Source organism: Bacillus sp. LNXM65, from assembly GCF_002998575.1.
Lineage (GTDB): Bacteria > Bacillota > Bacilli > Bacillales > Bacillaceae > Bacillus.
In genome coordinates this window covers 1-55,712 of record NZ_PVRB01000010.1, presented here as the reverse complement: position 1 = coordinate 55,712, position 55,712 = coordinate 1, and the positions used below count along the sequence as shown (strand labels likewise).

Genomic DNA, 55,712 nt, shown 5'->3' with positions numbered 1-55,712 from the left:
GGTCACTTGCGTGTTGAATAGCCTTTTTTATCAACATCGTGCCAATTCCTTTTCCTCTATGAGTCGAGGCCGTACGAACTCCTTCTATTGAAGCTCTCCATCCTCCTTGATGTGTAAGAAATGGCGTCATGGTTAATTGGAGAACACCTACAGCTTCTTCCTGATCACACGCAACAATGAGTTCAATATTTGGATCAGCATCTATTGAATGAAAGGCTTCGATATAGCTTTCTAACAATGGTTGCGTGTAACGCTCTCTTTTTTGACCTAACATATCATCCGCGAGCATGAAGACGATTTTATCGAGATCATCCAGCTTGGCTTCTCTGAACGTCAGTTGACTGAACCCCATTGAACACACCTCCTATGAAATGAAGTGGAACTTATTGACCAAAATACCATTGATGCGCGTTCTTATATAAGATGTGGTCAGCTGCTTTTTCCTCAAATAGCTGTTGAATCAACTCAACATCACCGTATTCAAATGGGCGCTTTGCCCTTGTCGATGGAAGGTCTGTACCAAACATCAGTGCATCAGGATTCGTTTGATAAATTGATGTCAATGCATGTTCAACGTTTAAATCGACTCGTCCAAAACCAGTTGCTTTTACCCGAACTCCTTTATCAACCAGCTTGAGCAAATGCGGCAAGCCTTCTTCCGATAAGCCTAAATGATCAATCGAAACGGCCGGCAGCTGTTCAAGCGTAGATGAGATGTCAGGGAGATGCTTAGCGTCTATGTAGAGCTCACTATGCCATCCCGCCAGCTCATACACCCTTCTCGCAAAATAATCGAGCTTCGAAATATCCTCCGAACCGCCCCGCTTCACATTAAAACGTAATGCCTTTACCCCATGTTGACCCAAATGAACAATTTCATCATCAGTTGCTGTAAAAGGTAATTGAGTCACACCGCAAAAAGCTGAGCCCAGTTCATCTAGCGCTTTCAACAAATAGCCTTGATCAAAGCCTTGAAATGACCCTGAGACGATTGCTCCACCTAAAATCCCAAAATCAGCCGTCTCTCTCCTATAATCATTCACCACATAACTAGGCGGTGTATATCCTTGGTTTTCTTGAATGGGAAAATCAAAATCAATGATATGAAAATGTGCATCAAAGATCCTCATGCGCGCGCCCCTCTTCTGCTTATTTGATCTGATTATATCAATAGCGAAAGCCAAGAGATATTTGAAATGACGAATCACTTCATATCATGAAAACTTATCAAGTTTTCCATTCCTCTCGTAAAATGGCATAGTAAAATTCATCCCACCACTCATTTCCTTGTGGTATACACTTTTTAAAATACCCTTCTCTTCTCATCCCCATTTTCTCCATCACTCTCCACGATGGCACATTTTCAGGCTGACAAGTGGCAATGATTCGATGTAAATTCATTGTGTGAAAGCCATAATGTAGTACAGCATAAGCCGCTTCTGATGCATAGCCTTTGTTTTGATATGCAGGATTGAAGACCCACCCAATTTCATATGTGTGCTCACCAAAGTACGGATGAAACGCGATATGCCCAATGCATGTATGATCTTCTTTTAATAGGACAGCGACATACTTAGCATTTTCATGACGATTATTTTTGATAAATTCCTTCGCATCTTCTTTAGAAAATACATCTTCCGGAATATACTTCATCACTGCCGGATCAGATGTATATGCATAAACATCCTGCCAATCATCATCAGTAAATGGTCGAATGAGACACCTTTCTGTCGTTAGATTCATAGGACAACCTCCATAAATAATCTTCTTTTAAACAGAAAACTTTCTATACTCATATTTTATACGTATCCAAAAGGAAGTGACCAGTCATTATTTATTAAATAAAAAGCACAAAAAAAAGCACCAGCAGGATGCTGATGCTTTTAATATATGGTTTGTCTGTAACAAACCTTTGTAAAACGTCCATACAATATAAAATTGATTAACGTTTTGAGAACTGAGGAGCTCTACGTGCGCCTTTAAGACCGTATTTCTTACGCTCTTTCATACGAGGGTCACGAGTAAGAAGTCCAGCACGTTTAAGTGATGTACGGTACTCAGGATCTACTTCTAGAAGAGCACGAGAGATACCGTGACGAATTGCTCCAGCTTGACCAGAGAATCCACCACCGTGAACAGTTACAAGAACATCGTAGCTGTTAGCTGTTTCTGTGATGTTCAAAGGTTGTTTCACGTCTTCGATTAAAGCAGCGAATGGAATGTATTCAGTAATTTCACGATTATTAACGACGATACGGCCTTCACCTGGAACTAAGCGAACGCGCGCTACAGAACTTTTACGACGACCTGTACCGTAATATTGAACCTGTGCCAAATTGTTAACCTCCCTTATAATTAACCGCGAAGTTCGTAAACTTCAGGTTGTTGTGCTTGATGTGGATGCTCAGAACCACGGTACACATTTAATTTTTTGAACATTTGACGGCCTAATGGACCCTTTGGAAGCATACCTTTGATAGCAAGCTCCAACATTTTTTCAGGGTAGTTTGTACGCATCTCAAGAGCAGTTCTTTGTTTCAAACCACCTGGGTGCATTGTGTGACGGTAGTAAATTTTGTCCGTCAATTTCTTACCTGTTAATTCGATTTTCTCAGCATTGATGATGATGACATGATCACCTGTATCAACGTGTGGTGTATAAGTTGGTTTGTGCTTACCGCGCAAAAGTGATGCTACTTCAGTAGATAGACGACCTAGAGTCTTGCCTGCCGCATCAACAACTAGCCATTTGCGCTCAATTGTGCTTGCGTTCGCCATTGGTGTTGTACGCATGAGTTTCCCTCCTAAATAAATCAATAATTTTTCCTTGAATCAAATGCTACGTTCTATTTCAAAACACAAGATAAGTCTTCCGGGGCTTATTTGTGGGGTTGAAATACATACCATATGATATCTTATAACTTTCTGCTTCCTGTGTCAAGAACATGTTACACCTGGTTTAGTTGTCATAGAAAACTTCCCATAAATACAGTCCGTGACTAGGCGCAGTCTTGCCTGCCGCTTCGCGATTTCGGGCGGCAAGCATGGCTTTTATCTCATCAGGGTGTAATTTACCAGATCCGACTTCAAGTAACGTTCCAGCGATAATTCGCACCATGTTGTATAAAAAGCCATTTCCTCTCACGCGCATTTCAAGCCCGTCTGAGACGTTTTTCCACTCGAGGGTGTAAATCTCCCTCACCTTGTCCTGAACCTCTGTATTGGCTGCACAAAAGCTTGTGAAATCGTGTGTGCCAATAAGGTGTCCAGCAGCTTCTCTCATTTTGTCTGCATCCAACCGGTAAGGAAAGTGGCAGGCATACTGTCTCGTGAACACATTTTGGTGCGTTTCCGTTGAGACCTTATAACGGTACTCCTTCGAAACGACACTAAAACGTGCATGAAACGACTCATCCACTTCCTCAGCCTTTAGAACCCTGATGTCATCCGGCAGGAGACTATTGAGGGCAAAAGGCCATCTTTCCATCGGAATCGAGAGCGGCGTGTCGAAATGAATGACCTGCCCCTTCGCATGGACGCCGCTGTCCGTCCGACCAGAAGCCACAATCGGAACCAGTTCATCCTGTTTGTGCATTTTTGCAAGAGCAGACTCGATCTCCGTCTGAACTGTCCGCTGCCCAGGCTGCACCTGATAGCCTTTAAAATGTGTCCCATCATAGGATACGGTACATTTGACCTTCATCTAGGAATCACCTAATTTCTCAGAAGTACAAGGAGTGCTGTTAACAGGATGAACAGGAGCAGTGTGAACGTGTCTTTCATGCCCCAGACAAGCTGACGGTATTTCGTCCGTCCTTCCCCTCCGCGATAGCCTCTCGCTTCCATAGCAGTCGCTAGTTCCTCTGCACGCTTAAATGCACTGACGAAAAGTGGGACAAGTAAGGGAACGATGGCTTTCATGCGATCTTTAAGAGGTCCGCTTGTAAAATCAACACCTCTTGCCATTTGTGCCTTCATGATTTTGTCAGTCTCTTCTAGTAAGGTTGGAATAAATCGAAGAGAGATGGACATCATGAGAGCAAGCTCATGAACGGGCAGTTTGATTCTACGGAATGGGTGAAGCAGCTTTTCCATACCGTCTGTCACTTCTATAGGCGTTGTGGTTAACGTCAGAAGTGTCGTCATCATGATGAGATAGACAAAACGGAGTGAAATGAAAATCCCCTGCTTTAGACCTTCTTCATAAATATTTAAAAAACCAAAGTGAAATAGCAAGGCGCCATCCTTTGTCATGAAGATATGCAGAATGAAGGTAAACAGGACAATCCATAGGATCGGCTTCATTCCCTTGAGAATAAAGTATAGCGGCACCTGAGAAACCATCACCACAAGGAGGGTAAAGACACCTAAAAGCCCGTAAGTGATGTAATTATTAGCAAAAAAGACAATAAAGACAAAAAAGAAAATTGATAACAGCTTTGTCCTTGGATCAAGACGATGGACAAAGGATGAACCTGGCACATATTTGCCGATAATCATACTATCCATCATGATGTCGTGTCCTCCTGATAAAGAGCTGTTAAGGCTTCTGCCATTTCATCCATGGTCAGAAGCGGCCTTGGAAACGTAATACCCAGCTTTTCTTCTACAGTCTGCTGGAATTTAATCGTTTCTGGGAGGTCGAGACCAAACGAAGACATGTCTGTACGATTGGCAAACAATTCTCTCGGCGTACCTGTCGCCTTTACCGTTCCTTTATGCATCACAATCATTTGATCCGCATAATGAGCGGCGTCCTCCATACTGTGTGTAACCAGAATCGTGGTAAGGTTTGCCTTTTGATGAAGCTCATAGAACATGTCCATGATTTCCTTCCGTCCGCGTGGATCTAACCCTGCAGTCGGCTCATCCAGCACAAGCACTTCTGGCTCCATCGCTAGAACACCTGCAATCGCCACACGTCTCATTTGACCGCCGCTTAGTTCAAAGGGAGATCGAGATAATAGGGATTCAGGAAGACCGACTAGCTTCAGCATTTCCTTCGCCTTTGCTTCTGCCTTTTCCTGAGGAACACCGAAATTCATCGGACCAAAGCAGATATCCTTAAGGATCGTTTCTTCAAAGAGCTGATGCTCAGGAAACTGAAACACGATGCCTACTTTTTTCCGGAGGGACTTTAAATCCTTCTGCTTTTTATTGGCTTGTAAGACGGTATCTCCAAGCGCAATGCTCCCCTTCGTTGGTTTGAGCAAGCCATTTAAATGCTGCAGCAATGTAGACTTGCCAGAGCCCGTATGACCAATGACAGCGACATAGCTACCCTCTTGGATGGAAGCATTGACATCATACAAAGCGAGACGCTCAAACGGCGTTTTCATTTGATAACGATGCTCTAATTCTTTGATCGTAATGTCCATAGCTCTTTCACCAATCCTTCTTGTGTCAAATGGGCATTTGCAAGCGGTACACCTTGCTGCTTCAATTGTTTGCTCAACCGATAGGAGAATGGCAGATCAAGTCCAATCTGAACCAGCTGTTCGTCTAGTTCAAATACTTCCTCTGGGGTTCCCTCGGCAAATTTTTTCCCGCCATTCATGACAATGACCCGGTCTGCCTTGGCGGCCTCGTCTAAATCATGTGTGATGGAAATGACTGTGACCGTTCCTTGTTCCTTCAGTAGTCTAACAGTCTCTAACACTTCTTCACGGCCAATCGGATCAAGCATCGATGTTGCTTCATCTAAGATCATGATGTCAGGGCTTGCGGCAAGTACACCTGCAATGGCGACTCTCTGCTTTTGCCCGCCTGATAGATGGTGCGGCTCTTGATCAAGAAACTCCTGCATATTGACCTGTTTGACAGCCCAATCTACACGTTCTATCATCAATTCCCGCTCAATCCCGTTATTTTCTAAACCAAAAGCCACATCATCACGAACCGTTGAGCCAACGAATTGGTTATCTGGGTTTTGAAAGACCATTCCGACCTTTTTGCGAATATCCCAGACACTCTCTTCTTTCAGCTCAATCTCTCCAACCTTGACCGTTCCAGCATCCGGTAAAATGAGCCCATTCAGTACACGGGCAAGTGTGGATTTACCTGAACCGTTATGACCAACAATGGCGAGCCATTCATTTTGATTCACATGCAATGACACTTGATCTAAAGCGGGCTTGTCCGCATCCTTGTGATAACGAAATACAATGTCCTTTACGTCAACTAATGTCTTCCCCATCTCTACCGGACCTCCTCTCAGCTCAACCTCTTCTTTGCTTATTGTTAAAAAGCCGTAGTATCTAAAAAAGGGCATAGATCCAGTTATGAACTGTCCCGCCCTTTCTTAGATACACGCTATGTGATTAAACTAATTCAATGACAGCCATTGGTGCGCCATCGCCGCGACGAGGTCCAAGCTTCATGATACGAGTGTATCCACCTTGGCGATCTTCGTAGCGAGTTGCAACGTCAGCGAATAATTTTTGAAGTGCATCTTGGTTTGTTTCAGCGTTAGCTACTTCATTACGAATGTAAGCTGCAGCTTGACGGCGAGCATGAAGATCTCCGCGTTTGCCAAGAGTGATCATTTTTTCAACTACAGAGCGAAGTTCTTTCGCACGTGTTTCAGTTGTTTCGATGCGTTCGTTGATGATCAAATCAGTCGTTAGGTCACGAAGCATTGCTTTACGTTGTGCACTAGTGCGTCCTAGCTTTCTGTATGCCATGTGATGTCCCCTCCTTAGTTAGAGAATGCTGTATGAATAAAAAACACACGAAAATCCTAGTTCACAATGAAACTAGTCAATCGTCTTTACGAAGACCCAGTCCAAGTTCTTCTAGTTTCGCTTTCACTTCTTCAAGAGATTTACGTCCAAGGTTACGAACTTTCATCATATCCTCTTCTGTCTTGTTAGCAAGCTCTTGAACAGTGTTAATACCCGCACGCTTCAAACAGTTGTAAGAACGAACAGAAAGATCAAGCTCTTCAATTGTCATTTCAAGCACTTTTTCTTTTTGGTCTTCTTCTTTCTCAACCATGATTTCAGCATGCTGAGCTTCGTCAGTTAACCCAACGAAAATATTCAGGTGTTCAGTTAAAATCTTAGAACCTAGAGCGATCGCTTCTTTCGGTCCTGTGCTTCCATCAGTCCATACATCTAGTGTTAATTTATCATAGTTTGTGATTTGCCCGACACGGGTGTTCTCCACTTGATAAGTCACACGAGATACAGGTGTATAGATTGAGTCGATCGGAATCACACCGATTGGCTGATCGTCTCTTTTGTTTGCATCAGCAGGATTATACCCGCGACCTCTTTGTGCAGTTAAGCGAACACGGAAGCTCGCATTCTTGCCAAGAGTTGCGATGTGAAGATCTGGATTTAAGATTTCAATATCGCTGTCGTGTGTAATATCAGCAGCTGTTACAGTACCTTCATCTTGTACATCAATTTCAAGCGTCTTCTCTTCTTCAGAGTAGATTTTGAGTGCAAGCTTTTTAATGTTTAAGATAATCGTTGTAACATCTTCAACCACGCCTTCGATCGTTGAGAATTCGTGTAAGACACCATCTATCTGGATCGATGTTACAGCTGCACCAGGAAGTGAGGATAAAAGGATACGACGAAGGGAGTTCCCTAAAGTGGTACCATATCCACGCTCAAGTGGCTCTACGACAAACTTGCCATACTTGGCATCGTCGCTGATTTCAACCGTTTCGATTTTTGGTTTTTCAATTTCGATCATCTAATAAAACCCTCCTTCAAAACGTCGAAACCTCGAATAGAATCATATGAGATTCCATCCGAAATTCCTCATTGTTTAGTCCCGTATGTGCTCAGGCAACGAGTCGTGTATTCGTCTCATAAATAACTGTATCATAACCCATTATTGACAGGGACACAAAATCTATACAAACAAATTACACGCGGCGACGTTTTGGTGGACGGCATCCGTTATGAGGAACTGGAGTTACGTCTCTGATTGCAGTAACTTCAAGACCTGCAGCTTGAAGCGCACGAATTGCAGCTTCACGACCAGAACCAGGACCTTTAACAGTTACTTCAAGTGTTTTAAGACCATGTTCGATAGAACCTTTAGCAGCAGTTTCAGCAGCCATTTGTGCAGCGAAAGGAGTAGATTTACGAGAACCTCTGAATCCTAATGCACCAGCACTTGACCAAGAAATTGCGTTTCCATGAACATCAGTAATCGTTACAATCGTGTTGTTGAAAGTGGAACGGATATGAGCGATTCCAGCTTCAATATTCTTTTTCACGCGACGTTTACGCGTATTTTGTTTACGAGCAGCAGCCATTCTTTAACTACCTCCTTTACTTATTTTTTCTTGTTAGCTACAGTACGACGCGGACCTTTACGAGTACGCGCGTTGTTTTTTGTGTTTTGTCCACGAACAGGAAGTCCTCTACGATGACGGATTCCGCGGTAGCTTCCGATTTCAATTAGACGCTTAATGTTAAGTGAAACTTCACGACGAAGGTCACCTTCTACTTTAAGTTTGTCAATGATATCACGGATTTTACCAAGTTCGTCTTCAGTTAGATCGCGAACGCGAGTGTCTTCAGAAACACCTGCTTCTTTAAGGACTTGTTGCGCAGTCGTACGACCAATTCCAAAAACATATGTTAAAGAAATGACAACACGTTTATCACGTGGAATATCTACACCAGCAATACGAGCCATGATTTGGGCACCTCCTTGTTATTAGCCTTGTTTTTGTTTATGTTTTGGGTTTTCACAGATCACCATTACTTTTCCTTTTCTGCGAATCACTTTACATTTTTCACAGATAGGTTTAACAGATGGTCTCACTTTCATGTGTTTCCAACCTCCTTCTTCCGGAGTTGCTTTATTTGTAACGGTACGTAATTCTACCACGAGTTAAGTCATATGGAGATAATTCTACCGTAACTTTGTCTCCAGGTAAAATGCGAATGAAGTGCATACGGATTTTTCCTGATACATGAGCCAAAACTGTATGACCATTCTCTAGTTCAACTTTGAACATTGCATTTGGCAAAGTTTCTGCTACAGTACCTTCCACTTCAATTACATCGTCTTTCGCCATTCAAGTGTTCTCCCTTCTTCAAATCAGTAACTTGCTCTCTGACAAATGTCCAAATGAGATCATCTCAATTGTCCATCTATCACCCGACCTGTTTTGAATATACTGTTCTGAACTTCCGGAGATACGCAACCATAAAAGGTTATATGATTGATATTTTTTCTTAGGAGAATGAAATTTACGCTTTTCTCCGTCTGCGATTAGTACATGGCAGCCACCGAACATGCCGATGACACCTGTATACTGATCTTGTTCTTTCCTTTGGACTATACAGACAACCTGCCCGATTTGGGCCTGAAAGGCTTCAGTGAAGACCTAAATCTTAGTCAGTATATCAAAACCTGTATCTGTAATCGCAATCGTATGCTCAAAGTGAGCACACTTTTTCCCATCAACCGTTACAACCGTCCAGTTATCAGCCAATGTTTTCACATATCGGCTGCCTGCGTTCACCATCGGTTCGATGGCCAACACCATTCCAGGTTTTAGCCGCGGGCCTTTGTTGGGCGGACCATAATGAGGAATTTGAGGGTCCTCATGAAGATCCTGTCCGACCCCATGTCCAACATATTCTCTAACAACTGAGAAATTCTCGTTTTCTACATACGTTTGTATGGCATGGGAAATGTTCGACAGACGTTCGCCTGGCTTTGCTTCCTGTAAGCCTTTATATAGAGATTCCTCTGTGACTTCCAGTAGTTTGCGGTCTTCATCACTGATTACCCCAACTGGATAAGTCCAAGCAGAGTCACCATGATAGCCATTTAACTTTGCGCCAATATCGATACTAATGATGTCGCCATCACGTAAAACCCGTTTACCAGGAATACCGTGAACGAGTTCTTCATTCACCGAAACGCAAATGCTCCCGCGAAAACCATTATACCCTTTAAAAGATGGGATTGCACCCTGCTTTGTAATAAAACGTTCGGCAATTTGATCCAATTCTTTTGTCGAAATACCTGGTTTTATGTGTTTCTTCAGCTCTTCATGAGTCAGTGCGACAATGCGTCCAGCTTCTCTCATAATCTCAAGCTCGCGAGGAGTTTTACAGATAATCATTTATTTAATCCCCCAAGCAGGTTCTTGATATCTGCATATACATCGTTAATGTGCTTCGCACCATCAATGTTTGCAAGATATCCTTTTTCTGAATAGAAGTTCAGTAAAGGTTCAGTCTGCTTTAAGTTTACTTCAAGTCTAGTCGAAACGGTTTCTGCATTATCATCTGCACGTTGATAAAGTTCGCCTCCACACTTATCGCAAACATTTTCTTTCGCAGGTGGATTGAATACTAAATGATATGTCGCTCCGCAATTTTTGCAAATTCTTCGGCCAGTCAGACGCTCCATCAAAGCATCTTTATCGACTTTAATATTAATGACATAATCAATCGTTCTGCCAAGGTCCTTTAGAATTTCTTCTAAAGCTTCAGCCTGAGCGACTGTTCGCGGAAATCCGTCCAGAAGAAAACCTTGTTCACAATCATTTTTGCCAAGTCTTTCTCTAACAATACCGATTGTGACCTCATCAGGAACAAGCTCTCCTTTATCGATAAAGGATTTTGCTTCGAGCCCAAGTTGTGTCTCCTCTTTCATAGCAGCGCGGAACATATCTCCTGTTGAGATATGAGGGATCCCATAATCATCAACAATTCGTTCTGCCTGAGTGCCTTTACCAGCACCCGGAAGCCCCATTAAGACTAAGTTCATTTCGGATTTCCCCTTCCTTACTTAGAGAGGTTGGGCAGAAGCCCAGCCCTCTGTTTTATTTCATAAATCCACGGTAGTTTCGTTTCACTAATTGGCTTTCAAGCTGTTTCATTGTTTCAAGTGCAACACCTACAACAATGAGAAGACTTGTGCCGCCAATTTGTGCAGCGGAAGGTAATCCAGCGAATTGAATGAAAAAGATAGGAAGTATTGAAATCACGGCTAAGAAAATGGCGCCCACAAACGTGAGTCGGTACAAAATGCTCGTAATTCTATCTTGAGTCATTTTCCCTGGACGAACTCCCGGGATATAGCCACCCTGCTTTTGCAGATTTTCAGCCATTTGTTCAGGATTCACTTGGACAAAGGCATAAAAATATGTGAAAGCAACAATCAGTGCTACATAAATCGTCATACCGATTGGCTTAGTATAGTCAAAGTTGTTGGTTATCCAAGTTGTCACATTATTGGTTCCGAAGAACGATGCAACCGTCTGCGGAGTAATAATGAAAGAAACGGCAAAGATGACTGGAATCACCCCTGCTGGATTCACTTTCAATGGAAGGTGCGTTGCTTGACTAGCAGACATTTGTGCACGGCCAGTTCCTTTTGAATATTGAATCGCAATCTTTCTCACTGCCATTTGAATGTAAATAACACCGATAACAATGACAAGGATAGCAATAACAATAAGGGCAATTTTCAGGATTTGCATGAACAGCTGTCCATCTCCACCCACAAATTGCTGAGCGTACACTTGTTTTAATGTTTGAGGGATACCTGCGATGATACCGGCAAAGATAATAATCGAAATACCGTTACCAACACCGTGAGCAGTAATCTGCTCTCCCAGCCACATTAAAAATGCTGTTCCCGCAGTGAGTACGACCGCAATTAAGAGGTACGTTGAAACACCTGGGTTTTCAATCAGCATGCCTCCTGCCATATTGTTGAATCCATATGACATTCCTAACGCCTGGATAAAACCTAGAACAATTGTAAAATACCTTGTGAATTGTGCTAATTTTCGGCGGCCAACCTCTCCTTGCTTTGACCACTCAGTAAACTTCGGAACAACATCCATCTGCAAGAGCTGAATGATGATCGAAGCAGTGATATACGGCATAATCCCCATTGCAAGAATGGAGAATTGGAAAAGTGCCCCGCCCCCAAACGTGTTGAGGATCCCGAAAACACTCATTTGATCCTGTGCCTGGAGAACTTCGGCGTTCACATTAGGCACAGGGATGAAAGCACCTATACGAAAGACGATTAACATTAAAAGAGTGAATATAATCTTATTCCGTATATCTTTCACGCGCATAAAATTGGAGATTGTCTTAAACAAGTTAGATCACCTCGGCTGTACCGCCAGCAGCTTCAATAGCTTCTTTCGCAGAAGCAGAGAATTTATTGGCTTTTACAGTTAATTTTTTTTCTAATTTACCGTTGCCAAGAATTTTTACTCCTGCTTTTAACTTGCTTATTGCACCAGTCTCTAGAAGAAGTTCAGGAGTTACTTCCGTTCCTTCGTCAAAACTGTTTAATCTGTCTAAGTTGATAACCGCGTAATCTTTACGGTTGATGTTTGTAAAACCACGTTTTGGAAGACGTTGGAATAAAGGCATTTGACCACCTTCGAAACCAGGGCGTACACCGCCGCCAGAACGAGCGTTTTGACCTTTATGACCTTTACCAGAAGTTTTACCGTTACCTGATCCAATACCACGACCAACACGGTTGCGTACTTTACGTGAACCTTCTGAAGGCTTCAATTCATGAAGTTTCATTTGGGCACCTCCTTATCGATTAAAAATGTTTTATTGTTCTTTAACAGAAACTAAATGAGACACCTTGTTAATCATGCCGCGGATCGCTGCATTGTCTTCATGTACGACTGTTTGGTTTGTTTTCTTAAGACCAAGAGTACGAACAGTGACACGCTGATCTTCTGGGCGACCGATTACACTGCGTTTGAGGGTAATTTCTAATTTATTTGCCATTAATGTTCCCTCCTTATCCTAACAGGTCTTCTACAGATTTTCCACGAAGCTTCGCAACGTCTTCAGCACGTTTAAGTTCACTTAAACCCTGAAGTGTTGCGCGGATCATGTTGATCGGTGTATTAGAACCTAGAGATTTAGAAAGGATATCAGCTAGACCAGCAAGCTCAAGAACCGCACGCACTGGGCCTCCAGCGATAACTCCTGTACCTTCTGAAGCAGGCTTCAATAGAACGTTTCCTGCACCGAATCGACCGATGATTTCATGTGGAATTGTAGTTCCAACCATTGGTACTTCAATTAAATTCTTTTTCGCATCTTCAACAGCTTTGCGGATCGCTTCTGGTACTTCTTGTGCTTTACCAGTACCGAAACCTACATGACCGTTTTTGTCACCGACAACAACTAAAGCTGCAAAACGGAAACGACGTCCACCTTTAACAACTTTCGCTACGCGGTTAACCGTAACTAAGCGTTCTTCTAACTCTAATTTGCTTTGGTCAATACGACTCATTCGGATGTGTCCCTCCTTCTTTTATTAAAATTTAAGTCCAGCCTCACGAGCAGCTTCAGCTAGAGCTTTTACACGTCCATGATATAAGTATCCTCCGCGGTCAAATACCACGTTAGAGATTCCTTTTTCAACAGCACGTTTTGCAACAAGTTCGCCAACTTTAGTAGCAGCTGCAGCGTCAGAACTATTCTCGATCTTTAACTCTTTATCAAGAGTAGAAGCACTTACAAGTGTTACACCGTTAACATCATCAATTACTTGAGCGTAGATGTTCTTGTTAGAACGGAAAACGTTAAGGCGAGGTCTTTCAGCAGTACCTGAAAGTTTCGCACGAACACGAGCGTGTCTTTTAAGACGAGTAGCGTTTTTGCTAGTTTTCGTAATCATCCGAGTCACTCCTTTCTTCACATTAAGCGATCTTACTTACCAGTTTTTCCTTCTTTACGGCGAACGAATTCACCTTCGTAACGAATTCCTTTACCTTTGTAAGGCTCTGGAGAACGGACAGCGCGGATGTTAGAAGCTAGAGCTCCCACACGCTCTTTATCGATACCTTTAATGACTACTTTCGTTTGAGATGGAACTTCGACTTCAACTCCAGCCTCAGGAACGATTTCAACTGGATGAGAGTATCCAACGTTAAGAACAAGTTTGTTTCCAGATTTAGCTGCACGGTAACCGACACCGATAAGTTCTAAACCTCTTTCGAAACCTTTAGATACACCTTCAACCATGTTTGCAATTAAGCTACGTGTTGTACCATGTAAAGCACGGTGTTCTTTATGATCAGACGGACGGCTTACAGTTAAGACGCTGTCCTCAATTTTAATTTCCATATCAGGGTGAAATGTACGAGTTAGTTCACCTTTTGGTCCCTTTACTGTCACTGTGTTATCGTTGTTTGTCACAGTAACTCCTGAAGGGATCTCGATTAGTTTTTTACCTATACGAGACATACCAAGCACCTCCATTCATCTTAAACTTTTTTTACCATACGTAAGCAAGTACTTCTCCACCAGCTTGTTTAGCACGGGCTTCTTTGTCCGATAAAACACCTTGTGATGTAGAAATAATTGCGATTCCAAGTCCGTTAAGTACACGTGGTACTTCATTTGATTTCGCATATACACGTAAACCAGGTTTACTGATTCTTTTTAGACCAGTGATAACACGCTCGTTGTTTTGGCCATATTTAAGGAACATACGGATAATTCCTTGTTTGCTGTCTTCAACATATTCAACGTCACGGATAAAACCTTCACGCTTTAAGATTTCAGCAATTTCTCTTTTGATTTTTGAAGCCGGTACTTCTAGCTTCTCATGACGTACCATGTTCGCATTGCGAATACGAGTCAGCAAATCTGCAATCGGATCTGTCATAACCATTATTTAATAACCTCCTTCCCATTTATGGGGATTACCAGCTGGCTTTTTTAACGCCAGGAATTTGTCCTTTATATGCAAGTTCGCGGAAACAAATACGGCAAAGTTTAAACTTGCGAATTACTGAATGTGGACGTCCACAACGTTCGCAGCGCGTATACTCTTGAACTTTAAACTTTTGTTTGCGTTGTTGTTTCGCAATCATAGACTTTTTAGCCACGATTTCGCCTCCCTTTCATTGATTATTTCTGGAACGGCATACCTACTTGAGTTAATAACTCACGTGCTTCTTCGTCCGTATTGGCAGTCGTAACGATAACGATATCCATACCGCGGACTTTTGTTACTTTATCGTAATCAATTTCTGGGAAGATTAACTGTTCTTTAATACCAAGCGTGTAGTTTCCACGACCGTCGAAAGATTTCTTAGAAATCCCGCGGAAGTCACGTACACGTGGTAAAGATACAGAAATAAGTTTATCAAGGAAATCGTACATGCGCTCTCCGCGAAGTGTTACTTTCGCACCGATTGGCATTCCTTCACGTAGACGGAATCCAGCAATAGACTTCTTCGCACGAGTAACGACAGGTTTTTGACCAGCGATAAACGTTAATTCTTCAACAGCAGTATCGATTGCTTTAGCGTTTTGAACAGCGTCACCAACACCCATGTTGATCACGATTTTTTCGATTTTTGGCACTTGCATTACTGATTTGTATTCAAACTTAGAAACTAATGCAGGTGTAATTTCTTTTACATACTTTTCTTTAAGGCGGTTCATGAGAAAGACCTCCCTTCCTTATTTACTATTTATCTAGAACTTGCCCAGATTTTTTCGCTACACGGACTTTCTTTCCGTCCTCAACTTTATACCCAACACGTGTCACTTCACCCGTTTTAGGATCAAGCGGCATTACGTTTGATACGTGGATCGGCGCTTCTTGTTCAGAAATTCCGCCCTGAGGGTTAGCTTGGGTTGGTTTAGAGTGTTTTTTCACAAGGTTAATACCTTCTACTAAAACACGGTCATTCTTAGGGAAAGCAGCAAGGATGACTCCTTGTTTACCTTTATCTTTACCAGAGATAACCACTACTTTATCGCCCTTTTTAACATGCATTTAATCGCACCTCCTTGAGTCGCGGATTGTATTCATTAAAGTACTTCTGGTGCTAGAGAAACAATTTTCATATAGTTGTTTTCACGAAGTTCACGTGCTACTGGTCCGAAGATACGAGTTCCACGCGGGCTCTTGTCGTCACGGATAATGACACATGCATTTTCATCGAAACTGATGTAAGATCCATCGTTTCTGCGAGCTCCGCTCTTTGTACGAACGATAACTGCTTTCACAACTTCACCTTTTTTGACAACGCCTCCTGGTGTTGCTTGTTTAACCGTACAAACAATGACATCACCGATGTTAGCCGTCTTACGTCCAGAGCCACCAAGAACTTTAATCGTTAGTACTTCGCGTGCGCCAGAGTTGTCAGCTACTTTTAAACGAGTCTCCTGTTGAATCATTAATGTTACCTCCTTTCGGAAAAAGAAATCCGAACTTTATTAGATAATAACGGCTTCTTCGACAACTTCAACTAGACGAAAGCGTTTAGTCGCAGATAAAGGACGAGTTTCCATGACCTTTACGATGTCTCCGATTTTTGCTTGGTTGTTTTCATCATGTGCTTTGAACTTCTTAGAGTATCTTACACGTTTGCCATAAAGTGAATGTTTTTTGTATGTTTCAACTACAACAGTGATGGTTTTATCCATTTTGTCAGAAACAACACGACCTTGATACACTTTACGTTGGTTACGTTCGCTCATGTTTGCGGGGCCTCCCCTCTAATTATTATTTATTAGCAGCGATTTCTCTTTGACGAATCACAGTTTTCATGCGTGCGATTGATTTACGCACTTCACGAATGCGAGCAGTGTTTTCAAGCTGCCCAGTCGCTAATTGGAAACGAAGATTGAAAAGTTCTTCTTTAAGAGACTTTACTTTTTGTTCAATTTCAGCAGTGGTAAGGTCACGAATTTCATTAGCTTTCATTTGATTCACCACCAATTTCTTCACGTTTTACGAACTTCGTTTTAATTGGCAATTTGTGAGATGCAAGACGAAGAGCTTCACGAGCAACTTCTTCAGACACACCAGAAATTTCAAATAAAACTTTGCCCGGTTTTACTACAGCTACCCATCCTTCTGGAGCACCTTTACCGGAACCCATGCGGACTTCTAGAGGTTTAGCTGTGTATGGCTTAGAAGGGAAAATTTTAATCCAAACTTTACCGCCACGTTTCATGTAACGAGTCATAGCAATACGAGCAGCTTCGATTTGACGGTTTGTGATCCAAGAAGCTTCAAGAGCTTGGATACCGTACTCACCGAAATGTACTTCAGTGCCACCTTTTGCACGACCACGCATTTTCCCACGATGTTCTCTGCGATACTTCACGCGTTTTGGCAATAACATATTATTTTCCTCCTTCCGCAGTATTCTTCTTAGTTGGAAGGACTTCTCCACGATAGATCCATACTTTTACGCCAAGCTTACCATAAGTAGTGTCAGCTTCAGCAGTAGCATAGTCGATGTCAGCACGAAGTGTGTGCAACGGAACAGTACCTTCACTGTAATATTCAGAACGAGCAATATCTGCACCGCCAAGACGACCAGAAACCATTGTTTTGATTCCTTGTGCTCCAGCACGCATTGTGCGTTGGATTGTTTGTTTTTGTGCACGACGGAATGAAATACGATTTTCAAGTTGACGAGCGATGTTTTCAGCAACTAGCTGAGCATCAAGATCTGCTCTCTTGATTTCAAGAATGTTGATGTGTACACGTTTGCCAGTTAGGCTGTTAAGAGCTTTACGAAGTGCTTCAACTTCAGATCCGCCTTTACCAATTACCATACCTGGTTTAGCCGTGTGGATTGTGATATTTACGCGGTTTGCAGCACGTTCGATTTCTACTTTAGAAACAGACGCGTCAGACAAACGCTTGCTGATGAATTCACGGATTTTCAAGTCTTCATGTAAGAAGTCAGCGTAATCTTTTCCTGCGAACCATTTAGATTCCCAATCACGAATGACGCCAATACGAAGACCTACTGGATTTACCTTTTGACCCACGGATTATCCCTCCTTCTTTTCTGATACAACGATTGTAATGTGGCTAGTACGTTTGTTAATTGCGCTCGCACGACCCATAGCACGTGGACGGAATCTCTTAAGTGTTGGACCTTCGTCAACGAATGCTTGAGTAATCACTAGGCTGTTAGCGTCCAACTCGTAGTTGTGCTCAGCGTTTGCGATAGCAGATTTTAATACTTTTTCAATAATTGGTGAAGCAGCCTTAGGTGTAAGGTTTAAGATAGAAACTGCTTCTCCTACTTGCTTACCTCGGATCAGGTCCATTACTAGACGTGCTTTACGAGGAGCAATACGGACTGTTCTTGCGACAGCTTTAGCTTGCATTTAAAAGCCTCCTCTCATTAGCGTCTTGTTTTTTTATCGTCACTAGCATGACCTTTGTAAGTACGGCTTGGTGCGAATTCGCCCAATTTGTGACCTACCATATCTTCAGAAATGAAAACAGGTACATGTTTGCGTCCGTCATAGACAGCGATTGTGTGACCGATGAATTGTGGGAAAATTGTAGAACGACGAGACCAAGTTTTTACGACTTGCTTTTTGTCAGTTTCATTCAATTTCTCGACTTTAGCCATCAAATGATCATCAACAAATGGTCCTTTTTTTAAGCTGCGAGCCATTGTGGAACCTCCCTTCGTGATTGAACTACGGCCCTAAATGAACCGTAGACAACCCCGTTACTTGTTTTTACGACGACGTACAATGAATTTATCAGACTTGTTGGTTTTCTTACGAGTCTTGAATCCAAGAGTCGGTTTACCCCATGGAGACATTGGTGATTTACGTCCGATTGGAGCGCGTCCTTCACCACCACCGTGTGGGTGATCGTTAGGGTTCATTACAGAACCACGAACTGTTGGGCGTACGCCTTTCCAGCGAGAACGTCCAGCTTTACCGATGTTAATTAATTCGTGTTGCTCGTTTCCAACTTGACCGATAGTCGCACGGCAAGCAGAAAGAATCATGCGAACTTCTCCTGAGTTCAAACGTACAAGAACGTATTTACCTTCTTTACCAAGAACTTGAGCAGAAGTACCAGCAGAACGAACTAATTGTCCACCTTTACCTGGTTTTAATTCAATGTTATGCACAACTGTACCAACTGGGATGTTGATAAGTGGAAGAGCATTACCTGGTTTGATGTCAGCTTCTGGTCCAGAAGTAACTTCAGTACCAACTTGGATTCCTTTCGGAGCAAGAATGTAACGTTTCTCACCATCTGCATAGTTTACAAGAGCGATGTTCGCTGAACGGTTTGGATCATACTCGATTGTAGCAACGCGTCCAGGTATACCGTCTTTATCACGCTTAAAGTCGATGATACGGTATTGACGTTTATGACCGCCACCTTGATGACGAACAGTCAATCTACCTTGGTTGTTACGTCCGCCTTTTCTGTGAAGCGGTGCAAGCAACGATTTTTCTGGTTTGTCAGTCGTGATTTCAGCAAAATCTGAAGTAGTCATGCCACGACGACCATTACTGGTTGGTTTATACTTTTTAATCGCCATTTTGAATTTCCCTCCTTCTTTTTAAGATTTACGCTTCAAAAATTTCGATTTCTTTGCTGTCAGCAGTTAATTTCACGATCGCTTTTCTGCGACGGCTAGTCATACCAGTGTAGCGTCCAACGCGTTTAGATTTCCCTTTGTAGTTTTGAACGTTGACTTTCTCAACTTTCACTCCAAAGATTTCTTCAACAGCGTCTTTCACTTCTGTTTTGTTAGCTCTGACATCAACTTCGAACGTGTACTTCTTCTCTGTCATTAGATCAGCAGAACGTTCAGTAATGATAGGGCGCTTTAGAACATCACGAGGATCTTTCATTATGCAAGTCCCTCCTCTACTTTTTCAACCGCTGCTTTAGTGATCAGAAGTTTGTCGTGGTTGACAACGTCAAGAACGTTGATACCGTTAGCTTCAACAACTGTTACTCCAGGGATGTTACGAGCAGATAAAGCAACTGTTTCGTTTGCATCCGCAGTGACGATCAACGCTTTCTTCTCAACAGATAATCCTTTAAGGATGCCTGCGAATTCTTTCGTTTTCACTGCATCAAGAGTCAAATCTTCAAGAACGATGATGTTGTTGTCGATTACTTTAGAAGACAATACTGACTTGATAGCCAAGCGGCGAACTTTTTTAGGTAATTTATATGAATAACTGCGTGGTGTTGGACCGAATACGATACCGCCTCCGCGCCATTGTGGTGAACGAATAGAACCTTGACGAGCACGACCTGTACCCTTCTGTCTCCAAGGCTTACGACCTCCGCCACGTACTTCAGAACGAGTTTTTACTTTATGAGTTCCTTGACGTAAGGAAGCTCTTTGCATAAGAATAGCATCGAATACTACGCTTTCGTTTGGCTCGATTCCAAACACAGAAGCGTTTAATTCGATTTCACCGTTAGTAGAACCGTTTTGGTTAAATAATGCTACTTTTGGCATGACTTGTTTCCTCCTTTCCTAAGAGAGTTATTTAGATTTAACTGCACTCTTTACAGTTACTAGAGATTTTTTAGCTCCTGGTACATTTCCTTTGATCAATAGTAGATTGCGTTCTGCATCAACTTTAACGATCTCAAGGTTTTGGACAGTGATTTGCTCTCCGCCCATACGACCTGGAAGAAGTTTACCTTTGAATACTCGGTTTGGATCAACAGGTCCCATTGAACCAGGACGACGGTGGTAACGTGAACCGTGAGTCATTGGTCCGCGTGATTGTCCGTGGCGCTTGATAGCCCCTTGGAATCCTTTACCTTTTGATGTTCCTGTTACATCTACGATATCTCCATTTGCGAAAATATCAACTTTGACTTCCTGACCAACTTCATACGCATCTAACTCCGCACCGCGTAATTCTTTTACGAAGCGCTTAGGAGCAGTTTCCGCTTTAGCAACGTGGCCCTTCTCTGGTTTGTTAGAAAGCTTTTCACGTTTGTCGTCAAAACCGATTTGGATTGCTTCATAGCCATCCGTGTCAGTAGTCTTCTTTTGAAGAACAACGTTAGCAGCAGCCTCAACAACAGTTACAGGGATAAGATCACCGTTTTCTGCGAATACTTGCGTCATACCAATTTTTCTACCTAAGATTCCTTTGGTCATTAGTCACACCTCCTATAATATGTGTTTTCTATTTGAATTAAAGTTTGATTTCGATATCTACACCAGATGGTAAATCTAAACGCATAAGTGCATCAACTGTTTGTGGAGTTGGATTCACGATGTCGATTAGACGTTTGTGAGTACGCATCTCAAATTGCTCACGAGAATCTTTGTACTTATGCACCGCACGAAGGATTGTGTAAACTGATTTTTCAGTTGGAAGCGGGATTGGACCAGATACACTAGCACCAGAACGCTTAGCCGTTTCAACAATCTTCTCAGCAGATTGATCAAGAATTCTATGATCATATGCTTTTAAACGAATACGAATTTTTTGTTTTGCCATTATTTTCCCTCCTTTTCGCCTACTTACGTTAGACAGTTCTCCGTGAGAAAAACCTGATCACCTTGCCATGGCAAAGCGGCCGGGTGTGTCAGCAACCTCTCACTTCATCGCAGTCAAAGACCAACATGCACTATTGTACCAAATTGGCCTGCGTGTTGCAATAATAAATCGGATAAATTTATGATTTGCACACTTTTCATATTATACAGGGGTTCAGCCTATAAATCAAGCTTTCCCTGAAGATGATGTACAGCAGTCTTTTTTATGGTACGGATAAATTCTTCTGGTTCTTCTAGATGCGGGGAATGTGCAGATTCTTTAAAGGTGAACCATTCTTTGATTGGTGCTGTTAATTGGTCAACATATGGTTTTGATACAGCAGCTGGTGTAATCATGTCATATGCGCCAATGATAAAGTAGCAAGGTATTAATATAGTAGAAACTCGGTATTCAATGCTCTCATTCATCAATTCATCCCATAGCATGTCCTGACTAAACTTCTGTCCTTTAAGGAACTTCCACTTATCTTTCAGCTGATATTCCTTACTAAAAAGAAATCCGCGCAGCATTTGAATAAGCGGCCTCCACCTATGTGTGAGACCTACGCTGCCGAGCTCTTTATATAGAGAGAACAGAGCATGAGCTGATATTCGTTTCCACGGAGGAGGCGTCAGTAATCGCAGGCACCAAGTAAACAACCGATTCCGATGGTATTTCTCCAAAAGGAGCTCGTACGACATAATATCTTCTTTTAATACATCTACTACCTGACTAATTCCATAATAAGCATGATATAGATCTGGACGCTTATGTACTGCTTGTATGGCGATTAGTGATCCCCATGAATATCCTGCGATGTACAATTTTGATTGACCTAGATATGAAAGGACTTTCTCTGTCAGTTCAATCGTATCTTCAATAAATTGCTGAATGGTCATGGAAGTATCGGGGAGATTCTTTTGATAGGAAAGTCCCGCGCCTCGCTGATCCCAATGAACTACTGTAAAATCTTGATTAAGTTCCTCATGAAACGAGTCGATATAGCTAATTTGAGCGGAGCCGGGCCCACCGTGTAAAAATAAAAGAACAGGTTTCGCTTCATTTGTGTGATCTTCTTTGATCATAATCCATTGGTCAACCCCGCCGATTAACCATTTCTTCAAATATATCTTCGCCATTCCAGTGATCCTCTCGGTTCCAATTAGATTCTATAGCTTATAGTAGCCGTTCTGATCTGGAAAAGCAAAAAAAGAGACCCTTTTGCAAGGAGTCTCTTTTATATGTTTTATTACTTAATGATAGTTGAAACGACGCCAGAACCTACAGTACGTCCACCCTCACGGATAGAGAAACGAGTTCCTTCTTCGATAGCGATAGTAGAGATAAGTTCAACTTCCATCTCAGTGTTATCGCCAGGCATTACCATTTCAGTACCTTCTGGAAGATGTACGATACCAGTTACGTCAGTTGTACGGAAGTAGAACTGCGGACGGTAGTTAGCGAAGAATGGAGTATGACGTCCACCCTCTTCTTTAGAAAGTACATAAACTTCAGCTTTGAAACGGCTATGTGGAGTGATTGTACCTGGTTTAGCAAGTACTTGACCACGTTGGATATCTTCACGAGATACACCACGAAGTAGTGCACCGATGTTGTCACCAGCTTCAGCATAGTCAAGAAGCTTACGGAACATTTCAACACCTGTAACAGTTGTTTTACCGTTTTCTTCTTGAAGACCGATGATTTCAACTTCGTCACCGACTTTAACTTGTCCACGCTCAACACGACCAGTAGCAACTGTTCCACGACCAGTGATTGAGAATACGTCCTCAACTGGCATCATGAATGGCTTCTCAGTGTCACGCTCTGGAGTTGGGATGTACTCATCAACCGCATCCATAAGTTCGAAGATTTTTGCTTCGTAATCAGCATCACCTTCAAGAGCTTTAAGAGCAGAACCTTTGATAACAGGTACATCGTCACCAGGGAAGTCATAGTCAGAAAGAAGGTCACGAACTTCCATTTCAACAAGTTCAAGTAACTCTTCATCGTCAACCATGTCACATTTGTTAAGGAATACTACGATGTATGGTACACCTACGTTACGAGAAAGTAGGATGTGCTCACGTGTTTGTGGCATTGGACCATCAGCAGCAGATACTACTAAGATCGCGCCGTCCATTTGAGCAGCACCAGTGATCATGTTTTTAACATAGTCAGCGTGTCCTGGGCAGTCTACGTGTGCATAGTGACGAGTTTCAGTTTCATACTCAACGTGTGCTGTTGAGATTGTGATTCCACGCTCGCGCTCTTCTGGAGCACCATCGATTTGGTCATAAGCCATAGCCGTACCTTTACCAGATTTCTTATGAAGAACTGTTGAGATAGCAGCAGTTAGAGTTGTTTTACCATGGTCAACGTGTCCAATTGTACCAATGTTAGCATGCGATTTGGAACGGTCGAATTTTTCTTTAGCCATTCTAAAAATCCTCCTTAAAGGTTCATTGTATTTGGTATAGAGTGATAGAAAGTGAAGAGTTACCTCTCACTTTCTGATCTTCAATAGTAGTTATACTTTAGTTTAAAGGCAAAATCAATTATTCACCTTTATTTTTTTTGATGATTTCTTCACTGATGCTCTTAGGCACTTCTTCGTAGTGATCCATGTGCATAGTGAAAGTACCGCGTCCTTGTGTATTAGAACGGAGTGCAGTTGCATATCCGAACATTTCAGAAAGTGGAACCATTGCGCGAACAACTTGAGCGTTACCGCGAGCTTCCATACCTTCTACACGTCCACGACGAGATGTGATATCACCCATGATGTCTCCCATGTATTCTTCAGGGATAACGACTTCCACTTTCATCATTGGCTCAAGTAGAACTGGGTTACATTTGCTGACAGCATTTTTCAATGCCATAGATGCAGCAATTTTAAACGCCATTTCGTTAGAGTCAACGTCGTGGTAAGATCCATCAAATAATTTTGCTTTGATGTCGATTAATGGGAATCCAGCTAATACACCATTTTCAAGTGAATCTTCAAGACCTGCTTGAATAGCTGGAATGTATTCACGAGGAACAACCCCACCGACGATTGCATTTTGGAATTCGAAGCCTGCGCCTTCTTCGTTTGGTTCGAATTCGATCCAAACGTGTCCGAACTGACCACGTCCACCAGACTGACGTACGAATTTACCTTCAACTTTTGCACCAGAACGGAATGTTTCACGGTACGCAACTTGAGGAGCTCCTACGTTAGCTTCAACCTTGAACTCACGCTTCATACGGTCAACAATGATATCAAGGTGAAGCTCACCCATACCAGAGATGATCGTTTGACCAGTTTCAGTGTTTGTTTGTGTACGGAATGTTGGATCCTCTTCAGCTAGTTTAGCTAAAGCGATACCCATTTTATCTTGGTCAGCCTTAGACTTAGGCTCGATTGCTACATCGATAACTGGCTCTGGGAATTCCATAGACTCAAGGATAACAAGACTTTTCTCGTCACAAAGAGTGTCACCAGTTGATGTATCTTTAAGACCTACAGCTGCTGCGATATCCCCTGCATATACAGTAGAGATTTCTTCACGGCTGTTTGCGTGCATTTGAAGGATACGTCCAACACGTTCACGCTTGTTCTTAGAAGAGTTCTTCACGTAAGAACCAGAATCAAGTGTTCCAGAGTATACACGGAAGAAAGTTAGTTTCCCAACATAAGGGTCAGTCATTACTTTAAAAGCAAGGGCTGCGAATGGTGCGTCATCAGTAGACTCACGTACAACCTCTTCATTTGAATCTGGCAAGGTACCTTTGATTGCAGCAACATCAGTTGGTGCAGGAAGGTAATCAAGCACAGCGTCAAGTACAAGCTGAACACCTTTGTTTTTGAAAGCAGATCCAACAAGAACTGGATAGAATTCAACATTCAACGTTCCTTTACGGATTGCAGCTTTCAATTCAGGAATTGTAATTTCTTCACCCTCAAGGTATTTTTCCATAAGCTCTTCGTCAAGCTCAGCGACAGCTTCAATTAGGCTGTTGCGAAGCTCTTCAGCTTTGTCTTTATACTCAGCAGGGATTTCTTGTGCATCAGAGCGAGTTCCAAGGTCATCTTCGTAGAAGTATGCTACGTTTTCTACAAGGTCGATGATTCCTTCGAATTGATCTTCAGCGCCGATCGGCAATTGAATTGCATGAGCGTTCGCTTGAAGACGATCTCTTAATGTGCCTACAGAGTAAAGGAAGTCCGCACCTGTTTTATCCATTTTGTTAATGAATACGATACGAGGTACTCCGTAAGTTGTTGCTTGGCGCCAAACTGTTTCAGTTTGTGGCTCTACACCTGATTGTGCATCTAGAACAGTAACCGCACCATCAAGTACACGTAAAGAACGTTCAACTTCAACTGTGAAGTCTACGTGTCCTGGTGTATCGATGATGTTTACACGGTAACCTTTCCATTGTGCTGTAGTAGCAGCAGAAGTGATTGTAATACCACGTTCTTGCTCCTGCTCCATCCAGTCCATTTGGGAAGCTCCTTCGTGAGTTTCGCCAATTTTATGGATACGACCAGTGTAGTATAAGATACGCTCAGTCGTTGTCGTTTTACCGGCATCGATGTGAGCCATGATACCAATATTACGAGTTTTGTCTAAGGAGAACTCTCTTGCCATTGGGTAATTTCTCCTTCCTTATTAGGGAATAGTTTTTTTAGTTTGGTATAAATCCTACCAGCGGTAGTGAGCGAATGCTTTGTTCGCTTCTGCCATTTTGTGTGTATCTTCACGTTTCTTAACAGCAGCACCAGTGTTGTTAGCTGCGTCAAGGATTTCGTTAGCAAGACGCTCTTCCATCGTTTTTTCTCCACGAAGACGAGCGTAGTTTACTAACCAGCGAAGACCTAAAGTAGTACGACGGTCTGGGCGAACTTCTACAGGAACTTGGTAGTTGGCTCCACCTACACGACGTGCTTTAACTTCAAGAACTGGCATGATGTTTTTCAAGGCTTGTTCGAAAACCTCCATCGCTTCATTACCAGTACGTTCTTTGATGATATCAAATGACTTGTAGAGAATTGTTTGTGACTTTCCTCTTTTACCGTCGATCATCATTTTGTTGATCAAACGAGATACAAGTTTAGAATTGTAAATTGGATCTGGCAATACGTCTCTTTTTGCTACAGGACCTTTACGTGGCATCTGATAGCCTCCCTTCTCATTTAAAAGGATTTCTATCTGTCTCTCATCTCAATATCATTGTCAGTTGCCTGACTCCACTGATCTGATATCAACTTCTAAAAACCCTTATGTTTGTTTGTATTATTTGCTTTGTTTAGGGCGTTTTGTTCCGTATTTAGAACGTCCTTGCATACGACCGTCAACTCCGGCAGTATCAAGCGCACCACGAACGATGTGGTAACGTACACCCGGTAAGTCTTTTACACGTCCGCCACGGATAAGTACTACACTGTGCTCTTGTAGATTATGTCCGATACCAGGAATGTAAGCTGTTACCTCAATCAGGTTAGACAAACGTACACGAGCATATTTACGTAGTGCTGAGTTTGGTTTTTTCGGTGTCATTGTACCGACACGAGTACAAACCCCGCGCTTCTGTGGAGATGTTACGTTAGTGTGCTCTTTTTTGAAACTGTTGTATCCTTTGTTAAGTGCAGGAGACTTTGAGTTTTCAACTTTACTCACGCGTCCTTTGCGTATTAGCTGATTAATTGTAGGCATGTTGTTATTCCTCCCTTCGTTGCTTTTTTTATAACCCACATACCCAGGTGGTTCATCAAAAGGCAAAAAACAATGCTTTTGCATTTACACATGCAAAAACAAAACAAGTACGCTATAACATAATGGCAACAGCTGCTGCCCCAACTTCAATTCCGCAGGCTTTGCCGAGCTTTTTCATGGAATCTACCACTAAAATGTCTACACCCTTCTCTTGCGCTAGTTTTATTACACTAGCTGTTAAAGCAGGATCAGCATCTTTCGCTACGACGATTTCCTTTACTGAATCTCGTTTCAGAGCTTTTACTGTTTGCTTCGTACCAATAATAATGGATTGAGCCTGTGATACTTTATCATAAGACATCGAATATCCTCCAAAGTAACAGGTTTTATTTTGAGCACCTTGGTTATATTATCATCATGGCAGAAGGATGTCAATATCATATGACAGATTATCTTGACATCCTTCACCATTTTTGATGATTTTATAGGAATCTCACGAGAAAGATTACTCTACAGGAACCATATCGTCAGACGGCTGCACTTGTGAAACCGGCTTAACCTTACGGTAGTTTGGCATTCCTGTTCCAGCTGGAACAAGTTTACCGATGATAACATTCTCTTTCAAGCCAAGCAGTTCATCACGTTTTCCTTTGATCGCCGCATCTGTTAGGACACGAGTCGTTTCTTGGAAGGATGCCGCAGACAAGAATGAGTCTGTTTCAAGCGATGCTTTTGTAATACCAAGAAGAACTGGACGGCCTGTTGCAGGACGTTTGCCTTCGAATAGTACTTTTTTGTTCGCTTCAGTGAATTGATGTACATCAAGAAGTGTGCCTGGTAATACATCTGTATCCCCTGCATCAGCGACACGCACTTTACGAAGCATTTGGCGAACCATTACCTCAACGTGCTTATCTCCGATTTCTACCCCTTGCATACGGTATACTTTTTGTACTTCATGAAGCAGATATTCTTGAACAGCTGTCATGTCAGTCACTTTAAGAAGTTCTTTCGGATCGATCGAACCTTCTGTCAGTACTTGACCACGAGTGACTTTGTCACCTTCAACAACTTTCAGACGCGCATTGTAAGGAGCTGTGTAAGAACGAGTTTCAACGTCGCCTTGAACCACAATTTCCTGCTGCTTGTCACGAACATCGTTAATTTCAGCAACGACACCATCAATTTCAGAAATGGTCGCTTGCCCTTTCGGATTACGCGCTTCAAATAGCTCTTGGATACGAGGTAAACCTTGTGTGATATCGTCTCCTGCTACCCCACCGGTGTGGAACGTACGCATTGTAAGCTGTGTTCCTGGCTCACCGATTGATTGAGCAGCGATGATTCCAACTGCTTCACCGACTTCAACGTCAGTACCAGTTGCAAGGTTACGGCCGTAGCATCGTTTACATACACCATGAGGCGTGTTACATGTAAATGCAGAACGGATCCATACTTCCTCAATTCCTGCTTCAACTACTTCAAGTGCTTTATCTTCATCAATTAGTTCGTTTTCGTCCACAATGACTTCGCCCGTTTCAGGATGAACAATTGGTTTTCTTGCAAAACGTCCGATCAGACGTTCTTCAAGCTTCTCAATAATTTCATTTCCTTCTCTAATGGACTTCGCCAAGATACCACGGTCTGTACCGCAATCTGTTTCACGGATGATAACATCCTGTGCAACATCGACGAGACGACGCGTGAGGTAACCTGAGTCAGCTGTTTTAAGGGCTGTATCGGCAAGACCTTTACGCGCTCCGTGAGTGGAAATAAAGTATTCCAATACGGTTAAACCTTCACGGAAACTAGATTTAATCGGAAGTTCAATGATACGTCCAGCCGGGTTGGCCATCAGACCACGCATACCAGCCAGCTGAGTGAAGTTAGATGCGTTACCACGCGCTCCAGAGTCACTCATCATGTAGATTGGGTTGACTTCATCAAGGGACTTCATCAGTTTACCTTGGATGACATCTTTAGAAGAACTCCAGATCGAAATGACTCTCTCGTAACGCTCTTCTTCAGTAATCAAACCACGTCTGAATTGCTTCAAGACGTTATCTACTTTTGCTTGTGCTTCTTCGAGGATCTTCTGCTTATCATCTAATACGACGATGTCAGACACACCAACCGTAATACCCGCTTTAGTAGAGTATTTGAAACCAAGATTTTTCATGCGATCAAGCATTTTAGATGTCTCAGTGATATGGAATCTCTTAAAGATTTCCGCAATGATTTTACCTAAAATACCTTTTTTGAACGGCGCATTGATTTCTTGTTTCTCGATCGCAGCTTTGACATCCTCACCTTTTTCAAGGAAGAAGCGGTCAGGCGTTTTTTCTTCAATATTGCTCTTTGTCGGCTCATTCATGTAAGGGAATGATTCCGGTAAGATTTCGTTAAAGATCAGTTTTCCAACTGTTGTAATCAACAATTTAGAACGCTGTTCATCAGTGAATGTCACATTCTTCAACGAGCTAGCTGCAACAGCTACACGTGTATGAAGATGCACATACCCATTTTGATAAGCTAGAAGGGCTTCGTCAGTATCTTTGAAGACCATACCTTCTCCGATAGCACCTTTACGCTCAAGTGTAAGGTAGTAGTTACCAAGCACCATATCCTGAGATGGCGTAACAACAGGTTTTCCATCTTTCGGGTTCAAAATGTTTTGAGCAGCAAGCATTAAGATACGAGCTTCAGCTTGAGCCTCAGCAGATAATGGTACGTGAACCGCCATTTGGTCACCGTCAAAGTCAGCGTTGTAGGCTGTACATACAAGTGGATGCAGACGAATTGCGCGTCCTTCCACAAGTGTAGGTTCAAACGCTTGAATACCAAGTCTGTGAAGAGTCGGTGCACGGTTTAGTAAGACTGGGTGCTCACGAATAACTGATTCTAAAACATCCCAGACTTCCGGCTGCACGCGCTCAATTTTACGCTTCGCACTCTTGATGTTGTGAGCTAAACCTTTTTCAACAAGCTCCTTCATCACGAATGGTTTGAATAATTCAAGAGCCATTTCTTTCGGAAGTCCACACTGATACATTTTCAAATGTGGTCCTACGACGATAACGGAACGTCCAGAATAGTCAACACGTTTACCGAGCAAGTTTTGACGGAAACGTCCTTGTTTCCCTTTCAGCATATGAGAAAGAGATTTCAATGGTCTATTTCCTGGTCCTGTTACTGGTCGGCCTCTACGTCCATTATCAATCAAGGCATCGACAGCTTCTTGAAGCATACGCTTCTCGTTCTGAACGATGATGCTTGGCGCGCCAAGATCTAATAAACGTTTCAGACGATTGTTACGGTTGATAACACGACGATAAAGGTCGTTTAAGTCAGAAGTAGCAAAACGTCCACCATCAAGCTGGACCATTGGACGTAATTCTGGCGGAATAACCGGAAGTACATCAAGAATCATCCATGATGGTTTGTTTCCTGAGTTACGGAAGGCTTCTAGCACTTCAAGGCGTTTAATCGCACGTGTACGACGCTGTCCTTGAGCAGTTTTCAGCTCTTCTTTCAGTGTATCTACTTCTTTTACAAGATCGATATCTTGAAGAAGTTTATTGATTGCTTCTGCACCCATAGCTGCTTGGAACGTATTACCGTATTTATCTAAATACGCACGGAATTCCTTCTCAGAAAGAAGTTGTTTCTTCTCAAGCGGTGTGTTGCCCGGATCTGTCACAACGTAAGAAGCGAAGTAAATCACTTCTTCTAACGCACGTGGTGACATATCAAGAACAAGACCCATACGGCTTGGGATACCTTTGAAATACCAAATGTGGGAAACTGGGGCAGCCAGTTCGATATGCCCCATTCTCTCACGACGGACTTTTGCCCGTGTTACTTCTACACCACAACGGTCACATACAACACCCTTATAACGAACGCGTTTATACTTTCCACAATGACATTCCCAGTCTTTTTGCGGTCCGAAGATACGTTCACAAAAGAGACCATCTTTTTCAGGTTTCAGTGTACGATAGTTAATCGTTTCAGGCTTTTTCACTTCACCAAAAGACCAAGAACGGATTTTATCAGGTGATGCGAGACCGATGTTCATATACTCAAAATTGTTCACATCTAGCAAGGGGCCTACCTCCCTTTTAATCTTCGGGTTATACCCTAGTCACTTGCTCTAATCGTTTCTGCTATTCTTTTGTGACTGCGTCACGTTCAAGATCGACAGGTGCGAGGTCTGCAGCATCTTCGTCATTAGATAACGCTAATCCGTCTGCTTTCTTCGTTTCCTCATCGTCTTCTAAATCTCTCATTTCTATCTCTTCTTCATCGCCAGATAGGATTTTGACATCCATACCTAAACTTTGAAGTTCTTTAATTAACACTTTGAATGATTCAGGGACACCTGGTTCAGGGACGTTATCCCCTTTGACGATGGCCTCGTATGTTTTCACACGACCTACAACGTCATCCGATTTAACTGTTAAGATCTCTTGAAGTGTGTATGCTGCACCGTAAGCTTCAAGCGCCCATACTTCCATCTCTCCGAAACGCTGACCACCAAACTGTGCTTTACCGCCAAGTGGCTGCTGCGTAACAAGTGAGTATGGTCCAGTTGAACGAGCGTGAAGTTTATCGTCAACCATGTGAGCCAGTTTGATCATGTACATGATTCCGACTGATACACGGTTATCGAATGGTTCACCAGTTCGACCGTCATAAAGGACTGTTTTCGCATCACGGGACATACCTGCTTCTTCAAGCGTTTCCCAAACATCTTCCTCGCGCGCACCATCAAATACTGGTGACGCAATGTGGATGCCAAGGTAACGTGCAGCCATACCCATATGAAGCTCAAGTACCTGACCGATGTTCATACGAGATGGTACCCCTAGAGGGTTTAACATGATATCAATCGGTGTTCCATCTGGAAGATACGGCATATCTTCTTCTGGAAGGATTTTAGAGATAACCCCTTTGTTACCATGTCGTCCGGCCATTTTGTCACCTTCAGAAATTTTACGCTTCTGAACGATGTATACGCGGACTAACTGGTTTACACCTGGAGGTAATTCATCTCCATCTTCACGGTTAAAGACTTTGACGTCGTGGATAATTCCGCCGCCGCCGTGTGGAACACGTAGAGACGTATCACGCACTTCACGAGCCTTTTCACCGAAGATTGCATGTAATAGACGTTCTTCAGCTGTTAGTTCTGTTACACCTTTAGGCGTTACTTTCCCTACAAGAAGGTCTCCGTCTTTTACTTCTGCACCAATACGGATGATTCCGCGCTCGTCAAGGTTGCGTAAAGCATCTTCCCCAACGTTTGGAATATCACGAGTGATTTCTTCCGGTCCAAGCTTTGTATCACGAGCTTCTGATTCATATTCTTCAATATGAATAGACGTGTAGACGTCATCTTTTACAAGGCGCTCACTCATGATGATCGCATCCTCGTAGTTATAACCGTCCCAAGTCATGAAGCCGACCATGACGTTACGTCCTAGAGCCAATTCACCTTTTTCCATTGAAGGACCGTCTGCAAGGATTTCTCCTTTTACGACTTCATCTCCAACACTTACGATTGGACGCTGGTTGTAGCAAGTCCCTTGGTTAGAGCGGACAAATTTCAGCAAGCTGTATTTGTCTAGATTTCCTTTGACTTGTTGTCCGTCAACGTCTTCATAGCGACGAACCCAAATATTTTTCGCTTCAACACGTTCTACAACACCAGGGTAGCGGCAGATAACAGCAGCACCAGAGTCTTTCCCTGATACATACTCCATACCTGTACCAACAATCGGTGATTCCGGCTGCATCAAAGGCACAGCCTGACGTTGCATGTTCGCTCCCATTAGAGCACGGTTAGAGTCATCGTTTTCTAAGAATGGGATACATGCTGTCGCTGCAGAAACAACCTGCTTTGGCGAAACGTCCATGTAGTCAACGCGGTTTCGAGGAACAACTGTGTTTTCCCCTCTGAAACGAGCAATGATATTATCATCGATAAACGAACCATCTTCACCTAATATAGCATTCGCTTGTGCTACAACGTAGTTATCCTCTTCATCAGCAGTTAAGTAATCGATTCTCGGTGTCACTTTACCTGTTTCAGGGTCAACCCGGCGGTAAGGTGTTTCAATAAAGCCGAAGCGATTCACTTTTGCAAATGAAGATAGAGAGTTGATCAAACCGATGTTTGGACCCTCTGGTGTTTCAATCGGACACATACGGCCATAGTGAGAGTAGTGAACGTCACGAACTTCCATTCCTGCACGCTCACGTGTCAAACCACCCGGTCCAAGCGCCGACAGACGACGTTTGTGCGTCAATTCAGCAAGCGGGTTTGTTTGATCCATGAACTGAGAAAGCTGAGAGCTACCAAAGAACTCTTTGATAGAAGCGATCACAGGACGGATGTTGATCAGTTGCTGAGGTGTGATCGTGTTTGTGTCTTGGATCGACATTCTTTCACGAACAACACGCTCCATTCTGCTTAAACCAATACGGAATTGGTTTTGCAGAAGCTCACCTACAGAACGCAGGCGACGGTTACCAAGGTGATCGATATCATCTGTGTCACCTACACCATGAAGAAGGTTGAAGAAGTAACTGATCGATGCAATGATGTCAGAAGGCGTGATGTTTTTCACAGCTTCCTCTACGTATGCATTCCCGATCACGTTGATCACTTGCTCGCCTTCTTGATCAGACGGTGCATAAATCTTAATAGATTGAAGTTCTACTTCATCTTCTACTACGCCACCATTTGGATAAAGCTTTCTAAATCCGATGCCGTTTTCTAAGTATGGAAGAACTTTATCAAGAACTCTTCTGTCTAAAATTTGACCTTTTTCTGCTAGAATTTCACCTGTTTCAGGGTCAACTAACGTTTCAGCCAATTTTTGATTGAACAGTCTATTTTTAATATGAAGCTTTTTATTAATCTTGTAGCGTCCAACATTAGCTAGGTCATATCTCTTCGGATCGAAGAAGCGAGAGTCTAGCAGGCTTTTCGCATTTTCAACAGTTGGCGGCTCTCCAGGACGGAGGCGCTCGTAGATTTCGAGAAGTGCTTTATCCGCATTCTCTGTATTGTCTTTTTCCAGCGTGTTGCGTAAGTATTCATTCTCGCCAATGAGGTCAAGAATCTCTTGATCAGAGCTGAAGCCGAGAGCACGCAAAAGAACCGTAACCGGCAACTTACGTGTGCGATCGATGCGTACATAGACTACATCCTTCGCATCAGTTTCGTATTCTAACCATGCGCCACGGTTTGGAATGACAGTCGCAGTAAAACCTTTTTTACCGTTTTTGTCTACTTTACCACTGAAATATACACTTGGAGAACGCACTAACTGAGAAACGATTACACGTTCCGCACCGTTAATGATAAAAGTACCTGTGTCTGTCATGATTGGGAAATCACCCATGAACACATCTTGGTCTTTTACTTCTCCAGTTTCTTTGTTAATTAAACGAACTTTTACTCTTAGTGGAGCAGAGTAAGTTACATCACGTTCTTTTGATTCTGCTACAGGATACTTAGGATCCCCTAGGCTGTAATCAATGAATTCAAGAGAAAGGTTACCAGTAAAATCCTCAATTGGGGATATATCTTGAAACATCTCTCTAAGACCCTCATCAAGAAACCACTGATAAGAAGAGGTTTGAATTTCAATGAGATTTGGTAATTCTAACACTTCGCTTATGCGTGCGTAGCTTCTGCGCTGGCGGTGTCGTCCATACTGAACTAGTTGACCTGTCAACTGATTCACCCCTCAAATCATGCGTATTATATGTGTAAAAAGTATTTCAGCCTTTCAAATGTCAGTAAAGAAATACTTTTACAAGACAAAAGAAAAAAGGGTTTCTAAAATAAGAAAACCACATCCAAAAACAAATACCGATTTTATTAGTTTTCCCAAGTATGCATAATTTATACAAAATAGTTGTTTTTTAAGCCTATCAAGCAAAATATACACATTGGCATTTTATAATGTTAACACAGCTAGGAAACTGCGTCAAACTTTTTTAGCTTTGATAATATAGTAGCCCTTTTTTTTCAATACAACCTCGACTTCTCCAAAGAGCTGTTCTAATTTTTCAATCGCAGATGGTCCGCCCTGCTTTTTCTGAATAACCACCCACAACTCACCTTCCGGCAATAAATGATCAGCACTTTTTTCAAAGATCGCATGTACAACTTTCTTCCCTGCCCGTATTGGGGGATTGGTCAGTATAGAGGCAAAAGCAGCTGATGAATGAACATTCGAGAACAAATCACTTTGATAGATGCGGACATTATCAATGCGATTATGTTTAGCGTTTTCCTTTGAAAGTTCGACTGCTCTTTCGTTCACATCAATCATATGAATGGTGCGGCTCGTCATTTCGTTTGCTAACGATAAGCCAATCGGTCCATAACCGCAACCGACATCTAAGACATCGCCATCCACGTCAGGTTCTTCAAAAGCTTCAATTAAAAGCCTTGAACCAAAGTCGACTTCTTTCTTAGAAAACACTCCACTGTCACTTGTAAAAGTAAAGGTACGGTTTCTCAAGGTGAAGTCCCATGTCTGTTTATTGCTTTTCACTGATGGCTTTTCCGTATAATAGTGGTCACTCATGATGAATGGACCTCCTCTGGATTCAATCGTTTCAGGAGAATAGAAAAGAAAAAGCCCGCCAGTAAAAGCGAGCTTTCCCAAAAGATTAGGCGAAGATTACTTAACTTCTACAGAAGCGCCAACTTCTTCAAGCTTAGCTTTAAGTTCTTCAGCTTCTTCTTTAGCAATACCTTCTTTAAGTGGTTTTGGAGTGTTGTCAACAAGTTCTTTAGCTTCTTTCAAGCCAAGACCAGTGATTTCACGAACCACTTTGATAACTTTGATTTTTTGGTCTCCAGCACCAGTAAGTACTAGATCAAAATCAGTTTTCTCTTCAGCAGCGGCACCACCAGCTGCAGCTACAGCTACAGGAGCAGCAGCAGTTACGCCAAATTCTTCTTCGATTGCTTTTACTAAGTCGTTTAACTCAAGTACAGTTGCTTCTTTAACTGAAGCAATGATTTCTTCGATATTTAAAGCCATTTGTAATTCCTCCATTTTAAGTTTTTTACGTTAAGTACGCATTAAGCGCCTTGTTCTTCTTTTTGTTCTGCAACTGCTTTAGTAGCAAGAGCAAGGTTACGAACTGGAGCTTGAAGAACGCTAAGCAACATAGAAAGTAAGCCTTCGCGAGACGGAAGTTCCGCAAGAGCCTTCACTTCTTCTACAGTCGCTACGTTTCCTTCGATGACACCAGCTTTGATTTCTAAAGCTTCGTGGCTTTTCGCAAATTCGTTGATGATTTTCGCAGGTGCGATAACATCTTCGTTACTGAATGCGATAGCGTTTGGACCTGTTAAGAAATCGTTTAAACCCGTTAGTTCAACTTGTTCAACTGCACGGCGAGTCAAAGTATTTTTGTAAACTTTGAATTCTACGCCAGCATCACGAAGCTGTTTACGAAGTTCAGTCACTTCAGAAACTGAAAGACCACGGTAATCTACAATTACAGTAGACATACTGTCTTTAAATTTAGAAGTAATTTCATCAACGACAACTTTTTTAGTATCGATTGCATTGCTCATGGTTACACCTCCTGTACATTCTTTGTGTAACACTTATACCGATCAGGCCATCACGTTCCTAACGAACGGTTCTCCATATAAAAAGCCTCCATTAAGACATGGAGGCTGTATATACAAGCATACGTTAACGTAAGACTGTGACATATACACCTCGGCGGGTTAATTAAGCCATAAGGCCCCTGCTGTCTACGGTATAAATGGACATATTCTATTTTACAACATTTTGATATTATCAAAACGATTGTGATAAGTCAAGATTTATTTTGCAGAGAAAGAAGATGGATCCACTTTCACGCCAGGGCCCATAGTAGTTGTAACAGAAACGTTTTTCACGTATACACCTTTAGCCGCTGCAGGTTTTGCTTTAAGGATTGTATCATAGATTGTTGCAAAGTTCTCAACAAGCTTTTCGTCCTCGAAAGAAACCTTTCCGATTGGCGCGTGGATGTTACCAGCTTTATCAACGCGGTATTCTACTTTACCAGCTTTGATTTCATTGATTGCTTTTTCTACTTCGAATGTAACAGTTCCTGTTTTAGGGTTTGGCATAAGACCTTTTGGTCCAAGTACACGACCGATCTTACCAACTTCACCCATCATGTCAGGTGTTGCAACGATTACATCGAATTCGAACCAGCCTTGTTGGATTTTAGTGATGTAATCAGAATCTCCAACGTAGTCTGCTCCAGCAGCTTCTGCTTCTTTTGCTTTTTCGCCTTTAGCGAACACAAGAACGCGTTGAGTTTTACCAGTTCCGTTAGGAAGTACAACTGCACCGCGGATTTGTTGATCGTTTTTACGAGGGTCTACGCCCAAACGAAAAGCAACTTCTACAGTCGCATCAAATTTCGCTGTATTTGCTTTTTTTGTAAGAGAAACAGCTTCAGCTACATCATACGCTTTAGTACGTTCGATCAGCTTAGCAGCTTCTACATACTTTTTACCTTTTTTAGCCATTATAAAAATCCTCCTTATGTGGTTTTAGCGGAATAACCTCCCACGAATAAGGGTTGCGAACTTGTCAAAACCAAACTCGCAACCCAACAAGACAATAAATTAATCTTCGATGACAATACCCATACTGCGTGCAGTACCTTCAACCATGCGCATAGCTGATTCAACGCTAGCAGCGTTTAAGTCAGGCATTTTTGTTTCCGCGATTTCGCGTACTTTATCACGCTTAACAGTTGCCACTTTATTACGGTTAGGTTCACCAGAACCAGACTCAATACCAGCTGCTTTTTTAAGTAAAACTGCAGCAGGTGGAGTTTTGGTAATAAATGTAAATGAACGGTCTTCAAAAACCGAAATTTCAACAGGAATGATAAGACCAGCTTGGTCAGCTGTACGAGCATTAAACTCCTTACAGAATCCCATGATATTAACACCGGCTTGACCTAGTGCAGGTCCAACTGGTGGAGCTGGGTTAGCTTTTCCAGCAGGAATTTGCAATTTAACAACTTTAACTACTTTTTTAGCCACGAGACACACCTCCTTAAAGTCCGTGATGTGGTAATAGGGGAATCCCCCTCCCACTCAACAACTTCATTCTTTATATGAATGACGAAATAACTAGCTAGCGATCTTGAGCGAACTCAAGACGTACCTTTGCTATATTACCACTTCTATACACTCATTTCAAGCTCTTTTGAATTACAATTTATCGATCTGCGTGAACTCAAGTTCCACGGGTGTTTCTCTACCAAACATATTAACGAATACTTTGACTTTGCTTTTATCGTAATCAATCTCTTCGATAGAGCCTGTGAAGTTAGCAAATGGTCCGTCGATTACCTTGACTGTTTCTTTCAATTCAAAGTCGATTTCTGTTTTGCGTTCTTCAAGACCCATTCTCTTCAGAATGGTTTCGGCTTCGCCTGGCAGCAGCGCTGTCGGCTTTGAGCCTGATCCAGCTGATCCAACGAATCCTGTGACACCTGGTGTATTACGAACAACATACCAAGAGTCGTCAGTCATCACGATTTCCACTAGGACATAGCCAGGGAATACTTTCTTTTTGACGACTTTTTTCTTACCATTTTTAATATCTGTTTCTTCTTCTTCTGGTACGACAACGCGGAAGATTTTATCCTGCATGCCCATTGATTCAACACGCTTTTCCAAGTTTGCTTTTACTTTGTTTTCATAGCCAGAGTACGTATGCACAACATACCAATTCTTTTCCATTTCGTTCAGGACTATTCAGTCCTTCCCTCCCCACATTTCGTAATGTCTATTTGACGAATCTCGAGTACCGGTAAATATTTTCAAGCAATTGAAAAAACCCGTAAAACGGGTTTTTTGGCAAGTCATATTATGATCTATTATAGCACGTTCAGCAGACCATTATTCAAGTATTAATGAATTAATTCGATTAATTGTGAGATTCCTATATCAAGAAAAGAGAAAAAGATTGCAAAGAATACGACTGTTAAAATAACCGTGATTGTGTAGCGAATCATTTCGTTTTTCTTTGGCCAGCTGACCTTTTTCATTTCTTTCCCGACACTTTTTAAGAAACTGATAATACGCATGTAAAAGACCTCCACAGATTAAAGAACGCAAATCTTACTTCGTTTCTAAATGTGTTTTATGTGAATTACAAGTCTTGCAATATTTCTTAACTTCTAATCTTTCAGCTGCTGAAGCATCACTTTTCATTGTCGTATAATTGCGGCTTCCGCAGTCTTTACAGGCTAGAGTAATCTTTTTCCTCATATTTACACCTATTTTCTCGACATCATTTCCTTAGTACCTTATCACAGTGTCGAAAAAGCTGTCAATATAGGTTTGATTAGAGACTAATCTCGCGAAGCTCTAAATATTTCTCTAATTTTCTCTTTACTCTTTGGAGTGCGTTATCAATTGATTTCACATGACGGTTTAAATCTTCAGAAATCTCTTGATAGGATCTGCCATCAAGGTAAAGCACAAGTACCTTTCTTTCCAGCTCACTTAGTAGTTCCCCCATTTTCATTTCAATATCATCAAATTCTTCTTTGCTAATGATTAAATCTTCTGGGTTAAGCGCTTTAGCACCGGAAATGACGTCCAACAATGTTCTGTCTGATTCTTCATCATATATTGGCTTGTCTAATGATACATAGGAATTTAACGGGATATGTTTTTGGCGAGTAGCTGTTTTAATTGCGGTGATAATTTGGCGGGTAATACATAATTCTGCAAAAGCCTTAAATGAAGTAAGCTTGTCCTCTCTGAAATCGCGGATAGACTTATAAAGTCCGATCATCCCCTCTTGGACAATGTCCTCTCGATCCGCTCCAATCAAGAAATAAGATCTTGCTTTTGCACGTACAAAATTGCGGTATTTCGTTATTAAGTAATCTAGCGCATCACTATCTCCGACATGAACCCTTTCAATGACTTGTTCATCTTCCAACTGGCAAAATTGCTCTCTGATGGATTTATCCTTGCTGTTGTTTAGATTCACTTCGATCCCCCCGACCGCACCTAGATAGAAATATTATACATTAATGGTTGAAATATCGTCAAGCTATTCCAGATTCCCACGCCGCCATTTTTCAAACGTTTTCAATACATCTTCTGACAATTCAATCTTGGATACTGGTTTATCAGAAGTAATCTTTTTGACTCTCGTCTCTATCTTTCGTTCGATCACTTCAATCTCTCTCAAAAGCTCTCGAGCCGACTTCCGAAGAGCTCCTTGTCCAAAAATTGCCCATTGTTCTGTGAAGTCTGAGGTCGCCACATGAATTTGCGTCCGAACATTATTCAAATCCTGGGCCAGCTTTTCAATCCGCTCATCAGCTGTTTCATTCTCTCTCGTAAAGATGACCTCTACTCGGTGGTTGATCCGCTTTTTTTCGATCCCTTTGACCATATGGGCATCGAATACGACAATGACTCGATACCCTGTGTATGCTTGATATTCTGCTAAATTTTGAATCAGCACGTCTCTGGCTTCTTCAAAGCTGTTTTCCTTTAAGTGCTGCAGCCGAGGCCATGCACCTATCATGTTGTATCCATCGACTAAGAGGATCTCCATCTCTATTCTCCTAACGGATAACGTTTTCGATACACTTCATACATCAATAGACTAGCGGCAACTGATGCGTTTAACGAAGTGACCTTCCCGGCCATAGGCAACTTAATCAGAAAATCACACTTTTCCTTGATCAATCGGCCAATCCCTTTTCCTTCACTGCCAATCACAAGAGCAAGCGGCATCGTGCCATCAAATTGTCTATAATCCTGTTTGGCAGACGCATCTGTTCCCGCGACCCAGATTCCTCTTTCTTTCATCTCATCAAGAGCTCTTGAAAGATTGGTGACCTTGGCAACAGGAATATGTTCAATTGCCCCAGTAGATGCTTTGGCAACGGTTGTCGTTAAGCCGACCGCTCTCCTTTTCGGAATGACAATCCCGTGTGCACCTACAGCATCTGCTGTACGCATAATGGATCCTAAATTATGAGGATCTTCAATTTCATCTAAAATAAGAAAAAACGGCTGTTCATTCCGCTTTTCGGCGATTTGATACAGGTCGTCCAATTCCGCATATTCATATGCTGCTACTTGTGCAACGATTCCCTGGTGCTGACCTGTTACCATTTGATCAAGCTTTTTCCTCGGAACATACTGAATGGTGATATTTTGTTTTTTAGCGAGTTCAATGACCTGCTGGGCTTGTCCTTTTACAGTGTTTTCTGCCATCCAGAGCTTGTATAACTCCCGATCTGACTTCAGTGTTTCAATCACTGCATTTTTCCCAATCACATAATCATGTTGCTGACTCATTTGTCTTCCTCCCTGACGTTCCGATTTCAATCGCCTGACTAATCAGCTCTTCTAAGCGTTCGTCCTGCTTTTCAATAAATAAATAACCCATGAGCGCTTCAAGCGCCGTACTATAACGATACGTTTGAACGTCTGTGTTTTTAGGCACTGTGCCTGATTTTGCATTTCTTCCTCTTTTCAGCACTGCTTCTTCTGCTTCAGTGAAAAAGCCTTGCTGCTGAAGCGTAAATAAAATAGCTGCCTGAGATTTAGCTGAAACAATCTTGCTTGCTCGTTTGTGCAGCTCATTTGGTTTTGTCGCCCCCGTTTGGAGGAGGTGATGCCTCACATAGACTTCAAAAATGGCATCACCCATATAAGCAAGCGCAAGTCCGTTCAACTGTTTACCGTCTTTCAGCTTTTCAAAATTCAACATGACCTATTCTCCTCTTTTCCAGCGAGTACCTTGAGGAGTATCCTCCAATACAATATTCATGCTCTTTAACTGGTCACGAATTTGATCAGATAGCGCAAAGTCACGATTTCTTCTAGCCTCATTGCGTTTTTCAATTAACGCTTCTACTTCTTCGTCAAGCGTGTGCTTTTCTTCTAATGAGAAGCCAAGAACAGACGTGATTTCTTGGAATAAGCCGATAAATGCCTTGATCACTTCCTCCGAAGTATGATCATTTTCCATATAATAATTCGCCTGTTTCGCAAGTTCGAATAAAACAGAAATTGCATTTGCCGTATTAAAGTCATCATTCATTTCAGAAATAAATGTCGCACGCTGCTCTTCAATCTTCGCCAGCCATTCAGCATTGTCTTCTGTGATATTCGTGCTGCTCTCAAGGCGATGATGTAAATTAGCATACGACGTTTTGAGTCGGTTAAACGCACTCTTTGTACTCTCTAGTAAATCCATTGAGTAGTTAATTGGATGACGGTAGTGAACCGACAACATAAAGAAGCGTAGCACATCAGGATCTTGTTCTTTCACAATGTCATGCACGAGCACAAAGTTGCCAAGTGATTTTGACATTTTTTCATTCTCAATATTAATATATCCGTTATGCATCCAATACTTCGCAAAAGGTTTCCCTGTCAAAGCCTCGGATTGAGCGATTTCATTTTCATGGTGAGGGAAGGTTAAATCCTGTCCGCCAGCATGAATGTCGATCGTATCACCTAAATATTTTTTAACCATGGCCGAGCATTCGATGTGCCAGCCTGGGCGTCCTTCGCCCCACGGGCTATCCCATGATATTTCTTGATCCTTTGCAGCCTTCCATAAAGCAAAGTCCAGTGCATCTCGTTTCTTCTCACCTACACGAATACGAGCACCTGTCTTCAGTTCATCAATCGACTGGTGAGAAAGCTTTCCGTAGCCTTCAAATGAGCGTGTGCTGTAATACACGTCGCCATCCGCTTCATAGGCGTAGCCTTTTTCAATCAATGTCGCAATAAATGCAATGATATCATCCATATTTTCCGTCACTCGCGGGTGAAGGTCAGCTTTTTTGCAGCCTAGTGCACTGACGTCTTCAAAGTAGGCTTGGATAAAGCGGTCAGCAATCGTCGGAACATCTTCTCCGAGTTCATTGGCTGCTTTGATGAGTTTATCATCCACATCTGTAAAGTTTGATACAAAGTTCACATCATAGCCGCTGTATTCTAAATACTTACGTACAGTGTCATAAACAATAGCAGGTCTGGCATTCCCGATATGAATGTAGTTATAAACGGTTGGTCCGCACACATACATCTTGACCTTTCCTGGTTCAAGCGGGACAAATTCTTCTTTCTTACGTGTCAATGTATTATAAATATTGATTGTCATGATTGTTCTTCCTTTCTGCTCAATGAAGCCAGCTCACCTTTTAGCTTTTCCATTTCTCGTTCCAATTCTTTGAAACGATCGGAAATTGGATCTGGCAAATCTTGATGATTGAGATCACGATTGATTTTCTTTCCATTTTGAACGACGACTCGCCCAGGTATACCGACAACGGTGGAATGGTCTGGTACGTCCTTTAACACGACTGACCCCGCACCAATCTTGGCCCCTTTTCCGACTGTAATGGAACCAAGCACCTTTGCACCTGTCGCAATGAGGGCATCGTCTAAAATGGTCGGGTGCCGCTTTCCCTTTTCTTTCCCTGTTCCCCCTAGTGTCACGCCTTGGAAAACAGTGACGTTGTCTCCAATTTCACATGTTTCCCCAATCACCACTCCCATGCCGTGGTCAATGAAGAAGCGCCTGCCAATAGTTGCCGCAGGGTGAATTTCCACCCCTGTGAAAAACCGGCTGACCTGAGAAATGATCCGCGCAAGAAAGTACAGCTTACGCTTATAAAATGCGTGCGCGATACGATGAGCCCAAATCGCATGAAGCCCTGAATAGGTTAGCACTACTTCAATATAGCTTCTAGCAGCAGGATCTTGATCAAACACAGTATCAATATCTTCTTTCAGCATTTTGAAAAACACATGCTCCCCCCGTTCTTCCCCATCAATCTCTCTTAGGACTTGCTCTCTTTTTTGGACAAATAAAAAACGCCTCTGCCAAATGACAGAGACGTTTTGAAAACGCGGTTCCACTCTGTTTAGAAAGCCCTCATTTTGCAGCCTTCTCAACTTAATCCCATAACGGAGGGTACCGCCCTTGCATACTAACGTACACGTGTTCCTCAAGGGTCTTGAGGGTGCATTTCCAACGTCTGCCCATAAGTCTCTTTCAGCCGGTGAAGACTCTTTCTGTGATGGACGAAAACATTGTACTTCTCCCTCGCAACGATTTCCTTATATTTGTTTAATGCGGTTTAATACCGTTTCTTTACCTAGTAGTTCAATACTTTGCGGAAGTTCTGGGCCATGCGTTTGTCCTGTGACAGCCACACGAATTGGCATGAATAGTTTCTTGCCTTTATGCCCTGTTTCTTTTTGTACCGCTTTAATAGCAGCCTTGATTTCATCAGGTGTGAAAGACTCAAGCCGTTCAAGCTGACCAGCAAAAGATGCCATGACTTCTGGTACTTGCTCCTCTGCTAAAACTTCCTTTGCCTCTTGATTATACTCAATTTGCTCCTTAAAGAACAACTCTGTTAACTCAACAATTTCTGCTCCATAGCTTAATTGTTCGTGATACAGAGAAATAAGCTTGCGCACCCACGTGTTTTCTTCTTCTGTCAGCTGCTCGCTTACCTTGCCTGCCTTTTGAAGATGCGGAAGTGTTAACGCAACAACCTGATCAAGATCAAGTGCCTTCACGTATTGGTTATTTACCCATTTTAGTTTATGCATATCGAATAGAGCTGGTGACTTAGAAAGTCGGTTTACATCGAAAATGTCGATGAATTGCTCTTTTGTAAACAGTTCTTCTTCGCCCACCGGAGACCATCCAAGTAGTGCAATGAAGTTGAACAGGGCTTCTGGTAAATAGCCCAAGTTTTTATATTGCTCGATGAATTGAATAATGGATTCATCACGCTTACTTAATTTTTTGCGGTTCTCGTTCACAATCAGCGTCATATGTCCGAATAGCGGAACATCCCAGCCAAATGCGTTGAAGATCATGATTTGTTTAGGCGTATTCGAAATGTGATCCTCTCCGCGGAGAATGTGAGTCATTTTCATCAAATGATCATCCACTGCTACAGCGAAGTTATAAGTTGGCGTGCCGTCTTTCTTCACAATGACAAAATCACCGATGCCGTCTGTCTCAAATGAAATATCGCCTTTGACCATGTCGTCAAATTTGATGATTTCTCCTTTTGGCACTCGGAAGCGGATACTTGGCTCTCTTCCTTCAGCGATCAGCTTGTCCTCTTCTTCTTTTGATAAATGGCTGCATTTACCAGAATATCGAGGCATTTCACTGCGGGCGATTTGTGCTTCACGCTCTTCCTCTAGCTCTTCAGCCGTACAATAGCACTTATACGCCAAGTCTTTCTCTAGCAGCTCATCATAATATTTTTTGTAAATCTCATTACGCTCTGATTGTCTGTAAGGACCATAGCCGCCATCTTTATCAATGCTCTCATCCCAATCAATACCGAGCCATTGCAGGTGGCGAAGCTGGCTTTCTTCTCCGCCTTCTACATTACGCTTTTGATCCGTATCTTCGATTCGAATAATAAATTTGCCGCCTTGACTGCGTGCGAACAAATAGTTGAAAAGAGCCGTTCTAGCATTCCCAATATGTAAATGACCAGTTGGACTCGGTGCATAACGAACACGCACTTCATTTCCCATGAGTTTAACTTCCTTTCATCTGCATCATGTTGTCTGACACCAATTTTTTATAAACGTATTTTATCATCAAATCCCATTCTCATCAAAATGGATTTCACTTTTTCTGAAGAAGCACTGTTGCCTGAGAGGCAATTCCTTCGCCTCTTCCTGTAAATCCAAGTTTCTCTGTCGTTGTTGCTTTCACATTCACCTGTGTGACATCTGCCTCAAGCGCTTCTGCAATCTTCTCACACATTGGTTGAATGTAAGGTGCCATTTTGGGCTTTTGCGCCATGATGGTGCAATCAATATTCACAAGTGTGTAGCCTTTTTCCTTTACTAGTGCCCACACATGCTGCAGTAATTTAAAAGAATCCGCATCCTTAAACTCAGGATCTGTGTCTGGGAAATGTCTGCCGATATCTCCTTCAGCAATCGCACCTAGGCAGGCATCTGCCACTGTGTGAAGCAGTACATCAGCGTCTGAATGCCCAAGCAGCCCCTTTTCATATGGGATGGTGACCCCGCCGATAATCAAAGGTCTTCCCTCTGTTAATTGATGTACATCAAAGCCTTGTCCTATTCTCAACATGATCTATTACCCTCTTTCCGCATCCATAATTGCCTTGGCAACCAATAAATCATCCGGTGTCGTCAGCTTAATATTGGTGTAATCTCCTTGGACAATATACACGTTTTCACCATGTAATTGTTCCACAAGACTGGCGTCGTCTGTTCCAAGAAAGCCGGTCCGCTCCGCATATTCATGCGCCTCTTTTAAAATAGAATGACGAAAAGCTTGTGGGGTCTGGACTGCCCACAAGCTCTGACGTTCAATGGTTTGTTCCACTTTGCCTTCTTGAACGCGCTTGATTGTGTCTTTCACTGGTACCGCTACAACTGCGGAGCCTTTTTCAATCGCTGCTTTAACGAGCAAGTCAATCTGTGTATGCTTAATAAAAGGCCTTGCCCCATCATGAACAAGCACGATGTCTGCATCTTTCACAGCCTTTAATCCTTCGTATACACTTTGCTGACGTTCTTCACCGCCAGTGACAAGTGAAACAGGCGTTTGAAAAGCGTGTACCTTGAGTAGCCTTTCAAAGTCTTGACGCTCCTCTTCATTGATCGCTAGGATCATGCGTTTGCATTGCGAATGAGCGTCAAACACCTTTAGTGTATGAATAATGACCGGCATTCTTTTCAGCTCAATAAAAAGCTTATTGCGGCCGGCCTTCATTCGTTTCCCCTGCCCCGCAGCCGGAATAACTACTTCATAATACATGTTCGTTCTCCCTTTAGAGCGCCTTCTCCAGAAGTTTTGGCTTCGCAAAAATCATTCTTCCAGCAGCAGTCTGCAGCACACTTGTGACGAGCACATCGATGTCTTTTCCAATGTAATTGCGTCCTTCTTCGACCACAATCATCGTACCGTCATCTAAGTAAGCAACACCTTGGTTATGCTCTTTCCCATCTTTAATGACCTGTACCTTCATTTCTTCCCCAGGTAGCACAACCGGTTTCACCGCATTGGCTAGATCATTGATGTTTAACACTGCTACTTTTTGAAGTTCGCATACTTTATTTAAATTAAAATCATTTGTCACAACAACACCTGAAGTTAATTTAGCGAGCTTCACAAGCTTGCTATCAACCTCTTGAATGTCTTCAAAGTCACCTTCGTAAATTTCAACTTTGATATCTAATTCTTTTTGAATACGATTTAAAATATCAAGACCTCTTCGGCCTCTATTTCTCTTTAATACATCAGAAGAGTCTGCAATATGCTGTAATTCCTCGAGCACAAATTGAGGAATGACCATGACACCTTCTAAGAATCCAGTTTGACAAATATCTGCGATTCTTCCATCAATGATAACACTTGTGTCTAAAATTTTCAGCTTTTTATCTTCTATTTCAGGTTCATCATCAGCTGCTCCTTTTTTCTTGGTGACCTTTGCAGATCGGGAGAACAGCCCCATCATTTCATCCTTCTTCTTAAACCCTACCTGAAATCCAAGGTATCCTAAAAAGAAAGCCAGGAAAATCGGAATAATGGTACCAAAAATATGATATGGGATATTGTTTAGCGGGATCACGTTTACAATAAGATATGCTAGAATAAGTCCAAATACTAATCCGAAACTTCCAGATATAAGATCAGGAAGAGGCGCCTTTAATAGAGAATCCTCGATCCATTTCACCCAATTAACCACATAGCCTGTGCACCATTTGCCGATGATAAAGAACACAGCGGCTCCTATTAGTGCTGAAGAGTAAGCATTTGTTATGAAAGGTATGTCCTTTACATTTAACAGCAGAAATAACTCTGGAATGATAAAAATCCCTACAACTGCACCAAAAATGATAAAAAACGCCTGAACGATTCTTTTTAACATACCTTCACCTCCTTTATTTTTCATCTGTCAATCCACCCTCACCTGACATTGATATATGTTTAAGTTTCCTATCATAATCAACAGAAAACAAAAGCATCATTAATATACCCATATTCATCCATTTTTAACCGTGTTTAAGAAAAATTTCTCTCCTTATAGCTGGCGGTCGATATAATGTTTTTCTTGCAGTCTTTTTAATCCTTTTTTTATCTTTTTCGCTCTTACTTCTCCAATTCCTTCTACTTCATCCAAATCTTGTACATCCGCTTCCATAATTCGATCTAACACACCGAACGCTTCAACCACGTTTTCGACGATTGGCATAGGCAGTCTAGGGATTTTGTGAAGCAATCTGTAGCCTCTTGTGTACACATATTCGTCAATATTTGTAGAAGCTGGATAGCCAAGTAACTTGTACAGAATGGAGTCATCTAAAAGCTCAAAGCTAGACATATCTTGGAGCTGTTTAAGCAGAACATATGGATCTTTAATCTTTTCTTTCACGTAATCTTTAATAAATAAAGCCGCTTCCTGCTCCATATCTGTAATCAGTTCATTGACTTGCAGACGGATCAAATGTCCTTCTGTTCCGAGCTCTTTGATATACATATTGATTTCATTTTTGATTCTAAGCACCATCTCGTAACGATGCAGCACGGATAATACATCACCAAAGGTCACAAGCTCTTCAAATTCTAGGGCGCTTAGCGCAGAAATAGCGTGATCTAAAATGGTTTTATATTTCTCAAGTGTTTGTATGGCTTGGTTGGCCTTCGTTAAAATAAAGCCAATATCTTTCAGCGTATAACGACGATTCCCTTGGTATAAGGTAATGACGTTCCTCCGTTCAGAAATCGCAATGATTAAGCAGCCTGTCTGCTTCGCTACACGTTCAGCAGTACGGTGCCTCATGCCCGTTTCCGATGAATGGATGGTTGCATCTGGCATCAGCTGTGTATTCGCATACAAGATCTTTTGACCAGAATCGCTTAAAATAATGGCTCCATCCATCTTAGCCAATTCATATAAGTGTGCTGGGGAGAAGGCAGAGTTAATATGAAACCCTCCATCTACAACACTCTTGACTTTGTCGTTATAACCAACAACAATGAGCCCGCCAGTATTGGCCCTCAGGACATTTTCGATCCCAGCCCGAAGAGGTGTCCCTGGTGCCACAAACTGTACGATATCTAAGAGATCGAGTTCTCTCGCTCCTTTTTTCTCTTTTTCCATTTCTATGATCCCCCTAGTGAAATTCGAAGTGCCTCCGCTACATTTTCTACACCGACTAACTCAATCCCTCTCGGCTTTTTCCATCCATCTATATTCGCCTGAGGAATAAACATTCGCTTAAATCCTAGTTTCGCAGCTTCCTGCACACGCTGTTCAATTCTTGATACTCTTCTGACTTCTCCCGTCAGACCGACCTCTCCTATAAAGCAATCCGCTTGATGCGGCGCTGCGTCTTTAAAGCTTGAAGCAATACTGACGGCAATGGCCAAGTCAATCGCCGGTTCGTCAAGCTTCACACCGCCTGCGACCTTTAAATACGCATCTTGGTTTTGTAGCAGCAGTCCGACACGTTTTTCTAAAACCGCCATGAGCAATGACACACGATTATGATCAAGGCCTGTAGCCATTCTCCGTGGATTTCCAAAGCTTGTCGGTGAAATTAATGCTTGTATCTCGACAAGAACAGGTCTTGTTCCTTCCATTGAGGCAACAACACACGATCCAGATACACCTGCCGAACGTTCTTCTAAGAAAATTTCGGATGGGTTTAATACTTCCGTGAGTCCTTCCTCTCTCATTTCAAAAATCCCTAGTTCATTCGTCGAGCCAAATCGGTTTTTCACCGCACGTAAGATACGAAACGTATGATGACGCTCGCCTTCAAAATAAAGAACCGTGTCCACCATATGCTCTAAAAGGCGTGGACCTGCGATCGAGCCTTCTTTGGTCACGTGACCAACGATAAATATTGGAATACCATTTGTCTTGGCAATTTTCATCAGCTGTGCTGTACATTCTCTCACTTGAGATACAGACCCAGGAGCTGACGTAATATCGCTTTGATAAACGGTTTGAATCGAATCCACCACGACAAAAGCGGGTTTCATCTCTTGTATAGCAGACGTTATATACTCCATATCGGTTTCAGCCAAAACATGTAAAGAGGTGCTTTTTATGCCGAGGCGGTCCGCTCTTAGCTTCGTTTGTTTAATGGACTCCTCACCAGATATGTATAATACATTCTGATTTTTGTCTGAGAGCTGTGCTGATACTTGTAATAATAATGTGGACTTCCCAATCCCAGGATCTCCGCCAATGAGAACAAGAGAGCCTTTGACAATTCCACTTCCTAATACTCGGTTAAATTCTTCTAAATTCGTTTTGATTCGGGGTTCATCTGATGTTTCAATTGCAGATATAGGTGAAGGTTTTTGAATGGTTTGAACAGAATGATTAAAAGCGCTTCGACGGTTTGCCGGCTCTTTGCGAACGACCTCTTCTGTCATACTGTTCCACGTGCCGCAGCCTGGACATTTCCCCATCCATTTGGCTGACTCATAACCGCACGATTGGCATATAAATTTTGATTTTGTCTTAGCCATAGATTGAAGAATACAACTCCTTATACTGATCAGAAAATAAGTAAAGGGAGGCATACACTTTACTGGTATGCCTCACACTTTTTTCTTACTATATTAGTTCGTAGCAGCCGTCGTTTTTACGACAATTTCTCCATCTTCCACATCTAATACGATATGTTGACCTTTTTCAATATTACCCTTCAGAAGCTCCTCAGAAAGTCGATCCTCCACATGCTTTTGAATCGCTCTTCTTAACGGGCGCGCACCGTACTCAAGATCTACACCTTCGTCGGCAATCTTCGCTTTTGCTGCTTCCGTCAATTCGATTGAAAGGTCTTGTTCTTTTAATCGTTTCGTCAATTGATCAGACATGAGAGACACGATCTCTTTTAGATGTTTCTTTTCAAGTGAATGGAAGACAATGATTTCATCAATACGGTTGATGAATTCTGGTCTAAATGCACGCTTCAACTCGCCCATCACTTTGCCTTTCATATCCTTGTAATTTTGTCCTTCATCCTGCACATTAAAGCCAACATATTTATTTCGCTTCAATTCACTAGCTCCAACGTTGGATGTCATGATCAAAATCGTATTTCTAAAGTCAACGGTACGCCCTTTAGAATCAGTCAGACGGCCATCTTCTAACACTTGTAGCAAAATGTTGAATACATCTGGATGTGCCTTTTCAATCTCGTCTAAAAGCACAACAGAATAAGGTTTTCTTCTCACTTTTTCAGTCAGTTGACCGCCTTCTTCATAGCCAACATAGCCTGGAGGTGACCCAACAAGTCTAGATGTAGAGTGTTTTTCCATGTATTCAGACATATCAATACGGATCATCGCTTCTTCATCACCGAAAATAGACTCTGCGAGTGCTCTTGCAAGCTCCGTTTTACCAACCCCTGTTGGGCCTAAGAAGATAAAGGAGCCGATTGGACGTTTTGGATCTTTTAGGCCAGCACGCGCACGTCTCACAGCTTTTGCTACAGCGACAACCGCTTCATCCTGCCCGATCACACGAGAATGGAGCAATTGTTCCATATTGAGAAGCTTATCTGTTTCTGTTTGTGCAATTTTTGAAACAGGCACTCCCGTCCAGCTAGAGACAACCATTGCGATATCATCCACTGATACCTCTGAATTCTCCTGTCCTTGCTTTTCTTTCCAAGATTTCTTTGTGACTTCTACTTTTTCACGCAAACGCTGTTCCGTATCGCGAAGAGAAGCTGCTTTTTCAAATTCCTGACTTTGAACAGCAGCATCCTTTTCCTTGCGTACTTCATCGAGCTTTTGCTCTAGTTCTTTTAGGTTAGGCGGTGTTGTGAAAGAACGTAAGCGGACTTTCGAACCTGCCTCATCAATTAAATCAATCGCCTTATCTGGAAGGAAACGATCAGAAATATAACGGTCAGACAGCTTCACCGCCGCCTCAATCGCTTCATCCGTAATGGACACACGGTGATGTGCCTCATAACGATCTCTAAGTCCTCTTAAGATTTGAATACTTTCATCAACAGATGGCTGATCCACTTGAATTGGCTGGAAACGTCGTTCAAGCGCAGCATCCTTTTCAATATATTTACGGTACTCATCTAACGTTGTCGCCCCGATACATTGAAGCTCTCCACGTGCTAAGGATGGTTTGAGAATATTAGATGCGTCAATCGCACCCTCTGCTCCACCAGCACCAATGAGTGTATGAAGCTCATCAATGAAGAGAATGATATTTCCTGCCTGACGAATTTCGTCCATGACTTTTTTCAAACGATCCTCAAATTCACCACGATATTTCGTTCCCGCTACAACGGTTCCCATATCAAGTGTCATCACTCGTTTATCGCGCAGGATTTCAGGCACTTCATTATGAATAATTTGCTGCGCAAGACCTTCAGCGATGGCTGTTTTACCAACACCAGGCTCACCAATCAGCACAGGGTTATTTTTTGTTCTTCTGCTTAGGACCTCAATGACACGCTGAATTTCTTTGCTTCGTCCAATGACAGGGTCCAAACTGTCTTCTTTCGCAATAGCTGTTAAATCCCTTGCCAAGCTATCTAATGTTGGTGTATTTGCATTGCTGTTAGAGCCAGCGGCAGATGCACCTGTTTCATTGCTGCCAAGCAGCTGCAGAACTTGCTGACGTGCTTTATTTAAGCTCACTCCGAGGTTATTTAAAACGCGGGCAGCTACACCCTCTCCCTCGCGAATAAGACCTAATAGAATATGTTCTGTCCCTACATAGGAATGACCTAGCTTTCTTGCTTCATCCATTGAAAGCTCAGTGACCTTCTTCGCTCTAGGCGTATAATGAGGAATAGCTTGAGACACCTCTTGCCCTCTTCCAATCAAGCTTTCGACTTCTTTTTGGATTTTATCTGAAACAAGGCCCAGTGCTTCTAACGCTTTTGCGGCGATGCCCTCACCCTCACGTACTAGACCAAGTAAAATGTGCTCAGTACCAATGTTCTTATGGCCTAGGCGAATGGCTTCTTCTTGTGCAAGTGCTAATACCTTTTGAGCTCTTTCAGTGAATCTTCCAAACATCATATCGTTTCATCCTCCTGTCCATTCCTATGCATTTCTAAACGCAGCCTTTCTCTAATAATCGCTGCTCGTTTTATATCTCGTTCATTTGGCTCCAAAGCTCCTCCTGAGTACTGTTGAAGAAAGCCTGGCTGAGTCAAAATCATGAGTTCATTCAGTATATTACTTGAAAGCCCCTTAATGATACCTAAATCAATTCCAAGCCGCACATCTGACAAACACTTTGCTGTTTCCTTTGATTCAATCATACGACAATTGGACAATATCCCTAAGGAACGGTACACTCTGTCCTCAAGTTCAATTTGAGATGTTTGATATAACGCCTTTCGTGCAGATCGCTCTTGTTCAATGAGCTGAGCGGTCACACTATTTAAGTCGTCTACAATATCTTCTTCTGATTGACCAAGTGTCATTTGATTTGAAATTTGAAAGATGTTCCCTATTGCTTCGCTACCTTCACCATAAATTCCTCTGACTACAAGACCTAATTGATTAATGGCCGGAATAATCCGATTCATTTGTCTTGTGAGGGCTAAAGCTGGTAAATGCATCATGACCGATGCCCTAATACCTGTACCTACATTAGTTGGACAGCTTGTTAAGTATCCCCGCTTTTCAGAAAACGCATAATCCACTTGCTCTTCAATCCAGTCATCTATCTGATTAGCCGCTTTTAATGCATTGGCTAGTTGGAAACCTGGGAATAAGCATTGGATTCGAATATGGTCTTCTTCATTCAGCATCACACTGATTTCCTCATTTTCAGAAAGCAAACAACCGCCAAATCTTGATTCTGCTAAGTTTGGGCTGATCAAATGCTTTTCAACAAGTACTCTCTTTGCTAAAGGCTGCGTTTCATTCATACGAATCAGAACAAAGTTTCCGATGTCCTTCACTTCCTGGCTAGCAAACTTTTGCTCGAATTGCTGGAGGACAGCTTCAGCCTCTTCTTGAGAAAACTGAGTTGGGAAACGAACATGCTCTAGGTTGCGTGCTAGCCGGATTCGACTGCTTAGAACAATGTCACTTTCTGGTCCTTTTTGTTTCATCCATTGACTTAAAGCGTCTTGAATAAAATGCTGGAGCGACATGTTGTTAATCTCCCTCCCTCTGCTGAGATTGTTCATGCTCTAATGCACGAATTTGATCTCGAACTTCCGCTGCCTTTTCGAACTCTTCTTGTTCAATTAACTGTTTCAGCTCTTGCTGCATCATCTCAAGTTTCCGGCGGACATGAAGACTGCCGGCAATCCGTTTAGGCACTTTTCCATTATGGACTGTATTTCCACTATGGACTTTCCGTAAAACAGGGTTCAGATACTGATCAAATGAACGATAGCATTCTGCACAGCCAAAACGGCCTGTTTTTCTGAATTGTTGAAAGGTTAAGCCACACTTAGGACATTGATCCACTTCTCTCGCTTCTTGAAAAATGGATGATCCCTTATTAGCACTTGTGGTGAAGCTAGGATCAATATTCAATAAGCCTGATAATAAGTTGTGAATCGAGAAACCCTGGTTTCCACTCATAGCATATGAATCACTGTTTTCTTTTGCACATTGTTCACATATGTGCATTTCTTGTTTTTCTCCATTTATAACTTTCGTAAAGTGAAAAGTGGCTGGTCTCTCATTGCATTCTTGACAAATCAATCTTTTCACCCGCTTTACTTTAATTTCAAAGCATTTAACATCGCTTTCATCATCCGAGCCCGCAATTCATCTCGTTCAGGTAAATCAATGTGCAAAACAGAACGGTCCATGACACTGATCATCATCTTAGCTTCTCTTTCAGATAAAATGTTATTTTCTACAAGACGCATGATGATATGATCAGAGGCAGCCTGTGATAAACGATGATATATTTGGGAAATAATGTTGTTCAATAAGTCGACTTCATCATTCATTTTGACTTTAATGATGCGGATATAGCCACCGCCGCCACGCTTACTTTCAACGATATAGCCTCTCTCGCTCGTAAAGCGTGTATTGATAACATAGTTAATTTGTGAAGGTACGCATTGAAACTTATCTGCAATTTCATTGCGCTTAATTTCTAATATTTCTCGACCATTCTGATCCAAGACTTCCTTCAAATACTGCTCGATGATATCAGAAATATTTTGTGCCACTCCGCCTCCTCCTCCATTGACTTTGACTATATTTGACTTTAACTTTACTATAAATTTTTTCGATCGATTTTTCAAGATAATCGCTCAACTAAGAATATTATTTCCACATTTATATGGTGTCAAACCTCTCAAAAACACAAAAAAGACCAGTTCCGTATGGAACTGATCCTTAGAAAAGCTTGGCGGCGTCCTACTCTCACAGGGGGAAACCCCCAACTACCATCGGCGCTGAAGAGCTTAACTTCCGTGTTCGGTATGGGAACGGGTGTGACCTCTTCGCTATCGCCACCAAACCTGATGGAGAGAATGTTCTCTCAAAACTAGATAACAATGTTCATGCTTCACATTAGAATATAGGTTAAGTCCTCGATCTATTAGTATCTGTCAGCTCCACGTGTCACCACGCTTCCACCTCAGACCTATCAACCTGAT

General features: G+C 42.3%; 71 protein-coding genes, 1 rRNA gene, 1 pseudogene and 2 other annotated features (1 of these 75 running past the window's edge). All 73 genes and pseudogenes read right to left on the bottom strand.

Going from position 1 to position 55,712, the window contains the following annotated elements; translation table 11 throughout:
• Positions 1 to 352, bottom strand: the 5' portion of a protein-coding gene (locus C6Y03_RS17825) for a GNAT family N-acetyltransferase (RefSeq protein WP_106039700.1). The gene continues 119 nt to the left of window position 1, outside the view; the window shows 352 of its 471 coding nt (coding positions 1–352); it begins with the start codon at positions 350 to 352; its stop codon lies beyond the left edge, outside the window.
• Positions 353 to 383: 31 nt separating this feature from the next.
• The gene (locus C6Y03_RS17820) at positions 384 to 1,130 is read right to left on the bottom strand and encodes an amidohydrolase family protein (RefSeq protein WP_106039699.1); all 747 of its coding nucleotides are present in this window, start codon (positions 1,128 to 1,130) and stop codon (positions 384 to 386) included.
• Between the two features lie 97 nt (positions 1,131 to 1,227).
• Entirely contained in the window at positions 1,228 to 1,743 is a 516-nt protein-coding gene (locus C6Y03_RS17815; protein ID WP_106031901.1) for a GNAT family N-acetyltransferase, read from the bottom strand.
• Positions 1,744 to 1,942: 199 nt separating this feature from the next.
• Complete coding sequence (gene rpsI, locus C6Y03_RS17810; protein ID WP_003217273.1) at positions 1,943 to 2,335, bottom strand: 30S ribosomal protein S9; 393 nt, start codon at positions 2,333 to 2,335, stop codon at positions 1,943 to 1,945.
• A gap of 20 nt (positions 2,336 to 2,355) precedes the next feature.
• Entirely contained in the window at positions 2,356 to 2,793 is a 438-nt protein-coding gene (gene rplM, locus C6Y03_RS17805) for a 50S ribosomal protein L13 (protein ID WP_003217042.1), read from the bottom strand.
• A 166-nt stretch (positions 2,794 to 2,959) separates the two neighbouring features.
• Positions 2,960 to 3,703 (bottom strand): tRNA pseudouridine(38-40) synthase TruA, encoded by a 744-nt coding sequence (truA, locus tag C6Y03_RS17800; RefSeq protein WP_106039698.1) that lies wholly within the window; start codon positions 3,701 to 3,703, stop codon positions 2,960 to 2,962.
• An 11-nt stretch (positions 3,704 to 3,714) separates the two neighbouring features.
• On the bottom strand, positions 3,715 to 4,512 hold the full coding sequence (locus tag C6Y03_RS17795; protein ID WP_106039697.1) for an energy-coupling factor transporter transmembrane component T family protein: 798 nt from the start codon (positions 4,510 to 4,512) through the stop codon (positions 3,715 to 3,717).
• Positions 4,509 to 5,378: an energy-coupling factor ABC transporter ATP-binding protein gene (locus C6Y03_RS17790; RefSeq protein ID WP_044139648.1), complete on the bottom strand. Its 870-nt coding sequence runs from the start codon at positions 5,376 to 5,378 to the stop codon at positions 4,509 to 4,511. Before C6Y03_RS17790 ends, C6Y03_RS17795 begins: the two co-directional genes overlap by 4 nt.
• Positions 5,354 to 6,196 (bottom strand): energy-coupling factor ABC transporter ATP-binding protein, encoded by an 843-nt coding sequence (locus C6Y03_RS17785; RefSeq protein WP_106039696.1) that lies wholly within the window; start codon positions 6,194 to 6,196, stop codon positions 5,354 to 5,356. The genes C6Y03_RS17790 and C6Y03_RS17785 overlap by 25 nt, the downstream gene beginning before the upstream one ends.
• Positions 6,197 to 6,320: 124 nt before the next feature.
• Entirely contained in the window at positions 6,321 to 6,683 is a 363-nt protein-coding gene (rplQ, locus tag C6Y03_RS17780) for a 50S ribosomal protein L17 (protein ID WP_003216944.1), read from the bottom strand.
• A 76-nt stretch (positions 6,684 to 6,759) separates the two neighbouring features.
• Positions 6,760 to 7,704: a DNA-directed RNA polymerase subunit alpha gene (locus C6Y03_RS17775; RefSeq protein WP_003217009.1), complete on the bottom strand. Its 945-nt coding sequence runs from the start codon at positions 7,702 to 7,704 to the stop codon at positions 6,760 to 6,762.
• Positions 7,705 to 7,879: 175 nt separating this feature from the next.
• On the bottom strand, positions 7,880 to 8,275 hold the full coding sequence (gene rpsK, locus C6Y03_RS17770) for a 30S ribosomal protein S11 (protein ID WP_003217231.1): 396 nt from the start codon (positions 8,273 to 8,275) through the stop codon (positions 7,880 to 7,882).
• A gap of 20 nt (positions 8,276 to 8,295) precedes the next feature.
• The gene (gene rpsM / locus C6Y03_RS17765) at positions 8,296 to 8,661 is read right to left on the bottom strand and encodes a 30S ribosomal protein S13 (protein ID WP_003217023.1); all 366 of its coding nucleotides are present in this window, start codon (positions 8,659 to 8,661) and stop codon (positions 8,296 to 8,298) included.
• Positions 8,662 to 8,682: 21 nt separating this feature from the next.
• Positions 8,683 to 8,796, bottom strand: coding sequence for a 50S ribosomal protein L36 (rpmJ, locus tag C6Y03_RS17760; protein WP_003156543.1), 114 nt, complete (start codon positions 8,794 to 8,796; stop codon positions 8,683 to 8,685).
• A 31-nt stretch (positions 8,797 to 8,827) separates the two neighbouring features.
• Positions 8,828 to 9,046: a translation initiation factor IF-1 gene (infA, locus tag C6Y03_RS17755; protein WP_003217190.1), complete on the bottom strand. Its 219-nt coding sequence runs from the start codon at positions 9,044 to 9,046 to the stop codon at positions 8,828 to 8,830.
• A pseudogene (locus C6Y03_RS19410) lies at positions 9,024 to 9,331 on the bottom strand (KOW domain-containing RNA-binding protein). Before C6Y03_RS19410 ends, infA begins: the two are co-directional and overlap by 23 nt.
• A gap of 27 nt (positions 9,332 to 9,358) precedes the next feature.
• A complete protein-coding gene (map, locus tag C6Y03_RS17745; protein WP_003217210.1) occupies positions 9,359 to 10,105 on the bottom strand; it encodes a type I methionyl aminopeptidase in 747 nt (248 codons plus the stop codon).
• On the bottom strand, positions 10,102 to 10,755 hold the full coding sequence (locus C6Y03_RS17740; RefSeq protein ID WP_034665602.1) for an adenylate kinase: 654 nt from the start codon (positions 10,753 to 10,755) through the stop codon (positions 10,102 to 10,104). Before C6Y03_RS17740 ends, map begins: the two co-directional genes overlap by 4 nt.
• A gap of 55 nt (positions 10,756 to 10,810) precedes the next feature.
• On the bottom strand, positions 10,811 to 12,103 hold the full coding sequence (secY, locus tag C6Y03_RS17735; RefSeq protein WP_012008710.1) for a preprotein translocase subunit SecY: 1,293 nt from the start codon (positions 12,101 to 12,103) through the stop codon (positions 10,811 to 10,813).
• A gap of 1 nt (position 12,104) precedes the next feature.
• On the bottom strand, positions 12,105 to 12,545 hold the full coding sequence (gene rplO, locus C6Y03_RS17730) for a 50S ribosomal protein L15 (protein ID WP_003216888.1): 441 nt from the start codon (positions 12,543 to 12,545) through the stop codon (positions 12,105 to 12,107).
• 30 nt (positions 12,546 to 12,575) lie between these two features.
• The gene (rpmD, locus tag C6Y03_RS17725) at positions 12,576 to 12,758 is read right to left on the bottom strand and encodes a 50S ribosomal protein L30 (RefSeq protein WP_003217067.1); all 183 of its coding nucleotides are present in this window, start codon (positions 12,756 to 12,758) and stop codon (positions 12,576 to 12,578) included.
• A gap of 13 nt (positions 12,759 to 12,771) precedes the next feature.
• Positions 12,772 to 13,272, bottom strand: a complete 501-nt coding sequence (gene rpsE, locus C6Y03_RS17720) for a 30S ribosomal protein S5 (protein ID WP_003217179.1) — start codon at positions 13,270 to 13,272, stop codon at positions 12,772 to 12,774.
• Positions 13,273 to 13,296: 24 nt separating this feature from the next.
• Complete coding sequence (gene rplR / locus C6Y03_RS17715) at positions 13,297 to 13,659, bottom strand: 50S ribosomal protein L18 (protein ID WP_003216951.1); 363 nt, start codon at positions 13,657 to 13,659, stop codon at positions 13,297 to 13,299.
• Positions 13,660 to 13,691: 32 nt separating this feature from the next.
• Positions 13,692 to 14,228 (bottom strand): 50S ribosomal protein L6, encoded by a 537-nt coding sequence (gene rplF, locus C6Y03_RS17710; RefSeq protein ID WP_003217186.1) that lies wholly within the window; start codon positions 14,226 to 14,228, stop codon positions 13,692 to 13,694.
• 31 nt (positions 14,229 to 14,259) lie between these two features.
• Positions 14,260 to 14,658, bottom strand: a complete 399-nt coding sequence (gene rpsH / locus C6Y03_RS17705; protein WP_003217040.1) for a 30S ribosomal protein S8 — start codon at positions 14,656 to 14,658, stop codon at positions 14,260 to 14,262.
• 31 nt (positions 14,659 to 14,689) lie between these two features.
• Positions 14,690 to 14,875 carry a 30S ribosomal protein S14 gene (gene rpsN / locus C6Y03_RS17700; protein WP_008356542.1) on the bottom strand — a complete coding sequence of 62 codons (186 nt, stop codon included), beginning with the start codon at positions 14,873 to 14,875 and terminating at the stop codon, positions 14,690 to 14,692.
• A gap of 22 nt (positions 14,876 to 14,897) precedes the next feature.
• A complete protein-coding gene (gene rplE / locus C6Y03_RS17695) occupies positions 14,898 to 15,437 on the bottom strand; it encodes a 50S ribosomal protein L5 (RefSeq protein WP_003217159.1) in 540 nt (179 codons plus the stop codon).
• 25 nt (positions 15,438 to 15,462) lie between these two features.
• Positions 15,463 to 15,774, bottom strand: coding sequence for a 50S ribosomal protein L24 (rplX, locus tag C6Y03_RS17690; protein ID WP_003217151.1), 312 nt, complete (start codon positions 15,772 to 15,774; stop codon positions 15,463 to 15,465).
• Positions 15,775 to 15,809: 35 nt separating this feature from the next.
• Complete coding sequence (gene rplN, locus C6Y03_RS17685) at positions 15,810 to 16,178, bottom strand: 50S ribosomal protein L14 (protein WP_003216882.1); 369 nt, start codon at positions 16,176 to 16,178, stop codon at positions 15,810 to 15,812.
• 39 nt (positions 16,179 to 16,217) lie between these two features.
• Positions 16,218 to 16,481: a 30S ribosomal protein S17 gene (gene rpsQ / locus C6Y03_RS17680; RefSeq protein ID WP_003216906.1), complete on the bottom strand. Its 264-nt coding sequence runs from the start codon at positions 16,479 to 16,481 to the stop codon at positions 16,218 to 16,220.
• A 25-nt stretch (positions 16,482 to 16,506) separates the two neighbouring features.
• The gene (rpmC, locus tag C6Y03_RS17675) at positions 16,507 to 16,707 is read right to left on the bottom strand and encodes a 50S ribosomal protein L29 (RefSeq protein ID WP_003217155.1); all 201 of its coding nucleotides are present in this window, start codon (positions 16,705 to 16,707) and stop codon (positions 16,507 to 16,509) included.
• Positions 16,697 to 17,131, bottom strand: coding sequence for a 50S ribosomal protein L16 (gene rplP, locus C6Y03_RS17670; RefSeq protein WP_003156478.1), 435 nt, complete (start codon positions 17,129 to 17,131; stop codon positions 16,697 to 16,699). The genes rpmC and rplP overlap by 11 nt, the downstream gene beginning before the upstream one ends.
• A gap of 1 nt (position 17,132) precedes the next feature.
• Complete coding sequence (gene rpsC, locus C6Y03_RS17665; protein ID WP_003217241.1) at positions 17,133 to 17,789, bottom strand: 30S ribosomal protein S3; 657 nt, start codon at positions 17,787 to 17,789, stop codon at positions 17,133 to 17,135.
• Between the two features lie 3 nt (positions 17,790 to 17,792).
• The gene (gene rplV / locus C6Y03_RS17660) at positions 17,793 to 18,134 is read right to left on the bottom strand and encodes a 50S ribosomal protein L22 (RefSeq protein WP_007496316.1); all 342 of its coding nucleotides are present in this window, start codon (positions 18,132 to 18,134) and stop codon (positions 17,793 to 17,795) included.
• Positions 18,135 to 18,151: 17 nt separating this feature from the next.
• Positions 18,152 to 18,430, bottom strand: coding sequence for a 30S ribosomal protein S19 (gene rpsS, locus C6Y03_RS17655; protein ID WP_003216920.1), 279 nt, complete (start codon positions 18,428 to 18,430; stop codon positions 18,152 to 18,154).
• Positions 18,431 to 18,487: 57 nt separating this feature from the next.
• Positions 18,488 to 19,321, bottom strand: a complete 834-nt coding sequence (gene rplB, locus C6Y03_RS17650; RefSeq protein ID WP_007496314.1) for a 50S ribosomal protein L2 — start codon at positions 19,319 to 19,321, stop codon at positions 18,488 to 18,490.
• Between the two features lie 28 nt (positions 19,322 to 19,349).
• On the bottom strand, positions 19,350 to 19,637 hold the full coding sequence (gene rplW, locus C6Y03_RS17645) for a 50S ribosomal protein L23 (protein WP_003217016.1): 288 nt from the start codon (positions 19,635 to 19,637) through the stop codon (positions 19,350 to 19,352).
• Complete coding sequence (gene rplD / locus C6Y03_RS17640) at positions 19,637 to 20,260, bottom strand: 50S ribosomal protein L4 (protein WP_007496312.1); 624 nt, start codon at positions 20,258 to 20,260, stop codon at positions 19,637 to 19,639. Before rplD ends, rplW begins: the two co-directional genes overlap by 1 nt.
• A 27-nt stretch (positions 20,261 to 20,287) precedes the next feature.
• A complete protein-coding gene (gene rplC / locus C6Y03_RS17635; protein ID WP_012008703.1) occupies positions 20,288 to 20,917 on the bottom strand; it encodes a 50S ribosomal protein L3 in 630 nt (209 codons plus the stop codon).
• A gap of 37 nt (positions 20,918 to 20,954) precedes the next feature.
• Positions 20,955 to 21,263, bottom strand: coding sequence for a 30S ribosomal protein S10 (gene rpsJ, locus C6Y03_RS17630; protein ID WP_003156464.1), 309 nt, complete (start codon positions 21,261 to 21,263; stop codon positions 20,955 to 20,957).
• Between the two features lie 218 nt (positions 21,264 to 21,481).
• Complete coding sequence (locus tag C6Y03_RS17625; protein ID WP_106039695.1) at positions 21,482 to 22,441, bottom strand: alpha/beta fold hydrolase; 960 nt, start codon at positions 22,439 to 22,441, stop codon at positions 21,482 to 21,484.
• 110 nt (positions 22,442 to 22,551) lie between these two features.
• The gene (tuf, locus tag C6Y03_RS17620) at positions 22,552 to 23,742 is read right to left on the bottom strand and encodes an elongation factor Tu (protein ID WP_034283892.1); all 1,191 of its coding nucleotides are present in this window, start codon (positions 23,740 to 23,742) and stop codon (positions 22,552 to 22,554) included.
• A 118-nt stretch (positions 23,743 to 23,860) separates the two neighbouring features.
• Entirely contained in the window at positions 23,861 to 25,939 is a 2,079-nt protein-coding gene (gene fusA / locus C6Y03_RS17615; protein WP_034665610.1) for an elongation factor G, read from the bottom strand.
• 54 nt (positions 25,940 to 25,993) lie between these two features.
• A complete protein-coding gene (gene rpsG, locus C6Y03_RS17610) occupies positions 25,994 to 26,464 on the bottom strand; it encodes a 30S ribosomal protein S7 (RefSeq protein WP_003216884.1) in 471 nt (156 codons plus the stop codon).
• A 120-nt stretch (positions 26,465 to 26,584) separates the two neighbouring features.
• Complete coding sequence (rpsL, locus tag C6Y03_RS17605; protein WP_003216962.1) at positions 26,585 to 27,004, bottom strand: 30S ribosomal protein S12; 420 nt, start codon at positions 27,002 to 27,004, stop codon at positions 26,585 to 26,587.
• Between the two features lie 112 nt (positions 27,005 to 27,116).
• Entirely contained in the window at positions 27,117 to 27,365 is a 249-nt protein-coding gene (locus tag C6Y03_RS17600; RefSeq protein WP_034665612.1) for a 50S ribosomal protein L7ae-like protein, read from the bottom strand.
• 144 nt (positions 27,366 to 27,509) lie between these two features.
• Entirely contained in the window at positions 27,510 to 31,109 is a 3,600-nt protein-coding gene (gene rpoC, locus C6Y03_RS17595) for a DNA-directed RNA polymerase subunit beta' (protein WP_034665614.1), read from the bottom strand.
• 61 nt (positions 31,110 to 31,170) lie between these two features.
• Entirely contained in the window at positions 31,171 to 34,752 is a 3,582-nt protein-coding gene (gene rpoB, locus C6Y03_RS17590) for a DNA-directed RNA polymerase subunit beta (RefSeq protein ID WP_003217223.1), read from the bottom strand.
• Positions 34,753 to 35,007: 255 nt separating this feature from the next.
• Positions 35,008 to 35,613, bottom strand: coding sequence for a class I SAM-dependent methyltransferase (locus tag C6Y03_RS17585; protein ID WP_044139657.1), 606 nt, complete (start codon positions 35,611 to 35,613; stop codon positions 35,008 to 35,010).
• 96 nt (positions 35,614 to 35,709) lie between these two features.
• A complete protein-coding gene (rplL, locus tag C6Y03_RS17580) occupies positions 35,710 to 36,075 on the bottom strand; it encodes a 50S ribosomal protein L7/L12 (protein ID WP_106039694.1) in 366 nt (121 codons plus the stop codon).
• A 41-nt stretch (positions 36,076 to 36,116) separates the two neighbouring features.
• Complete coding sequence (gene rplJ, locus C6Y03_RS17575) at positions 36,117 to 36,617, bottom strand: 50S ribosomal protein L10 (RefSeq protein WP_034665618.1); 501 nt, start codon at positions 36,615 to 36,617, stop codon at positions 36,117 to 36,119.
• 69 nt (positions 36,618 to 36,686) lie between these two features.
• Positions 36,687 to 36,827, bottom strand: a sequence feature (ribosomal protein L10 leader region).
• 48 nt (positions 36,828 to 36,875) lie between these two features.
• The gene (gene rplA / locus C6Y03_RS17570; protein ID WP_034665623.1) at positions 36,876 to 37,574 is read right to left on the bottom strand and encodes a 50S ribosomal protein L1; all 699 of its coding nucleotides are present in this window, start codon (positions 37,572 to 37,574) and stop codon (positions 36,876 to 36,878) included.
• 99 nt (positions 37,575 to 37,673) lie between these two features.
• Positions 37,674 to 38,099: a 50S ribosomal protein L11 gene (rplK, locus tag C6Y03_RS17565; protein WP_003216956.1), complete on the bottom strand. Its 426-nt coding sequence runs from the start codon at positions 38,097 to 38,099 to the stop codon at positions 37,674 to 37,676.
• Between the two features lie 171 nt (positions 38,100 to 38,270).
• Positions 38,271 to 38,804: a transcription termination/antitermination protein NusG gene (nusG, locus tag C6Y03_RS17560; RefSeq protein ID WP_003217197.1), complete on the bottom strand. Its 534-nt coding sequence runs from the start codon at positions 38,802 to 38,804 to the stop codon at positions 38,271 to 38,273.
• A gap of 170 nt (positions 38,805 to 38,974) precedes the next feature.
• On the bottom strand, positions 38,975 to 39,151 hold the full coding sequence (gene secE / locus C6Y03_RS17555) for a preprotein translocase subunit SecE (protein WP_003216942.1): 177 nt from the start codon (positions 39,149 to 39,151) through the stop codon (positions 38,975 to 38,977).
• 34 nt (positions 39,152 to 39,185) lie between these two features.
• The gene (gene rpmG / locus C6Y03_RS17550) at positions 39,186 to 39,335 is read right to left on the bottom strand and encodes a 50S ribosomal protein L33 (RefSeq protein WP_012008694.1); all 150 of its coding nucleotides are present in this window, start codon (positions 39,333 to 39,335) and stop codon (positions 39,186 to 39,188) included.
• Between the two features lie 76 nt (positions 39,336 to 39,411).
• Entirely contained in the window at positions 39,412 to 40,068 is a 657-nt protein-coding gene (gene sigH / locus C6Y03_RS17545) for an RNA polymerase sporulation sigma factor SigH (RefSeq protein WP_003217132.1), read from the bottom strand.
• 63 nt (positions 40,069 to 40,131) lie between these two features.
• Positions 40,132 to 40,644, bottom strand: coding sequence for a ribosome-dependent mRNA decay endonuclease Rae1/YacP (gene rae1, locus C6Y03_RS17540; RefSeq protein WP_060595377.1), 513 nt, complete (start codon positions 40,642 to 40,644; stop codon positions 40,132 to 40,134).
• A gap of 2 nt (positions 40,645 to 40,646) precedes the next feature.
• Positions 40,647 to 41,396: a 23S rRNA (guanosine(2251)-2'-O)-methyltransferase RlmB gene (gene rlmB, locus C6Y03_RS17535; RefSeq protein ID WP_034665632.1), complete on the bottom strand. Its 750-nt coding sequence runs from the start codon at positions 41,394 to 41,396 to the stop codon at positions 40,647 to 40,649.
• Entirely contained in the window at positions 41,380 to 41,811 is a 432-nt protein-coding gene (locus C6Y03_RS17530; protein ID WP_034665636.1) for a Mini-ribonuclease 3, read from the bottom strand. Before C6Y03_RS17530 ends, rlmB begins: the two co-directional genes overlap by 17 nt.
• A gap of 3 nt (positions 41,812 to 41,814) precedes the next feature.
• A complete protein-coding gene (cysS, locus tag C6Y03_RS17525; protein ID WP_060595376.1) occupies positions 41,815 to 43,215 on the bottom strand; it encodes a cysteine--tRNA ligase in 1,401 nt (466 codons plus the stop codon).
• Positions 43,212 to 43,865, bottom strand: coding sequence for a serine O-acetyltransferase (gene cysE, locus C6Y03_RS17520; RefSeq protein WP_012008691.1), 654 nt, complete (start codon positions 43,863 to 43,865; stop codon positions 43,212 to 43,214). Before cysE ends, cysS begins: the two co-directional genes overlap by 4 nt.
• Positions 43,866 to 43,946: 81 nt before the next feature.
• Positions 43,947 to 44,178, bottom strand: a binding site (T-box leader).
• Positions 44,178 to 45,629: a glutamate--tRNA ligase gene (gene gltX, locus C6Y03_RS17515; protein ID WP_060595375.1), complete on the bottom strand. Its 1,452-nt coding sequence runs from the start codon at positions 45,627 to 45,629 to the stop codon at positions 44,178 to 44,180. It overlaps the preceding feature by 1 nt.
• Positions 45,630 to 45,723: 94 nt before the next feature.
• The gene (gene ispF, locus C6Y03_RS17510) at positions 45,724 to 46,200 is read right to left on the bottom strand and encodes a 2-C-methyl-D-erythritol 2,4-cyclodiphosphate synthase (protein ID WP_003216928.1); all 477 of its coding nucleotides are present in this window, start codon (positions 46,198 to 46,200) and stop codon (positions 45,724 to 45,726) included.
• A 6-nt stretch (positions 46,201 to 46,206) separates the two neighbouring features.
• On the bottom strand, positions 46,207 to 46,893 hold the full coding sequence (gene ispD / locus C6Y03_RS17505) for a 2-C-methyl-D-erythritol 4-phosphate cytidylyltransferase (RefSeq protein WP_106039693.1): 687 nt from the start codon (positions 46,891 to 46,893) through the stop codon (positions 46,207 to 46,209).
• A gap of 13 nt (positions 46,894 to 46,906) precedes the next feature.
• Positions 46,907 to 48,007, bottom strand: coding sequence for a PIN/TRAM domain-containing protein (locus C6Y03_RS17500; protein ID WP_003217214.1), 1,101 nt, complete (start codon positions 48,005 to 48,007; stop codon positions 46,907 to 46,909).
• A gap of 153 nt (positions 48,008 to 48,160) precedes the next feature.
• On the bottom strand, positions 48,161 to 49,240 hold the full coding sequence (disA, locus tag C6Y03_RS17495) for a DNA integrity scanning diadenylate cyclase DisA (protein ID WP_012008686.1): 1,080 nt from the start codon (positions 49,238 to 49,240) through the stop codon (positions 48,161 to 48,163).
• Positions 49,241 to 49,242: 2 nt separating this feature from the next.
• Positions 49,243 to 50,622, bottom strand: a complete 1,380-nt coding sequence (gene radA / locus C6Y03_RS17490; RefSeq protein WP_034620767.1) for a DNA repair protein RadA — start codon at positions 50,620 to 50,622, stop codon at positions 49,243 to 49,245.
• Positions 50,623 to 50,715: 93 nt separating this feature from the next.
• Positions 50,716 to 53,151, bottom strand: a complete 2,436-nt coding sequence (gene clpC / locus C6Y03_RS17485) for an ATP-dependent protease ATP-binding subunit ClpC (protein WP_034665649.1) — start codon at positions 53,149 to 53,151, stop codon at positions 50,716 to 50,718.
• The gene (gene mcsB, locus C6Y03_RS17480) at positions 53,148 to 54,239 is read right to left on the bottom strand and encodes a protein-arginine kinase McsB (RefSeq protein ID WP_034665652.1); all 1,092 of its coding nucleotides are present in this window, start codon (positions 54,237 to 54,239) and stop codon (positions 53,148 to 53,150) included. The genes clpC and mcsB overlap by 4 nt, the downstream gene beginning before the upstream one ends.
• Before the next feature lie 4 nt (positions 54,240 to 54,243).
• Complete coding sequence (mcsA, locus tag C6Y03_RS17475) at positions 54,244 to 54,801, bottom strand: protein-arginine kinase activator protein McsA (protein WP_066031441.1); 558 nt, start codon at positions 54,799 to 54,801, stop codon at positions 54,244 to 54,246.
• Positions 54,802 to 54,815: 14 nt separating this feature from the next.
• A complete protein-coding gene (locus C6Y03_RS17470; RefSeq protein WP_003217184.1) occupies positions 54,816 to 55,280 on the bottom strand; it encodes a CtsR family transcriptional regulator in 465 nt (154 codons plus the stop codon).
• Between the two features lie 177 nt (positions 55,281 to 55,457).
• Positions 55,458 to 55,573: ribosomal RNA gene (gene rrf, locus C6Y03_RS17465) — 5S ribosomal RNA — on the bottom strand.
• Positions 55,574 to 55,712 lie beyond the last annotated feature (139 nt).

Coding starts and splice junctions, on each gene's coding strand:
- C6Y03_RS17820 (WP_106039699.1), bottom strand. CDS start 1,130: ATGAGGATCTTTGATGCACATTTTCATATCATTGATTTTGATTTTCCC.
- C6Y03_RS17815 (WP_106031901.1), bottom strand. CDS start 1,743: ATGAATCTAACGACAGAAAGGTGTCTCATTCGACCATTTACTGATGAT.
- rplM (WP_003217042.1), bottom strand. CDS start 2,793: ATGCGTACAACACCAATGGCGAACGCAAGCACAATTGAGCGCAAATGG.
- truA (WP_106039698.1), bottom strand. CDS start 3,703: ATGAAGGTCAAATGTACCGTATCCTATGATGGGACACATTTTAAAGGC.
- C6Y03_RS17795 (WP_106039697.1), bottom strand. CDS start 4,512: ATGATGGATAGTATGATTATCGGCAAATATGTGCCAGGTTCATCCTTT.
- C6Y03_RS17790 (WP_044139648.1), bottom strand. CDS start 5,378: ATGGACATTACGATCAAAGAATTAGAGCATCGTTATCAAATGAAAACG.
- C6Y03_RS17785 (WP_106039696.1), bottom strand. CDS start 6,196: ATGGGGAAGACATTAGTTGACGTAAAGGACATTGTATTTCGTTATCAC.
- rplQ (WP_003216944.1), bottom strand. CDS start 6,683: ATGGCATACAGAAAGCTAGGACGCACTAGTGCACAACGTAAAGCAATG.
- C6Y03_RS17775 (WP_003217009.1), bottom strand. CDS start 7,704: ATGATCGAAATTGAAAAACCAAAAATCGAAACGGTTGAAATCAGCGAC.
- rpsK (WP_003217231.1), bottom strand. CDS start 8,275: ATGGCTGCTGCTCGTAAACAAAATACGCGTAAACGTCGCGTGAAAAAG.
- rpsM (WP_003217023.1), bottom strand. CDS start 8,661: ATGGCTCGTATTGCTGGTGTAGATATTCCACGTGATAAACGTGTTGTC.
- rpmJ (WP_003156543.1), bottom strand. CDS start 8,796: ATGAAAGTGAGACCATCTGTTAAACCTATCTGTGAAAAATGTAAAGTG.
- infA (WP_003217190.1), bottom strand. CDS start 9,046: ATGGCGAAAGACGATGTAATTGAAGTGGAAGGTACTGTAGCAGAAACT.
- map (WP_003217210.1), bottom strand. CDS start 10,105: ATGATTATCTGTAAAACTCCTCGCGAGCTTGAGATTATGAGAGAAGCT.
- C6Y03_RS17740 (WP_034665602.1), bottom strand. CDS start 10,755: ATGAACTTAGTCTTAATGGGGCTTCCGGGTGCTGGTAAAGGCACTCAG.
- rplO (WP_003216888.1), bottom strand. CDS start 12,545: ATGAAACTTCATGAATTGAAGCCTTCAGAAGGTTCACGTAAAGTACGC.
- rpmD (WP_003217067.1), bottom strand. CDS start 12,758: ATGGCAAATAAATTAGAAATTACCCTCAAACGCAGTGTAATCGGTCGC.
- rpsE (WP_003217179.1), bottom strand. CDS start 13,272: ATGAGTCGTATTGACCAAAGCAAATTAGAGTTAGAAGAACGCTTAGTT.
- rplR (WP_003216951.1), bottom strand. CDS start 13,659: ATGATTACGAAAACTAGCAAAAACGCTACTCGTCTTAAAAGACACGCT.
- rplF (WP_003217186.1), bottom strand. CDS start 14,228: ATGTCTCGTATAGGTAAAAAACTAATCGAGATCCCTTCAGGAGTTACT.
- rpsH (WP_003217040.1), bottom strand. CDS start 14,658: ATGGTTATGACAGATCCGATTGCAGATTTGCTGACTCGTATTCGCAAT.
- rplE (WP_003217159.1), bottom strand. CDS start 15,437: ATGAACCGCCTTAAAGAAAAGTATGTAAAAGAAATTACACCTGCATTA.
- rplX (WP_003217151.1), bottom strand. CDS start 15,774: ATGCATGTTAAAAAGGGCGATAAAGTAGTGGTTATCTCTGGTAAAGAT.
- rplN (WP_003216882.1), bottom strand. CDS start 16,178: ATGATTCAACAGGAGACTCGTTTAAAAGTAGCTGACAACTCTGGCGCA.
- rpsQ (WP_003216906.1), bottom strand. CDS start 16,481: ATGAGCGAACGTAACCAACGTAAAGTGTATCAAGGTCGTGTTGTTTCT.
- rpmC (WP_003217155.1), bottom strand. CDS start 16,707: ATGAAAGCTAATGAAATTCGTGACCTTACCACTGCTGAAATTGAACAA.
- rplP (WP_003156478.1), bottom strand. CDS start 17,131: ATGTTATTGCCAAAACGCGTGAAGTATCGCAGAGAACATCGTGGGAAA.
- rplV (WP_007496316.1), bottom strand. CDS start 18,134: ATGCAAGCTAAAGCTGTCGCAAGAACAGTCCGTATTGCTCCTCGTAAA.
- rpsS (WP_003216920.1), bottom strand. CDS start 18,430: ATGGCTCGCAGCTTAAAAAAAGGACCATTTGTTGATGATCATTTGATG.
- rplB (WP_007496314.1), bottom strand. CDS start 19,321: ATGGCGATTAAAAAGTATAAACCAACCAGTAATGGTCGTCGTGGCATG.
- rplW (WP_003217016.1), bottom strand. CDS start 19,637: ATGAAAGATCCTCGTGATGTTCTAAAGCGCCCTATCATTACTGAACGT.
- rplD (WP_007496312.1), bottom strand. CDS start 20,260: ATGCCAAAAGTAGCATTATTTAACCAAAACGGTTCTACTAACGGTGAA.
- rplC (WP_012008703.1), bottom strand. CDS start 20,917: ATGACCAAAGGAATCTTAGGTAGAAAAATTGGTATGACGCAAGTATTC.
- rpsJ (WP_003156464.1), bottom strand. CDS start 21,263: ATGGCAAAACAAAAAATTCGTATTCGTTTAAAAGCATATGATCATAGA.
- C6Y03_RS17625 (WP_106039695.1), bottom strand. CDS start 22,441: ATGGCGAAGATATATTTGAAGAAATGGTTAATCGGCGGGGTTGACCAA.
- tuf (WP_034283892.1), bottom strand. CDS start 23,742: ATGGCTAAAGAAAAATTCGACCGTTCCAAATCGCATGCTAACATTGGT.
- fusA (WP_034665610.1), bottom strand. CDS start 25,939: ATGGCAAGAGAGTTCTCCTTAGACAAAACTCGTAATATTGGTATCATG.
- rpsG (WP_003216884.1), bottom strand. CDS start 26,464: ATGCCACGTAAAGGTCCTGTAGCAAAAAGAGACGTATTGCCAGATCCA.
- rpsL (WP_003216962.1), bottom strand. CDS start 27,004: ATGCCTACAATTAATCAGCTAATACGCAAAGGACGCGTGAGTAAAGTT.
- C6Y03_RS17600 (WP_034665612.1), bottom strand. CDS start 27,365: ATGTCTTATGATAAAGTATCACAGGCTCAATCCATTATTATTGGTACG.
- C6Y03_RS17585 (WP_044139657.1), bottom strand. CDS start 35,613: ATGAGTGACCACTATTATACGGAAAAGCCATCAGTGAAAAGCAATAAA.
- rplL (WP_106039694.1), bottom strand. CDS start 36,075: ATGGCTTTAAATATCGAAGAAATCATTGCTTCAGTTAAAGAAGCAACT.
- rplJ (WP_034665618.1), bottom strand. CDS start 36,617: ATGAGCAATGCAATCGATACTAAAAAAGTTGTCGTTGATGAAATTACT.
- rplA (WP_034665623.1), bottom strand. CDS start 37,574: ATGGCTAAAAAAGGTAAAAAGTATGTAGAAGCTGCTAAGCTGATCGAA.
- nusG (WP_003217197.1), bottom strand. CDS start 38,804: ATGGAAAAGAATTGGTATGTTGTGCATACGTACTCTGGCTATGAAAAC.
- secE (WP_003216942.1), bottom strand. CDS start 39,151: ATGCGTATTATCAGTTTCTTAAAAAGTGTCGGGAAAGAAATGAAAAAG.
- rpmG (WP_012008694.1), bottom strand. CDS start 39,335: ATGAGGAAAAAGATTACTCTAGCCTGTAAAGACTGCGGAAGCCGCAAT.
- rae1 (WP_060595377.1), bottom strand. CDS start 40,644: ATGGAGATCCTCTTAGTCGATGGATACAACATGATAGGTGCATGGCCT.
- rlmB (WP_034665632.1), bottom strand. CDS start 41,396: ATGAGTCAGCAACATGATTATGTGATTGGGAAAAATGCAGTGATTGAA.
- C6Y03_RS17530 (WP_034665636.1), bottom strand. CDS start 41,811: ATGTTGAATTTTGAAAAGCTGAAAGACGGTAAACAGTTGAACGGACTT.
- cysS (WP_060595376.1), bottom strand. CDS start 43,215: ATGACAATCAATATTTATAATACATTGACACGTAAGAAAGAAGAATTT.
- gltX (WP_060595375.1), bottom strand. CDS start 45,629: ATGGGAAATGAAGTGCGTGTTCGTTATGCACCGAGTCCAACTGGTCAT.
- ispF (WP_003216928.1), bottom strand. CDS start 46,200: ATGTTGAGAATAGGACAAGGCTTTGATGTACATCAATTAACAGAGGGA.
- ispD (WP_106039693.1), bottom strand. CDS start 46,893: ATGTATTATGAAGTAGTTATTCCGGCTGCGGGGCAGGGGAAACGAATG.
- C6Y03_RS17500 (WP_003217214.1), bottom strand. CDS start 48,007: ATGTTAAAAAGAATCGTTCAGGCGTTTTTTATCATTTTTGGTGCAGTT.
- disA (WP_012008686.1), bottom strand. CDS start 49,240: ATGGAAAAAGAGAAAAAAGGAGCGAGAGAACTCGATCTCTTAGATATC.
- radA (WP_034620767.1), bottom strand. CDS start 50,622: ATGGCTAAGACAAAATCAAAATTTATATGCCAATCGTGCGGTTATGAG.
- clpC (WP_034665649.1), bottom strand. CDS start 53,151: ATGATGTTTGGAAGATTCACTGAAAGAGCTCAAAAGGTATTAGCACTT.
- mcsB (WP_034665652.1), bottom strand. CDS start 54,239: ATGTCGCTCCAGCATTTTATTCAAGACGCTTTAAGTCAATGGATGAAA.